Consider the following 57,109-nt stretch of genomic DNA (forward strand, 5'->3'; position numbering starts at 1 on the left):
ACTTGAGCCCGGGGTGGAAGACCCTTGATTATGAACCGCCCAGGCATGCCTGTTAGCCCGGCGGTTCGGTACGCGAAGGCGCGGCTTCTAGGCCAAGCAGCGCGGGAAGGCAAGATGAGTCTAGTTGGCCGGGTTGTGAGCCTGGAGGAACCGCATCGTCTCGGTCAGCATCCGCTCGCGTGTCGCCCCGCGCGACAGCCCGTGATCCTCGCCCTCAAGTTCAATGAACTCGACCGGCTTGCCGGCCTGGCGCAAGGCGCGTTCCATGATCCGGCTCTGGTCGATCGGCACGACGGTGTCGTCCCGGCCGTGTATCAGCAGGATCGGTGCGTCGGCCTGTGCGGCCAGCCGGGCCGGGGATCGCGCGTCCAGCGACCGGTCGCCCAGCCCATCGGCGCCCATGAAGCGGTTCCAGTAGCGCGTGGTCGAGTTTTCCCGCCGCGCGCCCCTCGAGGCCTCCTCCTCGACCATCACCCTCAAGTCCGAGACGCCCGCGACGGACACAGCGCAGCGATAGACGCCCCGGTCGATCGTCGGGCCGGCCAGGGCCGCATACCCACCGTAGCTGGCTCCGACGATGCAGACGCGCTCCGCGTCGATCACGCCCTGCTCGGCCAGCCAGCGGACGCCGTCCGACAGGTCGGTCTGCATCTTCCTGCCCCATTCACCGTAGCCGGCCTCACGGAAGGCGTCGCCATAGCCCGTCGAACCGCGGAAATTCGGTTGCAGCACCGCATATCCCCGTGACGCCATCGCCTGGGCCCACCAGTCGAAGCCCATGACGTCGTGGGACGCCGGCCCGCCGTGGGCCAGCACGACCAGAGGCAGGCCGGTCGGGTCCGTCACGCCGGGCGGTGTGGTCAGGTAGCCGTGGATTTCCAGCCCGTCGGCGGCGGTGTAGCTGACGGCGCGAACCGGTGCGACCCGGTCCGGCGTGATCGCCACATAGGCGCCGCCGACCGGCGTGACCCTTCCCGCATCGAGATTGATCAAATGGTAGGAGCCGGAATCACGCGGCCCGCTAGTGTACACGACCGCCTTGCGAAGATCGTCGCTGAAGCTGACCAGTTCCGGCGAGCGGCCGGCGAAGGCTCCCCGGATGCTGGCCCACAGCGAGTCGGCCGCGGGATCAGCGAAGGCATACAGGCGGCCCGCGTCCGTCCCCCGCGTGGCGCCGATAAGCCGGCGGGTCACCGGGTGGAACAGCAGGCCGTCCGGGTTGAACTCGAACCGCACCGCCCGCCACACGCCGGTCGCCAGATTGACGTCGAAGAATTCGGCGTCCTCGCGCCCCGCCTGACTCATGTCGGGCCGGTCTGCGGCGATGACCACGCTGTCACCGTTGAGGCCCAGGCCGATCAGGTTCGGCGTGTCGATCGGCGCGACGGTCTCCCAGGTTTCGCGGAAGCCGCCACCCTGCCGCAGGTGCAGGCTCCACTCCTGCGAGCGGGAGTCATATTCGCTGCGCGCCAGGGACCGGCCCGCAGTATCGAGGACGAAGTCGGTGACATTCTGGCCCATGACCTCGGCCAGGGTGCCGCGTCCGGACTGGAGATCGACGCGGAAGAGGTCCAGGCGGTCGGGATTGCTGAAGGCGTAGGCCCGGACGAGGACCTCGGGATCCTCCCCCTTGATCACCTCCGCGGAGCTGAACAGCATGGGGAACACGTCGCGCGTGTCTTTCAGCGCTTCCACGATCCGGTTCCGGCCCGGATCATAGATTTGGCTGCTGAATAGCTCGGCGCGGACGATGCCCAACTGGGGAATATTCTCGGTCTTCGAGGTGGTGACCAGGATCCGATCCTCGCCGAGCCAGTCGAGGTCGCGAACCTTGGCCATGCCGATGCCGGCGCCGCCGATCTGTTCCCGGGTCGACAGATCCAGCAGCACGAGCGTCCGGTCCTCGCCGGTCACGGTGATGAAGGCCAGGCGCTGACCTGACGGCGACAATTTCACCATCTCAAGCGAGGGCAGGGCCCCGTAGGCCGACAGGGGCGCCTGCGCGACGGCCTGCTGGGCCCTCGCCGGCGTTGAAGCCATGCCTCCCGCTAGGGACGCAGCCAGAAATACGGCCGTCAGGCCGCCGTGAAAAACGGAACGCAACATGGAGGACCCCCGCCTCGGAAAGCAGGGGTCATCATCCATGACTGGCGCTACAATCTCAAGTGGCTTTCTGAGAGTCTTTCAGTCTGACTTCGAGAAACGCCCGTCCGGCGTTGATCGCCATCACGGCCGCCGGAATCGTCAGGGCGGCGCCGATCAGGAACGGCCAGTCGTGCCCCAATCCCGAAAAGAGCGCCCCGGCCACGATCGGGCCGAAGATTCGCGCGGCGGAGCTGGCGGCCATGTTCAGCCCCAGCATGGCGCCCTGTCGGTCGGGATCGACCGAGCGCGAGATCAGAGCCGAGATGTTGGGCATGGTCATCGCCATGCCGAAGGCGCCCGCCGCCATGATCACTGGCACCAGATAGTCGGCATGGGGCAACAGCCGGCTGGCGATGACCTGACCCACCAGACCGGCCCCGAAAATCAGACAGCCGACCGCCAGAACCCGGGACTCGCCGAACCGGCGCGCCAGTCTGCCGGCCAGCAGCCCCTGGCAGATGACGGAGACGACACCCACGACCATGAAGCACAGGCCGACCTCGCGTGCGGTCCAGCCGTAGCGCGCCTCGGTCCAGAAGCCGAAGGTCGATTCCATGCCCGAAAATCCGGCCATATAGATCAGGGTCACCAGCAGGACCCGCGACACCACCGGATTGGAAACGGCGTCATGCACCCCGCTCATGAAGGGTGGGCGCGACACGGAGGGGTCCGCCTTGACGCGGCTCTCCTTCAGCAGGACCGCGACGCCGATCGCAGCCAGGACGCACAGTCCGGAGGCGGTGAAGATCGGCAGCTGGTAGCCCAGCCTGCCCAGGTCCGGTCGGGTCAGCAGCCCGCCGATCGCCGGGCCGAAGATAAAGCCCAGGCCGAAGGCGGCGCCGATCAGCCCCATCCGGCCGGCGCGCTGCTCGGGCGGGGTCACATCCGCCACATAGCCTTGAGCGGTCGAGATATTGCCGGCTCCCATGCCGGTGAACAGCCGCACCACGATGGCCATCCAGATGTTGGGCACGAAGGCCAGGGCCAGATAGCCGGCCGCGTTGCACAGGATGGTGATCATCAGAACCGGCTTGCGGCCGATCCGGTCCGATAGCCGTCCCCAGAAAGGCTCGGCCACGAACTGACCCAGCGAATAGGCCGAGAACATCAACGCCACCTGCCACGGCGGCGCGTCCAGCGTCTGGCCGTAGAAGGGCAGCAGCGGGATGACGATGCCGAAGCCGACCAGGTTGATGAACACCACCCCGAACAGGACGAACAACGCGGATCGCGACGGAGGCTGGAGCGGGGCGGCTGACGTCACGGGCGGTACTCGGGCGGGGAGGCGACCCTTGTGTCAGACAGATCGCGCGGGCGCGCAAGGCGAAGCGGACAAACGCAAAACGCCCCGGCCGTTTCCGGTCGGGGCGTTGCGATGGCGAGGAGATACTGCGCCTATTTCGGCGCGAGGATCATGATCATCTGCCGGCCTTCCATACGCGGGGCGTATTCGACCTTGGCGATCTCTTCGAAATCGGCCTGGACCTTGTTGAGCAGCTTCATGCCCAGTTCCGGGTGAGCCATTTCGCGGCCGCGGAAGCGCAGCGTCACCTTGACCTTGTCGCCTTCGTCGAAGAACCGGTGCATGGCCTTGGCCTTCACCTCATAGTCGTGGACGTCGATGTTGGGGCGGAGCTTGATCTCTTTCAGCTCGACGACCTTCTGACGCTTGCGCGCCTCGGCCTTCTTCTTCTGCTCCTGGAAGCGGAATTTGCCGTAGTCGAGGATCTTGCAGACCGGCGGCTCTGACGTCGAGACGATCTGAACCAGGTCCATGCCGGCCTCTTCGGCGGCTTCCAGCGCGGCTGACGTCGGCATGACGCCCTGTTTCTCGCCGTTCTGATCGATGAGCAGAACGCGCGGCGCGCGGATATCTTGGTTCATGGGCGGCCCATCCTTGACGGGCGGCTGGTTCATCGGACGGCGAATGAGCGTCGGTTCCTTGTGTGGATGAGGTATCGTGGGTGAGGCGGAGTTCTGACGAGGATGAGCGCGCGATGGATCGCGGCGTTCCCCTTACGGGGCCTATATGACCGCGAAAGCCCCCGTCTTCAAGGTTTGAGCGGCGTGCGGTCGCCGATCCAGGCGTCGTGCAGGTCGAGGACGGCTTCAAAGACACGGTCCACGGTCAGCGCCTCGATGGGCGCGAACTCGCCGCGCGTCTCGTTGGAGGCGGCGGTGCGGGTCTTCGGACCCCACGGGCCGTACAGCCACCACTCGGTCGGGCCGAACAGGCCAAGCGTGGGCCGGCCAAGGGCGGCGGCGACGTGCATCAGGCCGGAATCGTTGCCGACGAACAGGTCGGCCACGTCGATGGCGGCCGCCGAGGCCAGGATGTCGCCCTTGCCGATGAAGTCGATGCCGCGGGGTCCGGCGGCCTCCAGCGCCGGGGTCGCCGGCGGCCGGTCGCCCGGTCCGCCCACGGCCATGAAACGCCAGCCGTCGAACCGGGGGTCGGACTTCAGTCGCTCGACCAACTGCCCCCAGCGCTCAGCCGGCCAGCTCTTGCCCGGCTGGTGGGCGATCGGGGCCAGGGCGATGATCGGGCCGGGGCCGCTGCCGCCGGACAACTGCGGATCAAGCACCGCCTGCCGGTCGGCGAGGGCTTGTGCGTCGAGGAAGATTTCGGGGTCCAGCGGGGCCGGCGCGCCCATCATGCGCGAGACCATCTCGACCTTGCGCAGCCCGGTCTCCCAGCCGCGGTTGTAGACCACCCGCCGCTTCGCCGGGATCAGATAGCTCAGCGCCGAGCCGCGGATGTCGATGACCATGTCCCAGCGCGTGCCGACCACCTGGCGCCACAGATCAACCCAGTGTCCGGCCAGCTTTTTCTTGTCGAGGATGATGACCCGTTCGACGTCCGGCGCGGAACGGAAGAAGGGGGCGGGCGGCCGGCCGCAGGCGACGGTGATCCTGGCCCCCGGAATCTGTCGCGCGATTTCGCGGATCACGCCGGAGGATATGACGCAGTCCCCGATGCGGTTAGAAGTGACGAACAGGACCTTCCTGGCAGTCTTGGTATCGGTCACGCGTTTTTGGCCTTCGCTTCGCTTTCCCGGGTTCGCTATCAGTCCACGAGGACTTTCGCGAGAGGAGCCGCGATTGGACGACATCCAGCATCTGACCTGCCGGGGCGGCGAGACCCTGGCTTACCGCCGGGTCGACGGCGACGGCCCGACCGTCGTCTGGATCGGCGGCTTCCGCTCGGACATGGAGGGGAACAAGGCCATGGCGCTGGACGCCGCGGCCCGCGAGCGCGGCTGGGACTATGTCCGCTACGACCATTTCGCCCATGGCAAGTCCTCGGGCGACTGGCGCAAGGCCACGATCGGACGTTGGCGCGAGGATGCGATCTGCATGATCGACAGTCTCCAGGGGCCGGTGGTCGTGGTCGGCTCGTCCATGGGCGGCTGGGTGGCCCTGCTGCTGGCGCTGGCTCGACCTGGGCGGATGGCCGGACTGGTGCTGATCAATCCGGCCCAGGATTTCACCGAGCGGCTGATGTGGCCAAGCCTGGCCGACCATGAGCGCCACGCCATCCTGCGCGACGGCGAGATCGTGATCGTTGAGGAGGGCCCCCCTGGCGAAGGATTGGGGGAATACGTCCTCACCCTCGGCCTGTTCGAGGATGGCCGTGACTGGCTGCTGCTGGGCGCGCCCCTGCCGATCGCCGCGCCGGTTCACATCTTTCAGGGCCGGGCTGACGACGTGGTGCCATGGAGGCACGCCACGGCCCTGGTCGAGCGTCTGACGGGGGGTGATGTCCGTCTCGACCTGATCGAGGGCGGCGATCACCGTCTGTCCGCCCCCGACGATCTGGAGCGTCTGATCGAGGCGGTTGAACGTATGCGACTTCAGGCGTTTACTTGACCGCCCATCGCAAGGAGACCCCCGCCATGCGCCCCCTGACCCCCGCGGCCCCCCTCGTCCTGCTGCTCGTCCTCGCCGGCTGTGCGCCGACCATGGGCTCGAGCCGATACGCGGAGGAACTGCGCCAGTTGTCCGAAAGCTGCACGGCGCGGGGCGGAATCCTGGTTCCGACCGACGAGAACAGCGGTCGTCCCCCGGCTGACCACGTCTGCCGCATCACCGGCGGCGCCACGCGCCTGCCCAGCGGCGGCTGACTACAGCAGGGCGGTGATCGCCGCGCGGGCCGCCTCTCCGAGGTCCGGCCGCTTCAGGGCCAGGGCGACATTGGCCCGCAACAGGCCGATCTTGTCGCCGCAGTCGTGGGTGACGCCCTCGTATTCGACCGCCGTGAAGGTCTGATCCTTCATCAGCCGCGCCATGCCGTCGGTCAGCTGGATCTCGCCGCCCGCGCCGCGCGGCTGGTTTTCGAGAATGCTGAAGATTTCCGGCTGCAGGATGTAGCGCCCCGCGATCGACAGGTTGGACGGCGCGTCGCCGCGCGGCGGCTTCTCGACCATCCCCTTCATGCGGATGCGGCGGCCGTCGCGGGTCTCGGGATCGACGATGCCGTATTTGTGGGTGTCGGTCTCCGGCACCGCCTCGACGCCGATGACGTTGCCGCCGACCTCGGCATAGACTTCAGCCAGCTGCTTCAGCGCCCCCGGCTGGGAGTCCACGATCACATCGGGTAGCAGGACGGCGAAGGGCTCGTTGCCGATGATGTCGCGGGCGCACCAGACCGCGTGACCCAGGCCCAGCGGCTGCATCTGGCGGGTGAAGCTCATCTCGCCGGCCGTCGCCAGCTCGGCGATCATGGCCTCGAGGATGTCGGTCTTGCCCTTGGCCAGCAGCTGGGCTTCCAGCTCGATCTGGTGGTCGAAATAGTCCTCGATGGCGCCCTTGGACCGCCCGGTGACGAAGACGATGTGCTCGATCCCGGCCTCGCGCGCCTCCTCGACGATGTAGCTCAGGATCGGCCGGTCGACGACGTTCAGCAGCTCCTTGGGCGTGGTCTTGGTGCCGGGCAGGACGCGGGTGCCCAGACCGGCGACGGGCAGGACGGCCTTGCGAAGGCGGCGGCTGTGAGCGGTCATGGGAGTTCCTGAACGGCGGGGTCGGGCAGCCTAACGCATTCGCGTCCGGATGCGATCACTCCACTGTCACCGACTTGGCCAGGTTGCGCGGCTGATCGACGTCCGTGCCCTTCTGGACCGCTGTGTAGTAGGCCAGCAGCTGCACCGGGATGGCGTAGACCAGCGGCGCGATCAGCGGGTGGCACTCGGGCGCATCGACGCGGCGGATGCCGGCGCCGTGTGGATCGGGCGCGGACTTCGGCGCGATCATGATCACCGGCCCGCCGCGCGCTGCGACTTCCTGCAGGTTGGAGGCGGTCTTTTCGAACACCTCGTCCAGCGGGGCGAGGGCGATGATCGGCGTCAGTTCGTCAACCAGGGCGATGGGCCCGTGCTTCAGCTCGCCGGCGGCATAGCCCTCGGCGTGGATATAGCTGATCTCCTTCAGCTTCAGCGCGCCTTCCATGGCCAGCGGGAACATGGCGCCGCGGCCGAGGAACAGCACGTCAGTGGCCTTGGCGATGTCGTGGGCGATCGCCTTCAGGTCGTCTTCCATCCGCATGGCCTCGGCGATCAGGCGCGGCGCCTCGAACAAGGCCTTGACCAGTTCGGCCTCGCGCCCGGCGTCGATCACGCCGCGCTGTACCCCGGCGGCCACGGCCAGGGCCAGCAGAGCGGCGACCTGGGCGGTGAAGGCCTTGGTCGAGGCCACGCCGATCTCGGGCCCGGCATGGGTCGGCCACAGGGTCCCGGCCTCGCGGGCCATCGACGAGGAATGGACATTGACCAGGGCGGCGGTGCGCAGCCCCTTGGCCTTGCACCAGGACAGGCTGGCGAGGGTGTCCGCGGTCTCGCCCGACTGGCTGACGGCCACGGCCAGCGTGCCCGGCGTCAGCGCCGGCTGGCGATAACGGAACTCCGAGGCGATCTCGACGTCGCACGGCAGGTTGGCCAGCTTTTCGAACGCATAGCGCCCGATCTGGCCGGCGTAGAAGGCGGTGCCGCAGGCCACGATCTGGATGCGGTCGATGGCGGCGAAATCGGCGGAGTCGGTCTTGGCCTTGCCGTTCACGAAATCGAGGTAGTGCGACAGGGTGTGCTGGACGCTGTCCGGCTGTTCGTGGATCTCCTTTTCCATGAAATGCCGGTATTCGCCCTTTTCGACCAGGGCCGAGGAGGCCGAGACGGTGACGATCGGCCGGACTACGGCAGCGCCCGAGGCGTCGTACATCGCCGCCCCGTCGCGCCGGACGGCGACGAAATCGCCCTCTTCCAGATAGCTGATCTTCTGGGTGAAGGGGCCGACCGCCAAGGCGTCCGAACCCAGATACATCTCACCTTCGCCCCAGCCGACGACCAGCGGGCTACCGCGGCGGGCGCCGAGGATCAGGCCGTCCTCGCCCTCGATCAGCACCGCCAGCGCATAGGCGCCGGTCAGCCGGTCGAGCACGGTCTTGAAGGCGACGACGGGGTCGTTCCGTTGGCCCAGGGCGCGGTCCAGCAAATGGGCCACCACCTCGGTGTCGGTCTGGCTTTCGAAGGTGCGGCCCTCGACGGCCAGTTCGGCCTTCAGCTCCGCGAAATTCTCGATGATGCCGTTGTGGACCAGGACGATGCGACCGGCCTGATGCGGGTGGGCGTTGGCCGTGGTCGGCGCGCCGTGGGTGGCCCAGCGGGTGTGGCCGATGCCGACGGTCGATTCCAGCGGCTGGGCGGCCAGCACGGCCTCCAGTTCGCGAATCTTGCCCTTGGCGCGGCGGCGTTCGATGCGGCCGTCGACGAGGGCGGCCACGCCGGCGGAATCATAGCCCCGGTATTCCAGCCGCTTGAGGCTGTCGATCAGACGGGGAACCGCCGGGCCGGTGCCGGTCACGCCGATGATGCCGCACATGAAGAAGGTCCTTGGAAATGTGGGTCCCCGCGCTTTGCGCGCGGGCACGGGATGGTCTAGGCCAGCCGTGTGTCTCTGGCGCCGATGTAGGCGACAGGGGCCGGGAATTGCACCTGAAATGCGGTTTCGCAAGGTTTCTGCGACGCCGGACGCGAGGAAGACGACCCTTGGGCGAGAGACGCTATTTCGGCACCGACGGCATTCGCGGGCGCGCCAACACCCATCCGATGACGCCGGAAGTGGCGCTGCGGGTCGGGCTGGCGGCCGGGCGGCTGTTCATGTCGGCGGACGACCGTCGCCACCTGGTGGTGATCGGCAAGGACACGCGGCTTTCGGGCTATATGATTGAGCCGGCGCTGGTGGCGGGCTTTTCGTCTGCCGGCATGGACGTGCGTACCTTCGGGCCGCTGCCGACGCCCGGCGTGGCCATGATGACGCGCTCGATGCGCGCCGACATCGGGGTGATGATCTCGGCCTCGCACAACTCCTACCTCGACAACGGCATCAAACTGTTCGGCCCGGACGGCTACAAGCTGTCGGATGCGGTCGAGCTGAAGATTGAATCGATGATGGATCAGGCGCTCGACGCCGATCTGGCTCCGCCCGACGCCCTGGGCCGGGTCAAGCGCATCGACGACGCCCAGGCCCGCTACGTCGAGATCGCCAAGGCCAGCTTCCCCAAGGGTCTGAGCCTTCAGGGCCTGCGCGTCGCCGTCGATTGCGCCAATGGCGCCGGCTACCGGGTCGCCCCGACCACCCTTTACGAACTGGGGGCGGAAGTCTGCGCCGTGGGCGTCGAGCCCAACGGCCTGAACATCAATGCCGATTGCGGCTCGACCCACCCCGAGACCCTGGCCGAGGCGGTCAAACGCTACCGCGCCGACATCGGCATCGCGCTGGATGGCGACGCCGACCGGGTCATCATCTGCGACGAAAAGGGTCAGGTCGTCGACGGCGACCAGATCATGGCCCTGGTCGCCCTGGACTGGGCGCGTCGCGGCCAGTTGGTCGGCGGCGGGGTGGTCGCCACGGTCATGTCGAATCTGGGTCTGGAGCGGGCGCTGAACGCCGCCGGCCTGACGCTGGAGCGGACGAAGGTCGGCGATCGCTATGTCATGGAGCGGATGCGCGAGGGCGGCTTCAACCTCGGGGGCGAACAGTCGGGCCACATCATCCTGCACGACCACGCCACCACCGGCGACGGCCTGATGTCGGCGCTGCAGGTGCTGGCGGTTCTGGTTGAGAGCGGCAAGCCCATGAGCGAACTGGCGCGCCAGTTTGAGACCGTGCCGCAGAAGCTGGAGAACGTCCGTTACACATCCGGCAAGCCGCTGGAGAACGCAGGGGTCAAGGCCGCCATCGCCGCTGCCGAGGCGCGGCTCGCGGGCGTGGGCCGCCTGTTGGTCCGGCCGTCGGGCACCGAGAAGCTGATCCGGGTGATGGCCGAGGGCGATGACGCCAAGCTGGTCAAGTCGGTGGTCGCGGATGTCGTCGCGGCGGTGAAGGCGGCGGGGTAGGGCTGTGGTGCCGAGCCATTGAAAATTTCAGCAATCTGTCTATACTGAGAACGATAATCGCGGCCGCAGGCCTCAGCAAAAATGATCATCGGCGAAGCGCCACGTCTCACAGAAGACCGAGAGAAAATACAGGAAGCCATCCTGTTTGTGATGAGTCTTGCCGACAATCTTAGTCAATACGACATTGCGAAGACTTTGTTTCTTGCCGACAGAAACCATCTGAACCGACACGGGCGGCCGATTACTTTTGATAACTACGTGGCGATGGAGCACGGTCCTGTGCCCTCTTTTGCCTATGACGTTTTGAAGCCGGCCACGGACTACGCAGCCCGCATGGAAGCTAGTCGTCCATGGGTGTCCGCGCCTGACCCGATCAATCCCAACATCAATCGCTTCACTCGTTTGCGGGAACCGGACCTGAGTTTTCTTTCGGAGACAGACAGGTCGACTCTCCGGTCCGCTTGGGAGACGGTGCGCGGACTATCGTTCGAGCAGCTTCGGCGGGTCACCCACGAAGACCCAGCCTACATTGAGGCATGGGCTCGCAGGGGGAGCAAGAAGGCGGCTGCAATGAAACTCCCCCTTCTGATTGAGGACGATGGCGAGGCGCTCGCAAACGACCTCGTTTATATGTCGGCTCTTGCCTAGTGCCGAACGTCGGTGACGTAATCGCGGCGGTGACCAAGAATGTCATCGGTAAGGAGGCCGCTCTCAAGCACCACTTCTGCGTCTGCGATCAGACCCATCAGTACCTCTACGTTTGCAGTCGCCAGTACACGGACGACTTTCCCCTCGATCTTGAAGACTGTCCGGGCTTGGACCTTGAAACGAGTTATGTCTCGCTCTCACGGGTCCTGTTCTGCCCCTCATTCAAAAGCCCTGCGCTCACCTGCCACGTCAGCTCGGCCTACCTGAAAGCGCTCTTTGACCACGTGACGACATCGAAGGTCATGAGCCCCAGAGACAAGACAAAGATTATCGTTGGCCTCGCGCCTCACCTTCCGAAACCTCCTCGTGAGAAGGTTTGGTAAAAGCGCTCCGCTCTGTCGCAGGCTTGGATGTCATCGAGCTTGGACGGATTGTCCAACGTCAAGCCGTTCATTCCGACAGGCCCGGGTTCTCCACCAGTCAAACTCAGCGATGGAACCCGCCGCCCGACCGGCGCAGTCTCCCCCGATGATTCCCGTCCGCCACCCCGGCGTCCTGTCCCTGATCCCCGGTCTGGTCGCCTGTGGGGCGGTCGCCCTGGCGGCGGTCGCCGTCCAGGCGCTGGAGCTGCGGCTGTTCGGGCGGGGCTGGATCGACGCCATCGTCCTGGCCATCCTGATCGGCGCCGCGATCCGCGGCGTCTGGACCCCGCCCGCCGCCCTGCGTCCCGGCGTCGAGTTCAGCGCCCGCACCCTGCTCGAGATCGCCGTGGTGCTGCTGGGCGCCTCGGTCAGCGCCGCGACGGTGATCGCCATCGGCCCCGGCCTGCTGGCGGGCACTGCGGTGGTCGTCGTCCTCGCGCTGGCCGTCAGCTACGGGATCGGGCGGCTGCTGCGCCTGCCGCACCGGATGGCGGTGCTGATCGCCTGCGGCAACGCCATCTGCGGCAACTCCGCAATAGCCGCCGTCGCCCCGGTGATCGACGCCGACGCGGAAGACGTCTCCGCCGCCATCGCCTTCACCGCCGTGCTGGGCGTGGCTGTCGTGTTGCTGCTGCCGCTGCTCGGCGCGGCGCTGCAGATGACCGGCGTGCGCTACGGCGTGCTGGCGGGCCTGACCGTCTACGCCGTGCCCCAGGTGCTGGCCGCGACCATGCCCGTGGGCGCGGTGGCGACCCAGGCCGGGACGCTGATCAAGCTTGTGCGCGTGCTGGTGCTGGGGCCGGTCTGCCTGTTTCTGGCCGTCGCGACCGCGCTGGGCCGCCGGTCGGACGCCATGCCCTCCGGGACCGCCGCCGCACCCGCCCGCCGGATACCGGTTGGGCAGCTGGTCCCATGGTTCATCATCGGCTTCCTGCTGATGATGGTCGCCCGCTCGTTGGACCTGATTCCGGCCATCGCCCTGCCCGTTATGGCCGATCTCGCCAAGGCCCTGACCATTCTGTCGATGGCCGCCCTGGGGCTGAGCACGGACGCCCGGGCGGTGGCCCGGTCAGGTGTGCGCATCGCCTCGGTGGTGATCCTGTCACTGCTGGCGCTGGCGGGCCTGGCGCTCGGCCTGATCTTTCTGCTGGCGCTGGCCTGACAGGGGCTCAGAGCTCCTGATTATAGGCCCCGATCTCGGGATAATTGGCCAACCGCGGCTTCACCTCTTCGCTGAACAGGGCGCGCATGTCGGCGTCGGAGCGCATGCTCTCGACCACCACGACCAACTCCGGCTTGTTGGAAGAGGCCCGCACCAGCACCCAGGACCCGTCCTCCAGATGCACCCGCACGCCGTTGACGGTGATCGCCTCGACGATCTTGCGCCCCAGGATCGAGCCGCCGGCGTCCGCCAGCGCCTGATACTCGGCCACAATCCGCTCCAGTACGCCGTACTTCAGCTCGTCGTCGCAATGCGGCGACATGGTCATGGACGTCCAGGCGTCGGGCAGGGCGGCCTTGAGCTGAGACAGCTTTTTCCCGGGATTGCGGTCCAGCATGGCCAGCACGGCGCCGGCGGCGACGATGCCGTCGTCATACCCCCGGCCCAGCGGCGCATTGAAGAAGAAATGCCCCGACTTCTCGAACCCGGCCAGGGCGCCCAGTTCGGCGGTCTTGCGCTTGATATAGCTGTGGCCGGTCTTCCAGTAGACCACGTCCGCGCCGTTCGACTTCAGCACGGCGTCGGTCTTGTACAGGCCGGTCGATTTCACATCGACGACAAAGGTGGCGTTCGGGTGCAGGGCCGACAGGTCGCGGCCCAGCATCAGGCCGATCTTGTCGGCGTAGATTTCCTCGCCCGTGTCATCGACCACGCCGCAGCGGTCGCCGTCGCCGTCGAAGCCCAGGGCCAGGTCGGCGCCCGTTTCTCGCACCCGGGCCGCCATCTGCATCAGCATGGCGTGGTCCTCGGGGTTTGGATTGTATTTGGGGAAGGTCCAGTCCAGGTCCGTGTCCATCTCGATGACCTCGGCCCCCATCCGGCGCAAGGCTTCCGGGGCGAAGGCCCCGGCGGTGCCGTTGCCGCAGGCGGCGACCACCTTGATCGGCCGGGTCAGCTTCACCTTCGCCGTGATCTCTTCCAGATAGCGTTCGCGAAAGCCCTCGACCCGCGTCAGCGCCCCGCCCGGACGGTTCACGCCCTCGCCGTTGAGAACGATCTCCTTCAACCGCCCGATCTCGTCGGGGCCGAAGGTCAGGGGCGGGTTGGCCCCCATCTTCACCCCGGTCCAGCCGTTCTCGTTGTGGCTGGCCGTGACCATGGCCACGCACGGCGCGTCCAGCGCGAACTGGGCGAAATAGGCCGTCGGCGACAGGGCCAGGCCGATATCCAGCACCTCCATCCCGCCTTCCAGCAGGCCGAGGATCAGCGCCTGTTTCACGCTCAGCGAATAGGAGCGGAAGTCATGACCCACCACGATCCGGGGCCGCTGCCCGATCTCGTGCACATAGGTGGCCAGCCCCAGCCCCAGCGCCTGGATGCCCAGCAGATTGATCTCCTTCTCCAGAATCCAGCGCGCGTCGTATTCGCGGAACCCCGTCGCCTTGACCAGCGGAATGGTCTCGTAGTCGGCGGTGTTGGGTCGCAGGTCAGAGCGGGGCTTTTGCATCGGGAGCCTTTTAGGGGAGACGGGGTGCAGCGTGGCTATAGGGCGCCGGACCCCGCGCGGACAACAACGCCCGGCGGCCGGCAAGGCTGCGACGCCCTGCTCGTCTTGACCCGCGCCGCCGCCGGTCCTACCCCCCACAGACTGCCCGGAGACCTGAATGCCCCGCCTGATCCTGCTGCGCCACGGCCAGAGCCAGTGGAACCTGGACAACCGCTTCACCGGCTGGGTCGACGTCGACCTGACCGCCGAGGGCGAGGCCCAGGCGCGACGCGCCGGCGAACAGATCGCCGCGGCCGGTTTCCGGCCCTCCGTCATGTTCACCTCGGTGCTCAAGCGTGCGACCCGGACGGGCGCGCTCGCCCTCGACTCCGCCGGGCTGCGGGATGTGCCGGTGATCAATGACTGGCGGCTGAACGAGCGCCACTACGGCGGCCTGACCGGCCTGAACAAGGCCGAGACGACAGCGCAGCACGGCGAGGACCAGGTCCGCATCTGGCGGCGAAGCTATGACATCCCACCCCCGCCGCTGGCGCCGGGCGGCGAATGGGATTTCGCCGCCGACCCCCGCTACGCCGGCCAGACCATCCCCACTGCCGAAAGCCTCAAGACCACGCTGGACCGGGTCCTTCCCTATTGGGACGAAGCCATCGCTCCGCGCTTGAAGGCCGGCGAGGATGTGTTGATCGCCGCTCACGGCAATTCCTTGCGCGCCATCGTCAAACATCTGTTCGGCGTCCCGGACGACCGGATCGTCGACGTCGAGGTCCCGACGGGCAATCCGCTGGAGATCGACCTCGACGCCGGACTGCGGCCTATTGCGGCCCGCTATCTGGACCCTTCGCGCGCGACCCAACTCCCGCCCCTGGGAGCCGGCGCATGACTACGCCGCAGCAGGCCTCCGACGACATCCGCTTCATGGGGCGGGCCATCGGCCTGGCCAAGGACCGCATGGGCCAGACCTGGCCCAATCCGGCGGTCGGATGTGTGATCGTCAATGACGGCGAGGTCGTCTCCGAAGCCGCCACCGCACCCGGCGGCCGTCCCCATGCTGAGGAGCAGGCCGCACCAGCCGCCGCCGGCCGGGCGCGCGGCGCCACGGCCTATGTCACCATGGAGCCCTGCGGCGCCCGGTCCTCGGGCCGCACCTCCTGCTCGCATTTCCTGATGGATGCGGGGATCAGCCGGGTCGTGGTGGCCGCGGTCGATCCCTCGCCCTTCGCCTCGGGCCGCGGCGTCGAGCGGCTGAAAAAGGCCGGCTTGCAAGTCGAGACGGGCCTCCTCGCGGCCGAGGCGGCGGTTCTATACGAAGGCTATCTGCACCGCGTCGAAACCGGCCGGCCCATGGTCCGGATCAGCGCCGACGGCGCCGGCTATGACGCCCGTTTCGCCGCTTCGGCCAAGGCTGACCTGACCACCGAGCTGAAGCGTCTGGGCGAAGCCGGCTACACCCGCGTCTGGGTCAGTCCCGGCGAACTCGCGGACGCCTTGGCCGAACAGGGTCTGCTGACGCTTTAGGGTCGGCCTGCCGCGCTTCGCGCTACTTGACCAGATTGCCCGCGCTCAAGCAGGCCGTGACCGCGTCGTGGCCGTTGGCACCCAAAAAAATGCCCACAAACCCTTCCTTAAGCGGAGGCGTGCCATATCGGGATCATGTCGGAGAATACCGCCCCATCAGCCGCCAGAAGGCGCATCAATCAGGACGAGCTGGACGCCATCTGCGCCCGGCACGACCGCCTGTGGCAGGCCAAGCCCGGCGGCGCCCGGGCGGTCCTGGCCTGGCTTGATCTCTCCGGCCTCTCGCTCAAGGGCCGCAACCTCGCTGACGCGGATTTCGCCGCCGCCAGCTTGATCGGAACGGACCTGTCGGGCGCCAAGCTGGACAACGCCACCTTCTTCGGGGCCGACATGCAGGACTGCCTGCTGGTCGAGGCCAGTCTGCGCCGCACCGACCTGCGCGGCGCGTGTCTGCGTGGCGCGGACCTGACTGGCGCGGACCTGTTCGAAGCCGACCTGCGCGAAGGAACCATCGCCGCCGCCGACGCCAAACTGGGCTTCAAGATTGTTGAGGCCAAGTCGCGCAACGAGACCGAGGCCCAGGGCGCCTGCCTCGCCGGGGCCAATCTGGAACGCTCCAAACTCACCGGGATCGTGGCTGTGGCGGCGGATTTCTCCGACGCCATCATGAAGGACTGCAAACTGGTCCGGGCCAACCTGAAACAGGCCAGCTTCCGCGGCGCCGACCTGTCCGGCGCTGACCTGTCCGGGGCCGATCTGTCGGGCGCTGATCTCCGCGACGCGGTATTGGTCGGCGTAAAGAGCGCCATGTGGCGGACGGATGGGGCCAATATGGCCGGCGCCCTGACCGATGAGCGCTCTTCCGGCAGCCCGGTCGGCAAGATGCCCGCCGCCGAAATGCTGGCCGAGCACGCCCAATGGTGTGAGACCGGCGGCGCCGAGGGGCGGCCTTCAGTCTTCAACGGTGTCGATCTGCGGGCGCTGGGGTCGATCCAGGGGTACAATTTGACCGCCCTGTCCGCCCGGGGAGCGGTCTTCTACGGGCTCGACATGGAGGGTGTGCAGCTTCAGGGGGCCCACCTTGAAGACGCGGATCTGCGTTCCGTCAATCTGAAGGGCGCCGACCTGCGGGGGGCGCGGCTGGCCAGAGCCCGGCTGAACAGCGCGGATCTGCGCGGCGCCAAGCTGGGACCGTTGATGATCGCCGCCGACCGGCTGCTGCCCGCCGACCTGACCGGCGCCTGCCTGCGCGGAACCGACCTGTCTGGCGCGGACCTCAATCGCGCGATCTTGACGGGCGCGGACCTCAGTCGGGCCGTGATGTTCGGCGCCTGCCTGCGTCAGGCCGATCTGACCGACGCGATCACCCACGGCGCGCGCGGGCTCGAGGCCGTGGATGCGGTCGCATGACCTTCGTTCGCCGAGCCCTGTCACAAGGCGACCTGGATATGTTTGTCGCGGCGCATGAGCGTCTGGTCGAGGGCCGTCCCGGCGGTCGTCGGCTGATGTTGAAATTCGTCGACCTCAGCGGACTGGACCTGTCGGGGCGCAATCTGGCCGAGGCAGACTTCAGCGGCTCCGCGCTCGAAAACGCCCGGCTCGTCGGCGCCCGGATGAACGGCGCCGTGCTGTTCTGCGCCGATCTCAGGGGGGCGGACTTCAGCAGCGCCCAGTTGGTGCGGGCGGACCTGCGGGGGACCTGCCTCCGCGGGGCCAACCTGATGAACGCCGACCTCACCCGCGCTGACTTCCGCGAAGGCGTCATCGCCGTACCGCATGCGACCAAGGGGCTGGCGGCGGTCAAGCACCAGACGTTTCAGGGCATCGCTGACGGCGCGACCTTCGCCGGCGCCACCCTCGACGGCACCCATTTCGATGGGATCACCGCATTCAAGGCGGACTTCTCCGATTGTTCAATGCGCGGCGCCATGCTGACCGGGGCCAATCTGAAAGAGGCCAATCTGACTGGCGCCATGCTGGAGAACGCCTCAGTCGACGGCTGTAATCTGGACGGCGCCCGCCTCACGGGGGCGATCCTGACCGGGGTGGCTTTCGAACGGGCGACGATCACCCGCACAGATATGACCGGCGTGCTTGGCGACCCAAGCGTGGACGCACAATCCCGCGCCCACGGGCTGGCGGAACGAGCGCTGGACGCCAACGCCTGGGCCGAAAGCGGCGGCGTTTTCGGTCAACCGGCGATGTTCGACGGCGAAGATCTGCGCCCGCTGAGCGACCGCCTGAAAGGCTTGCGGCTGCCAGGCCTCAGCGCCAGACACGCGTGTCTCGCCGGGATGGACCTCAGGGGCGTCGGCCTTCAGGGCGCGGGCCTGGAAGGTTCGGACCTGCGCGGCTGCGACCTGCGCGGGGTGGACCTCAGAGGCGCGCGTCTGAACGGGGCTCTCCTGAACAAGGCCGACCTGCGCGGCGCCAACCTGGGGGCCTTGGCCCTCGGCAAGAACCGCTCGATGCCCGTCATGCTGATCGAGGCCAATCTGCGCTTCGCACGACTGGAGGGCGCCGATCTCGAAGGAGCCCGGCTGGACGGCGCCGACGTTTCGGGCGCCCGGATCGACGCCGCCTCGCTCACCGATGAGCAGCGCCTGGCGATCTCGCCGCCGCCCGCCATCGCCGCCTGATATTGGGCGGAAAAAAGGGGCGACGCGAACGCCGCCCCTCGGTGGGTTTCCCGGGCTCGCTGCTTGAGGCGGGTTTTTGTGAGCCTCAGGCCGCTTTCGGCTTCTTGCCCTCGATCAGCGGCTTGGCCGGAGCTGCGACACTGATCTCGATGCGGCGCGGCTTCAGCGCCTCGGGCAGTTCGCGGGCCAGTTCGACCGACAGCAGGCCGTCGGCCAGGTCCGCGCTCCTGACCACGACATAGTCGGCCAGCTGGAACCGGCGTTCGAAGTCCCGCTCCGCCAGACCGCGATGCAGATAGGTCCGCCCGGCGCCGGCGTCGTCATTGGCCGTCTTGCGGCCGGTCACGGTAAGCAGGTTTTCCTTGACCTCGAGGGTCAGCTCGTCGGGCTTGAAGCCGGCGACGGCGATCTCGATCCGATAGGCGTTCTCGCCCGTGGTCTCGATATTGTAGGGCGGCCAGCCGTTTTCCTGACGGGTCGCAGCGGCGCTTTCCAGCAGGCCCGCCAGGCGGTCGAAGCCGACGGCGGAACGGTACAGCGGGGTGAAATCATAGGTACGCATGGGTCATCCTCCTGAGGATCAGCAAGGTTGAACCGGTCCCGCGGTTTGACGCCCGGACCGGCGGTGGGAGTTCAGTCCGGTCGGCCCGATGATCGGCCCCGTCCGGTCTGGAGGCCCCGGAATCGGCGGCCTCGGACCCGATGTGGGAAGCGCTGTGAAACCGTCAAGGGGCGCCGCCCCCGCGCCAATCTGTCGCCTTCCGGTGGTCATCCCTTGCCCCTCGCCCCAGACCCCTTAGGGTTCGCCGGAAATTCGCCCAGGAGATCCCCGATGCGCCTGCTCGCCCTTGTCATGACGACCGCGCTGGCCCTGCCGGCCCTGGCCGCCGCCCAGACCCTGCCCGCCATGCCGACGCTGGATGAATCCCCCGCCCAGCGCACGGTCCGACGCGCCGCCATGACGCCGCCGGTGCTGCAGGAAGACACGGCGCTCCAGGCCGCCATCGGCTCCGCCGCCCGGCCCGCCGCCGATGTGGCGCGCGACGTCTATCGCCACCCGTTCGAGACCCTGACCTTCTGGGGCCTGACCCCCGGATCGACGATCGTGGAGATCGAGCCAGGCAGCGGGGGCTGGTGGACCGCCATCCTGCAACCCTATGCCGAAGTCACCGGTGGAACCTATGTGGCGGTCAGCCGTCCGCTGGAGGGTATGGGCGTCGAGGACGGGATCGCCGACATGGTCGTGGTCGCCCGCGCCTTCCACAACTGGCATCGGGCCGGCCGCACCGATCCCTATCTGGCCGCCTTCTTCAAGGCGCTGAAGCCCGGCGGCGTGCTGGCCATCGAACAGCACCGCAGCGTCGACGGCCTGAACCCCGACGTCACCGCCCCGAGCGGCTATATGCCGGAAAGCCATGTCATCCGGGCCGCCCAGGCTGCCGGCTTCGTGCTCGACGCCCGCAGCGAGCTGAACGCCAATCCCAGGGATGATCACGACCATCCCTACGGCGTCTGGACCTTGCCGCCGGTCCGCACCAGCGCCCCGCGTGCGAACAACGCCACCGACCGGCCCACGCCGCTGACCGAGGCCGAGCGCGCCGAGTATGACGCGATCGGGGAAAGCGACCGCATGACCCTGCGATTCCGCAAGCCGGGATGATGTTCACCCATGTCCGGAACCGTTTTGACCGGACATGGGAACAGGGTTAAGCCCAGCCTTGGGGTGGGCTGGTCTGAAACGTGCAGTATCGGCTTCCAGGGGATCTGGATGAGTAATTCGAGACACGACTGGCGGCTGTCGCTGTCGCGCCGGGGCGTACTGTCCGGCGCCGCGGCCCTGACGCTGACGGGTCTCGCCGCCTGCAGCCGCAAGGAAAAGACCGCGGAACCGCCCCCCACGCCCGATGGTCCGCCACAGGGGTCGCTGGAATGGGCCGTCGCCGGTCCGTGGCGCGCCCAGGACAAGGTCCGCGACGCCGCCCGACACCCGATGGAGACGCTGCGCTTCTTCGGTCTCCAACCCCGCATGACGGTGGTCGAGTTCTGGCCGGGTAGCGGCTGGTGGACGGAAATCCTCGCGCCCTATCTGGCCGAAGGCGCCGGCAAATACGTCGCCGCCGGCTTCCAGACCGGCGCGGGCGCCGATCCGGCGCAGGTCGCGCTGATGACGGCCTTCCAGCAACGATTCGCCAATGACCGCCGCCTGTACGGCGCGATCGAGCTCTCCGCCTTCGGACCGACCTCCGGGCCGGTGACCGTGGCGGGCTCGGCCGACATGGTCCTGTTCATGCGCAACATCCATGCGTGGATGGCCGCCGGGATCGCCGAAAAAGCCTTCGCCGACGCCTATGCCGCCCTGCGCCCCGGGGGCGTCCTCGGCATCGAACAGCATCGCCTCGGCCCGGAAGAGGATCAGGACCCGGCCGCTGCGAACGGATACGTCCAGGAGGCGTTTGTGAAACAGTTGGCGGCGGAAGCGGGTTTCGCCTTTGTCGCCGCCTCGGAAATCAACGCGAATGAAAGGGATACCAAGGATCATCCGTTCGGTGTCGAAACCCTGCCGCCCATGGGGTTAACGGCGCCGCGCGGTTCGCCGCCGAATCCGAACTTCGATCGGTCGAAATACGACGAGATCGGTGAAAGTGACCGCATGACCTTGAGATTCAGGAAGCCAGAGTGAACCGAGCCGCCGCCTATGCCGCCAATGCGCCGCTGATGGGGGTCCCAGGCGCGTCCGCGCCTCCCGGAGGGGTCGGCGAATGGTTCCGCGGCGCCGGCGGGCTTCGCCTGCGCGCTGCCTTCTGGACCCCGTCCACCCTGGTGGCGAAAAAGCCGCGCGGCACCGTGATCGTCAGTCCCGGCCGCACCGAGCCGATCGAGAAATACTATGAGGTCATCGGCAATTTCCTCGCCCGCGGCTGGTGCGTCCTGGCCCACGACTGGCGCGGCCAGGGCCTTTCCGCCCGTCTGCTGCCGGATCGGCTGAAGGGCCATGCCCGGGCCGTGGAGGAGTTCCTCGACGACTACGCCCGCCTGCTCGACGCCTGGGAGGATCGTGCGCCCAAGCCCTGGGTCATGGTCGGCCATTCCATGGGCGGTACGCTGAACCTGATGACGCTTCAGGGCGGCGAGAGCCGTTTCGCCGGCGCCCTGCTGTCCAGCCCCATGCTGCGCATCCGCACCGGCAAGCGGTCGATGTGGTCGGTCAAGCTGGCGGTGCGCTGGAACCTGCGTCACGGCAAGGCCGGCGACTATGTGCTCGACGACGCCGACGATCCGTTCGACCATACCTTCGAGAAGGACGCCCTGACGTCCGACGAAAGCCGCTACGAACAGTGGCGACAGCAACTGTACGCCTGCCCGCACCTGGCGGTCGGCGGCCCGACGTGGGGTTGGCTGGCCTTCGCGATCGACGCCGGCGAACGCTCGCTCAAGCCCAAGGCGCTCAAGGCCGTGCGTATCCCGGTCGCCATCGTTCAGGCGGCCGAGGACGACCGCGTCTGGAAACAGACCAATAAATGGGCCGCCAAACGGCTCGGCCGGGGTCGCTACGTCGAGATTCCCGGGGCGAAGCACGAGATCATCATGGAGGCCGACGACATGCGCGCGGTCTTCCTCGACGAGTTCGACGCCATGGGCGCCTATATTTCGCCGGTCGAGGACCTGTCGCCGATACCGGTCCTCGCGCCCGTCAGCGAACCTACCGAAGCGGCCTGATCTTGTTCCTTTCCGCTCATCCCTGCTTTCGCCGGGATAAGCGGAAATTTATTGAGCCGCGCGCCGCAACGTCACCAGCGCCTGATCGCGAATACCGATGTCGCCCACGGCCAGGATCTGCCCGCTCCCGTCCGGCGTCTCGCCGCGCCAGTTGGTGACCTCGCCGCCCGCCGCCTCGATGACAGGAACCAGGGCGGACCAGTCCCAGACCTTCAGCCCGCTCTCGGCTACGAGGTCGATCCGGCCCGCGGCCAGCATGGCGTAGGCATAGGCGTCGCAGCCCAACCGGGCCAGGCGGGCGGCGGCCCGCACCTGGGTCCATGCCCCCAGTTCGGCGCCGGTGAACAGGTCGGGATCGGTGGTGGCGATGATCGCGTCGGTCAGGCGTGGACAGGGCCGTACCGCGAGCGGCGTCTCCGTCCCGCCCCTCAGCAGGCGCGCGCCCGACGGGCCGCCGAGGAAGATTTCATCCAGATACGGCTGGCCGATGACGCCGACGACCGGACGGCCTTCACTGCGCAGGGCGATCAGATTGGTCCACAGCGGCAGGCCGGCGATGAAGGCGCGGGTGCCGTCGATGGGGTCCAGGATCCAGACGTGGTCGGCGTCCGGCCGGTCCTCGCCATATTCCTCTCCGATGACGCCGTGATCGGGATAGCGGGCCGCGATCAGGTTGCGGATCGCGGCCTCGGCCTCCTGGTCGGCCTGGGTCACCGGATCGAAGGCGCCGGGGCCGCCCTTGTCCGTCTCCTCATACGCGCCGCGAAAATACGGCAGGGAGACGCGGGCGGCCTCGCGGGCCAGGTCGACGGCGAACAGTTCGTACTCGGTCATGGAGTGGCGAGTGGCGAGTGGCGAGCGGCGAGTCAATCCGCCACGTCACCCACTTTTCGCATCCAAGGTCCCGAGACGGCGGGTGCGGCCGCGATCACTCGCCACTCGCCACCCGCCACTCGTCACCTCTCAAGCCGCGTCGCCCTCGGCATGCAGCGACTTGGCGAGGTCCAGCAGGCGCCGGCGCGGCTTCTCATCCAGCTGGTAGTAGGCCTGGATCAGGTCGAGGGTTTCTTTGCGGGAAAACATCTCGCCGCCCTGGTTGGCCGCCTCCTTGCGTTCGATGGCTTCTTCCAGACCGTCGTAGAAATAGCTGACGGGCGATTCCAGCGCCTCGGACAGCTGCCACAGACGCGCGGCCGAGATGCGATTGGCGCCGCACTCGTATTTCTGGATCTGCTGGAAGCGGATGCCGACCTGGGTGGCCAGCTGTTGTTGGGTCAGGCCCAGAAGACGCCGGCGACGGCGCAGGCGGCGGCCCAGGTGAAGGTCAATATCGGTGGCCATGGCCCTGTTTCCCCTTGTTGGCGGGCTGTCCCGAAGCGGGACGGCTCGCCCTTCAAGTGGCAAGCACCATGCCGCGCTCCCGTGACGGGGGATTGTCATCGACCATAGTTCTATCGAACAAGCGCAACCGTTAGCGCTCCGACGCATTATGGCCACGAGACTGCTTGTCTGAGGAAGGGACCTACCAATGAATATCATTTTCTGGATCATCGTCGGCATCATCGCCGGCTTCCTGGCTGAGAAGATCATGGGCCGCAGCCACGGCCTGCTGACCAACCTGATCGTCGGCATCGTCGGCGCCGTCATCGGCGGCTTCATCGCCAACGCCCTGGGCTTCGCCTGGGGTGGCTGGATCGGCTCCACCATCGTCGCCACCATCGGCGCGATCCTGCTGCTCTTCCTGCTGGGTCTGGTGAAGCGTCGGGCCTAAGCGCCCGGCCTTCGCGGCCAAACGACAAAGGGCGGCTCCTCGCGGAGCCGCCCTTTTTTCTTGTCCGGACGCCCACATGAGGCCACCCGACCAGGCCGCCTCGGATCGGGTGGTCCCGAAGGGCCGACGACCGCGGCCCAACGAGAAGGCCTATTCCTCGCGGACGCGCTTCTTGCGGAACGAGGGGTTCAGCACGGCCTTGCGCAGGCGAATCGACTTGGGCGTGACCTCGACCAGTTCGTCTTCCTCGATATAGGCGATGGCCTGTTCCAGCGACGGACGGCGCGGCGGGGTCAGGCGCACGGCCTCGTCCTTGCCCGAGGCGCGGATGTTGTTCAGCGCCTTGGCCTTCATCGGATTGACGTCCAGGTCGTCCCAGCGGGCGTTCTCGCCGATGATCATGCCCTGGTAGGTCTTCTCGCCGCCGCCGACGAACATGATGCCGCGGTCTTCCAGGTTCCACAGGGCGAAGGCTGCGGTCTCGCCGTCGCCGTTCGAGACCAGCACGCCCTTCAGACGGCCCTCGATGGCGCCCTTGTGCGGCTCATAGTGGCTGAACACCCGGTTCAGCACGCCCGAACCGCGCGTGTCGGTCAGGAACTCGCCCTGATAGCCGATCAGCGAGCGCGACGGCGACTTCAGCGTCAGCCGCGTCTTGCCGGCGCCCGACGGGCCCATGTCCTTCAGCTCGGCCTTGCGGGCCGACAGCTTCTCGATGACGACGCCGGTGTATTCGTCGTCGACGTCGATGACGACGTCCTCGATCGGCTCCATCCGCTCGCCGTTCTCGGCCATCTGATAGACCACGCGCGGACGGCTGATCGACAGCTCGAAGCCTTCGCGGCGCATGTTCTCGATCAACACGCCCAGCTGCAGCTCGCCACGACCGGCGACCTCGAAGGCGTCCTTGCCGCCCGTCTCCGTGACGCGGATGGCGACGTTGGCCTCGGCTTCTTTCAACAGGCGGTCGCGGATAACGCGCGACTGGACCTTGTCGCCCTCACGGCCGGCCAGCGGGCTGTCGTTGACCGAGACGGTCATGGAGATGGTCGGGGGATCGATCGGCTGGGCGGGCAGGGCCTCGGTCACTTCGAGGGCGCACAGGGTGTCGGCCACGGTGGCCTTGCTCATCCCGGCGATGGCGATGATGTCGCCCGCTTCGGCCTCGTCCACCGGTTGGCGCTTAAGGCCGCGGAAGGCCAGCACCTTGGTGATGCGGCCCTGTTCAATGGTCTTGCCGTCGCGCGACAGGGCCTTGATGGCCATGCCCGGCGCGGCCTTGCCGCTCTCTATCCGGCCGGTCAGCAGGCGGCCCAGGAAGGGGTCGCTCTCGATCAGCACGTTCAGGATCTGGAACGGCTTGTCCTTGTTCTCGACGACCTTGGGCTCCGGCACATGTTTGACGATCAGCTCGAACAGGGCGTTCAGATTGTCGGACGGCTGATTCAGATCCATCGTCGCCCACCCGGCGCGGCCCGAGGCGTAGATGTGCGGGAAGTCCAGCTGCTCGTCGGTCGCGCCGATGGCGGCGAACAGGTCGAAGGCGGCGTTGTGGACCTTGTCGGGATCGGCGTGGGGCCGGTCGACCTTGTTGATGCACAGGATCGGCTTGAGGCCCATCTTCAGCGCCTTGGTCAGCACGAATTTGGTCTGGGGCATGACGCCCTCTTCGGCGTCGACCAGCAGGACGCAGCCGTCCACCATGCCCAGGATGCGCTCGACCTCGCCGCCGAAGTCGGCGTGGCCGGGGGTGTCGATGATGTTGATCCGGGTGTCGCCCGTCTCGCCGTGCCACAGCACCGAGGTGCATTTGGCCAGGATGGTGATGCCGCGCTCTTTTTCCTGATCGTTGGAGTCCATCGCCCGCTCGGACTGGGCCTCGTTGGCCCGGAAGACGCCGGATTGGGCCAGAAGCTGATCCACCAGCGTGGTCTTGCCGTGGTCGACGTGGGCGATGATGGCGACGTTGCGCAGATTCATTTGACTATCAGACGTGCAAGGCGGCCGTGCGAGTACGGACCGCTGGATTTTGGCGACGGTGCGGGGAGCGCGCGCCTCTTACAGGGGCGCACGCGGAAACGCCAGTGCGCGACGAACACGCACCGGCGTAACGGCGGCTCTATCCGTCAGGAAAAGGGCGGCGCGAAGGCGGTCAGATCTTGGCCGACCGGTTCCGCACCCAGCCGTACAGCATCAGCGTCAACACCACGAAGGCCGCGATACCCGCCAGCATCGCCGGCCAGGTCGAGCCGTCGGGCAGCATGGCGAAGGGCGCGTCGTTTTTGGTCCCCACGATCACGCCCGCCGTCATGACGAGGAACAGGCTCTCGCCCACAATCAGGCCAGACGCCAGCAGCACGCCCATGCGGCGGCCGACATCGGCGAACCGGGTGGTCTTGATGGTCTTGTCGTAGATCCAGCCGCAGACGGCACCCACCACCAGCATCATGGTCACGGCGGCCGGCAGGTAGAAACCGATGCCGACGGCCAGCGGCGGCAGCTTCATCCGGCCCTTGGTCGCGCCCCGCAGGACCGCGTCCAGAACGATGATCACGACGCCAATAGCCGCGCCGAGGCCGATCAGGTCCCAGCGCAGACCGCCTTCGATCACGCCCTTGGCCAGGGCCGAGATCAGCGTCGCCTGGGGCGCCGCCAGCGGCGCGTCGGCGATGCCGGCCGGCCCGCCCTCGAAGCCGAAGGCCTTGTTAAGCAGGTTCAGGATCAAGGGAATGACGATGGCCCCGGCGATGACGCCGACGATCAGCGCCGTCTGCTGCCGCCACGGCGTCGCCTGGACCAGCTGGCCGGTCTTGAGGTCCTGCAGGTTGTCATTGGCGATGACGGCCACGGCGAAGACCACGGCCGTCACGATCAGGGCGAAGGCCACCACCGACGGATCCGCGGGCAGCCCCGCCAGGGCCAGCACGCCCAGCATCAGCACCGAGGCGATGACGATGGCCAGGATGCCCACCCCCGACACCGGGCTGTTGGACGAGCCGATCAGTCCCGCCATATAGCCGCAGATGGCGGCCACGGCGAAGCCGATGAAGACCACATAGATCAGGCCGCCCCCGACCAGCAGGGCGGTCGAGCCGGCGAGGGTCGGATTGCCCTGGGCGAACCAGGCCAGGATGCCGGCGATGCCGATCAGGCAGGCCACCGACAGGCCGGCGACGATGTTGATCGGAATGTCCTGTTCGGTGCGCTCCAGCACCTCGCCGCCCTGACGGCGGCGGTTGGCGGCCAGGGCCGAGGTCAGTCCGCCGATCAGCGGGCCGGCCAGTTTGATCAGGGTCCAGATGGCGGCGACGCCTATCACGCCGGCGCCCATGAAGCGGACTTCACGGCTCCAGACCGTTCCGGCCAGTTCTTCCGCGCCCACGCCCGCGGGCAGGGTTGTCGCGATCGAGGGAATGCCATGGGCGGTCAGCCAGGCGATGGTCTCGGGGCTGGTCAGGATCGGCACGGCGATGCCCCAGGCCAGGATCAGGCCGAACAACTGGGCCAGGCCCACGCTGAGGCCGATCAGGTGGCCCGCGCCCAGCAGTGCGAACTGCATGCCGAAGCCGATGCCCGTGGCCCCGCCGCCCAGCGACGCCGGCAACTTGATGAAACGCGCCGCTTCGCCCGCGAACACCCGCCCCGCGACCAGCAGGGCGTAGCCGGCTGAAACCAACGAGCCGACGATCACCACCCACAGGCCCGAGGCGTTCTCGCGCACGGCGCTCTCGGTCTGTTCAGCCCCGCGCGAGCCGACGGTCAGCACTTCCGCCGCCGCCACCCCTTCGGGATAGGGCAGGTTGGCGTCGACCACGAGCGCGCGGCGCAGGGGGATGGAGAAGGTCACGCCCAGGATGCCGCCGAAGACGCAGATCAGGACCGACTCCCAGAACGGGAACTCCAGCCACCAGCCGACCATGACCAGGCCCGGCAGGACGAAGATGATCGAACTCATGGCCCCGCCGACCGAGGCGACCGTCTGCACGGTCATGTTCTCCCAGATGGTCGAGGTCTTGAACATCCGCAGGATGGCCATGGAGATGACCGCCGCCGGAATGGCCGAGGCGAAGGTCAGACCGACCTTCAGGCCCAGATAGGTGTTCGCGGCGGTGAAGATCACCGCCAGTATGCAGCCCAGAACCAGGGCGCGCAGCGTCAGTTCGATGCGTTTGACGCCGCTCACTGGCGCGCTCGCGGGTGTGTCGGTCATGGTCGTCCCTCGGTCCCTTTGGACGGACCTAAGCCGGAAACCATGGCGTGGGCAAGAATCCTTCTCCATGCGGGCAGGACGGGGTATCCGTTTCGCATGCCCGAACTCCCCGAGGTCGAAACCGTCCGTCGAGGCCTCGAACCGGTCCTGACCGGGGCGCGGCTGACGCAGGTGCGCCAGAACCGGCCCGACCTGCGCTTCCCCTTTCCGGAGCGGTTCGTCGAACGGCTGGAGGGCGCCGTCGTCGAGCGCATCGACCGCCGCGCCAAATATCTGCTCATGCCGCTGTCGACCGGCGAGACCTGGGTCAGCCACCTGGGCATGACCGGCCGCTTCACCCTGGACGGCGAACAACTGGGCGAGTTCGAGGAATCGGCCCCCATCGCCGGCAAGCATGAGCATGTCAGCCTGTGCGCGGTCAGGGGCGGGACCACGACCCGCGTCGGTTTCGCCGACGCCCGCCGCTTCGGCTTCATGGGCCTGATCCCCACCGCGGATGTCGAGACCCATCCGTGGTTCGCCGCCCTTGGCCCCGAACCCTTGGGCAACGGCTTCTCCGCCGCCCATCTGGCCGAGGCCTTCGCGGGCAAGAAGCAGAACATCAAGGTCAGCCTGCTGGACCAGCGCATCGTCGCCGGCCTCGGCAACATCTACGTCTGCGAGGCCCTGTACCGCGCCCGCATCTCGCCCCTGACGGCCGCGGGCAAGGTATCGAAGCCCCGCCTCGAAACACTCGCCGCCGTGGTCCGCGACGTCCTCAACGAAGCCATCCTCGCCGGCGGTTCGACGCTCAGGGATTTCGCCAACGCCGACGGCGGGCAGGGCTATTTCCAGCACCGTTTCGACGTCTACGGCCGCGAGGGCCAGCCCTGTCTCGCGGAGGGTTGCCCGGGCGTCGTCAAACGCACCGTCCAGGCCGGCCGTTCGACCTTCTGGTGTCCGGGCTGCCAGAAGCGGTGAGGGGCTTGGGGTATGGGGTGTGGGGGCTTTGGGGTGTAGGGTAGCGCGTCAGAGCTGGACGCTGCGATCAGAGCCCTGTGTCCCGCCGCCCTGCCTCCCCCATACCCCACACCCCACACCCTCTTCCCCATGACCCACCGCATCATCCTCTTCCGCGGCATGAACACCGGCGGCGTCCGGGCCCCGGTCGCCGAACTGCGCGCCATGGCGGCGGACATGGGGCTGAAGAACCCGCGTACTCTCGCGGCCAGCGGCAATCTGGTGGTCGAGAGCGGCAAGGCCCCGGACGCGCTCGAGCACGACATCGAAGCCGCAATGGCCAAGACCTTCGGCCTCAAGGTCGCCGCCATGGTCCGAACCCCGGATCAGTGGGCCAAACTGGTCGCCGCCAACCCCTTCCTCAGGGAAGCCGCCGCCCATCCCGCCAAGGTCGTGGCCATGGTCATGAAGGACGGCATCCAGCCGGGCGCGCTGCTGGCCGTCCAGGCCCTCTGTCGCGACGGCGAGCGGGTCGAGGCCGTAAGCGACGACCTGTTTTTCTGGTTCCCCAACGGTCAGGGCGTGTCGGACATCTTCAAGAAGGCCACGCCGCGCATGCTGGGCATGGGCACCGGCCGCAACTGGAGCACGGTGTTGAGGCTGGCGGAGATGGTCAGCGTCGGCTGAGGTCGGCGGAACCGCAGCGCTCCGTATCGGTTCACGCTCCAAGCCATCGCTCTGGAGGGACCCATGACCGACGCCTACACCTCTGACTCCGCCCATCATCCGCTACACACCCTGATTTCCTGGCCGGCCGTCCTGGCCGGCGCCATTGTGGCGGTCGCGGTGGGCGCCATGCTGAACCTGCTGGGCGTCGCCCTGGGGGCTTCAGCCTTCGATCCTCGTGATTTCGACGGCGGCGACGGCGCGGGCTTCACCGCCGCGGCAGGGATGTGGATGGCCTTCGCCAACGCCCTGGCCCTGTTCGTCGGCGGCGCGGTCGCGACGCGCGCGGCCAAACACGCTGACCACCACAAGGGCGCCCTGCACGGCCTGGCCGTCTGGGCCCTGGCCTTCCTGCTGGCCATCACCATCGCCAGCGCCGCCGGCGCCGGCGGTGTGGCGGCCATCCTCGGCGGCGACGCCCGGGACGGCGACGTCGGCGAAACGATGGTGAGCGACCGCTACCCGTCCAGCCGCGTGATCGAGGGCGAACTGATCCAGCCGGCGCCCTTGCCCGCGCCCGTCGAGACCGAGGAAGCAGCCGACACCACCGCCATGCTGGCGCTGTGGGGTTTCCTGACCATGCTTATCGGCGCGATCGCCGCGATCTTCGGCGGCCTCTACGGGGGCCGCAACCATCGCTGGATCGACAAGGCCATGGACGGTCGCCGCCACGACGACGTCCGTCGTGACGAGGCGCCGCGAGTCCTCTGATCCGCACAGGGGCGGCCCCGGTTCGGGCCGCCCCTGGACCTCTGCAGGACCGGGCCGAAGGCGGCCGCGCTTGTCTCCAGCCATGGCCGCCGAAACGGACGCGGACACGGCCGGGCTGACGGGGTAAGGAGCGGCGCATGACCCACCGCCGCACCCATCTCTGGATCAGCCTCATTGTCGGCGTCGCCGTCTGGGGCGCCTATTTCGCCCATTTCCTGCAGCAGATGCGCCGCGGCGAGACCGGCGGTCTGGCCCTGTGGTTCCTCGGCGCCCTCGCTGTGATCGTCCTCGCCGAAACCGTGGCCACGGGTCTGATCGCCTGGCTGTTCCGCCGCCGCGCCCGGGCCCTGGACGAAGGCCCCACGCTTCAGGCGGCGCTGAAGGCCAGCCATGTCGCCCTGATGCTGTTGATCGTGATGGCGCTGGCCGCCGCCGCCATGCTCGCCTTCGCCTCCCTGTTCGGCTGGAGCCTGAACCTGTCCGGCGCGCGCGGTCAGGTCATCGCCGCCAACGCCCTGCTGGCCATGGTGGTCGCCGCCGAACTGCTCCGCGCCGCCCTGACCCTGGCGCTGATTCCGCGGCGGTGAAGGAAGTGACGAGTGACGCGTGACGAGTGGCGAGGGTCGTCCTCTGACCCTGCCACGCCTCAGGCCTTGCCCGCGACCTCTCGCACCCCCTAATCACTCGCCACTCGCCACTCGCCACTCGCCACTCCGGGAGCTTCCCATGGCCGAAACCTATTCCACCCTGCTCATCGAACGCCATGCCGACGGCTATGCGGTAGTGACCCTGAACCGGCCTGAGGCGCTGAATGCGCTCAGCTCGACCGTGTTCAGGGATCTGTCGAACTTCCTCGACACGGTCGAGCATGACGACAGCGTGCGCTGCCTGATCCTGACCGGCTCGGGCGACAAGGCCTTCGCGGCCGGGGCCGACATCAAGGAGATGCAGGACCAGACCTATGCCCAGATGTATTCGGGCAATTTCTTCGCCCTCGGCCACGATCGCATCACCCGCTTCCGCAAGCCGATCATCGCCGCGGTCAACGGCTTCGCCCTCGGCGGCGGTTGCGAACTGGCCATGCTGTGCGACTTCATCGTCGCCAGCGACAAGGCGAAATTCGGCCAGCCCGAGATCAACCTCGGCGTCGCCCCCGGCATCGGCGGCTCCCAGCGCCTGACCCGCCTGGTCGGCAAGTCCAAGGCCATGGACATGGTCCTGACCGCCCGGATGATGGATGCTGCGGAGGCTTTAGCGTCCGGCCTCGCCAGCCGCGTCGTCCCGCACGACACCCTGCTGGACGAGGTCCGCAAGATCGCCGCGAAGATTGCCTCGCAGAGCCCCTTGGCCGTCATGGCCAACAAGGAAATGGTCAACGCCGCGCTCGAGACCACCCTGACCCAGGGCGTCCAGTTCGAACGCCGCCTGTTCCACAGCCTGTTCGCCTTCGAGGACCAGAAGGAAGGCATGGCGGCCTTCGTGGAGAAGCGGAAGCCGGTGTTCACGGGACGCTGAGACTCGCCTTGAACCCGCCCGGCGTTTCCGCTATAGCCCCCCGCTCTTCGAGATTTCCCCGCCGTGGACCGTGCTCCGCGGCGTTTCCGTTCGTAAGGTTTGACTGATGGCCAACAATGCCGGCGCCAAGAAAGCGATCCGCAAGATCGCGGCCCGCACCGAAGTGAACAAGGCGCGCCGTACGCGCGTCCGCACCTTCCTGCGCAAATTCCAGGAAGCTGTCGTCGGCGGCGACGCCGGCGCCGCCAGGACCGCCTTCATCGAGGCCCAGTCCGAGCTGATGCGCGCCGTCTCCAAGGGCGTGGTTCACAAGAACACGGGTTCGCGCAAAGTGGGCCGTCTGGCCGCTCAACTGAAGAAGATGGCCGCCGCCTGATTTTTCGGACCCCTGACGGCCTTTCACAGGGCTGTCATGGCAAAAACCAGCGATTCCAACGGCGAGGGCGCGAAGGCTCCCTCGCCGTTTGCACGTGTGCTGATAAGCGTTTCCGGGCCGATCAGCGCTCGCGTCTGTGGCGAAATGCGGTTTTTCGTTGACTGTGTTTGGCTTTAGCGGAGTCAACAATTTTAACTGCAAATTGAGTCGCGAATCAGCGTTGACGCCCCCCTCCCCGAGGGTAAGTTCGAGCCGCTGACGCACTTCCATTCCCATACGGAATGAATGCGGCGCGGAACCAGTTTTCGTGTCGGCGTGAGACGCCTGTTCAAGAGTACGACCCCACCCGCGAGGCTCCAGCCACGCGGGACAGGAGAAGTCGTCCCGGTTCCAGGCTTCTCCGAAGGGCGTCGGGTGATGGGTTTCTAAGGGTGGCTGAGACGATGACGGGGAGCGCGCACATGGCGGGGATGACGGATCCGGATCGTATCTGGACCGAGGCGGCGGGCCGTCTGCGCAGCGAAATCGGCGAGGGGCCCTTCAGCTCCTATATCGCCCCCTCGGCCGTGCGCGCCGACGGCGCCGGCCAGCTGATCCTCGTCACCCCCACCGCCTATGCCCGCGACTGGGTGCGCAAGAACGCCCTGCGCCGCATGAACGAACTGTGGCTCGGCCTCGACGGCCTGGCGCGCCGTCTGGACGTCCGCTGCCGCGCCGAGATGGGCTCGACGCCTTCGGCCTCCCAGGTCGCCGCCGGCCGCGCCGAGGGCGCCGCCGTCATCCCGCTCCAGTCCCTGCCGCAATCGATGCCCATGGCCACCGTGGCGCCCGTCGCCGACGGGGCCCGCGCCGTGCGCGCCGCCGGGCTGCAGGAACGGCTGACCTTCGACAGTTTCGTGGAAGGGCAGGGCAACGCCTTCGCCCTCGCCATCGCCAAACAGGCCGCCGCCTGGGCCGACGGCCATTTCAACCCGATTTTCTTCTGCGGCCCCTATGGCTACGGCAAGACCCACCTGCTGAACGCCATCGCCTGGGAGGCCCAGCGCCTCCGGCCGGACGCCCGGGTCGTCTATCTGACCGCCGAACGCTTCCTGTCGACCTTCGTCCGCGCCGCGCAGGACCGCACCATGGCGGCGTTCAAGGACAGTCTGCGCAACGCCGACATGCTGCTGATCGACGACGTCCAGTTCGTCGGCGGCAAGGCCGGCACCCAGGAAGAACTGCTCTCGACCCTGACCGCCCTGATCGAGGACGGCAAGAAGATCGTCCTCTCGGCCGACCGCCCGCCCATGGCCCTGACCGAGGTCGAGCCGCGTCTACGCAGCCATCTGGCCTCGGGCCTGACCTGCCCGGTCGAGCCTGCCGACCGCGCCCTGAAACTGGCCGTGGCCCGCAACCGGATCGAGGCCCTGGCCCGGCTCGGCGTCGTCTCCGGCGAGGCCCAGGCCGAGGTGCTTGAGCACCTGGTCGACCGCACCCCCGGCTCGATGCGCGAGCTTGAAGGCGCCGTGAACACCCTGGCCGCCGTCGCCGGCGCCCGCCTGTCCTCGCTCAGCGTCGACGAGACCCAGGCCCTGCTCGGCTCGGCCCTGCGCGGCGGACCCGAGCGCCGCATCACCGTCGACGAGATCCAGAAGACCGTCGCCGACCATTTCAGCCTCAAACAGGCCGACCTGCTCAGCGAGCGCCGCACCCGCGCCGTGGCCCGTCCGCGCCAGATCGCCATGTGGCTGTGCAAACAGCACACGACCCGCTCCTATCCCGACATCGGCCGTCGCTTCGGCGGGCGCGACCACACCACGGTCCTGCACGGCGTGCGCAAGATCGAGGAACTGATGGGCCTGGACGACCAGATCGCCCGGGATGTCGAGACGCTGACGCGCAAGCTGCGGGGCTGAAGCGAGTGGCGAGTGGCGAGTGGCTAGCGTTTGGTGCGGCTGTGGGTCGATGATCGCCTGCCTTGGGTTCGGCATGGGGGGCACGCTCTTGGCTCCTGCACTTATCCACTCGCCACTCGCCACTAACCACCAGCCACTTCCTTGCCCCGCCCGGCCAATCCGCTAGTGTCCGTAGCCCTAACTCTTTGCGGCGGCTTGTTGAGTCGCCGACGGCGGGCGAGACCACATGCAGCTGACCATCGAACGATCCGCGCTCCTCAAGGCTCTCGGCCACGTGCAGAGCGTCGTCGAGCGCCGTAACACCATCCCCATCCTGTCCAACGTCCTGCTGTCGGCCGGACGCGACAAGCTGGCCTTCGCCGCCACCGATCTCGACATGGAGATGGTCGACGAGGCCGAGGCCCAGGTGAATGTCGAGGGCCAGATCACCGCCCCGGCCCACACCCTCTATGAAATCGTGCGCAAACTGCCCGACGGCGCCGAGGTCGCGCTCAGCTACAACGGCGACGATCCCCGTCTGGTGGTCCAGGCCGGCCGCTCCAAATTCAACCTGCCGGTCCTGCCGGCCGGCGACTTCCCAGTCATGTCGACCGACACCTCGGGCACACGCTTCGTCCTGCCCAAGGAAGACCTCGCCCGGCTGATCGACAAGACCCGGTTCGCCGTCTCGACCGAAGAGACGCGCTACTATCTGAACGGCCTGTATCTCCACACCGTGGCCGAGGCCGGCATTCCGCTGCTGCGCGCCGTGGCCACCGACGGCCACCGCCTCGCCCTCGCCGAGATGCCCGCCCCCGAGGGCGCCGCCGGCGGCCCCGGCGTCATCGTCCCGCGCAAGACCATCGACCAGGTCCGCCGCCTGCTCGACGACGGCTCCGGCCCGGTCGAGGTCATGGTCAGCCCGCAGAAAATCCGCTTCGAATTCGGCCAGGCCAGCCTGACGTCAAAGGTCATCGACGGCGCCTTCCCCGACTATATGCGCGTCATCCCCAAGGGGAACGACAAACAGGCCGACATCGACAACACCCTGTTCGCCCAGGCCGTCGACCGCGTCGCCACCATCTCGGCCGAGAAGAGCCGCTCGGTGAAACTGGCCTTCGAGCTGGACCGCGTCACCCTGACGGTGCGCAACATGGAGGCCGGACAGGGGGTCGAGGAGGTCGAGATCGGCTATTCCGAAGAGCCCTTCGAAATCGGCTTCAACGCCCGCTATCTGCTCGACGTCGCCGGCCAGATCACCGGCGAGACCGCCCACTTCAAATTCGCCGACCCGGCCAGCCCGACCCTGGTCCTCGATCCGGGCGATCCGGGCGTGCAATATGTGCTGATGCCGCTGAGGGTGTAGGACGAGGGTGGCGCAAACCAGACGTTCCATCGCTCTGATTGATGACTTGCGTAGTCAACCCGCCGAGGCGTCATGGTTTGAATTCAAGGTCAACAACACCAACCCGGACAACATTGCCAAGTTGGTTTCGGCGCTGGCCAATGCCGCACGGTTGAATGACCGAGATGCAGCCTACATCGTTTGGGGGATTGAAGACGGTAGTCATAGGGTTGTCGGGACTGATTTTGAGCCAGCCTTGTTTCGCAAAGGCGATCAGCCAATCGAGTTCTGGCTTTCTCAACAGCTAGATCCCTGCCCAAATTTGAAATTTGAGACAGTCCAGCATCCCGATGGACGGGTGGTAGTTCTCGAGGTCCCGGCCGCGACTGTAGCCCCTGTTGCTGTGGGGCGGATCGCATACGTTCGGGTAGGCAGCGCCACGCCGCCGCTCGGCGATCATAGGGAGATCGAAGCTGCCTTGTGGTCGAAGCTCCGACCATTTGTCTGGGAGGCAGGGCCGGCGGCGACGTTCGTAGAAGCGGACGAAGTCTTGGAGGTGCTGGACTATGGGGCGTACTTCACGCTGACCGAGCAGCGGCTGCCCGACAATCGAAACGGCATCCTGGAGCGCTTGGAAGCAGAGCGTCTCATCCGTCGCGACGTAGGCGGACGATGGGACATAATGAACTTGGGCGCACTGCTGTTTGCTAGGCGCCTAGATTCCTTCCCGAACCTGCAGCGCAAGGCCGTTAGGGTTATCGAGTACGTCGGTAGCGACCGCACACAAACTCGTCGTCGTCACGAAGAGCCGCGCGGTTACGCCATAGGTTTTGAGCCGCTGATGGAATTCATTGGTGGATTGTTGCCCCAAAGCGAACTGATCGAAGTGGCGTTTCGGCGGCAGCATCTGTTGTATCCGCAGATCGCGATCCGGGAGCTGGTGGCAAATGCCTTGATCCACCAAGACCTAACGATCAAAGGCACCGGGCCAATGATCGAGATTTTCACGGATCGGATCGAGATAACTAATCCCGGTGAGCCCTTGCGGGCACCAGAGCGGTTTTTGGACCTGCCGCCGCTTTCCAGAAATGAAGCCCTTGCTGGCATTATGCGCCGTGTGGGCCTTTGCGAGGAGCAGGGAAGCGGCGTCGATAAGGCGTTTCAGGCGGTAGAGCTGTGGCAGCTCCCGCCGGTCGATATCCGAGCGGAAGGCAATGCAGTTAGAGTTGCTCTTTTCGCGCCCAAGCCATTTTCCGAAATGACTGCGCCGGAACGATTGCGTGCTTGTTATCAGCACGCGGGTCTTCGTTATGTAGCTGGCGGGAAAATGACCAATGCATCTCTCCGCCAAAGATTTGGATTGGAAAAAGAAAGCGCTGCTACGGCGTCCAGGATTATCCGCGACGCATTAAAAGAGCGTCTTATCAAGGTGGCCGATCCGATCGCTCCCAAGTCGGGTTATATACCGATATGGGCTTGACGATTGATTTGCAGGTCAATTGCAGGGTCCCTGTTTGTTCTGCTGCTAGCTACATTTCCCCAAACATAATCGCGTTGCGAATCAAGCAAATTGGGCGTGTCAAGTGGACGCATAACATTTGCTGGGGATTTGCAGGGTGATCACCACACTCACCCTCACCGACTTCCGCTCATACGCAGCGGCCACCCTGCCCATCGGCGCGGGGGCGGTCGTGCTCCACGGCCCCAACGGCGCCGGCAAGACCAATCTGCTCGAGGCGCTCAGCCTGTTCACCCCCGGCCGCGGCCTGCGCGGGGCTACGGCCCCCGAGATGGGCCGGCGCGAAACGGGCGAGGCGACCGGCCGGGCCTGGGCCGTCGCCGCCGTCCTCACCGACGGGGAGGGGGAGACGAAACTGGGCACCGGCGTCCAGTCCCCCGGCGCCGCCCGCCGCATCGTCCGCATCGACGGCGAAACGGCCCAGCCCGGCCGGCTGCTCGATCACCTGCGCCCCGTCTGGGCCACGCCCGAGCAGGACCGGCTGTTCTCCGACGCCCGGGCCGCCCGGCTGAAATTCTTCGACCGGCTGGTCTTCGCCGCCGACCCCGCCCATGCCGCCGCCGTCTCGGCCTATGAAAAGGCTCTGCGCGAAAGGCTGCGCCTGCTCACCGAGGGGGCGGAAGGCCGGGCCGCCGACCCCCTCTGGCTCGACGCCCTCGAGCTCCGCCTTGGCGAGGCCGGGGCCGAGGCCGCCATCGCCCGCGCCGCCGCCCTGACCACGCTGCAGGCCGCCATCGACGCCCGCAACGACCGTCCCTTCCCCCAGGCCGACCTCGGCCTGACGGGCGAGGCCGAAGCCATGGCCACCGCCGGCGTCGGCCCTGAGGCCATCGCCGCCGCCATCCGCGAGGGACAGGCCCGCAGCCGCGCCCGCGACGCCGCCGCCGGCCGCTCCCTGTTCGGCCCGCACCGCTCCGACCTGACCGCCCTGCACCGTGAAAAGAACCGCCCCGCCGCCGAGGGCTCCTCGGGCGAGCAGAAGGCGCTGGTGCTCAACCTGATCCTCGCCCAGATCACGCGGCTGTCGGGCCAGTCCGCCCGGCCGCTCCTGCTGCTCGATGAAGCCCCCGCCCACCTCGATACGCGGCGCCGCGCCGCCCTGTTCGACGAGATCGACGCCCTCGGCCTGCAAGCCTTCCTGACCGGCACCGAGGCCGAACTGTTCGACCCCCTGCGCGGCCGCGCACAGTTCGTGCGGGTCGAGGGCGGGGCGCTGACGGTGGAGTAGCCCGGCCGGTGGGCTGGAGCGCGGCGCCCCCCCCAACTGCTATCGTCATTCCGGGCGGAGAGACGCGCAGCGGCTCGGAGACCCGGAACCCCTCGTCATCCTTCGGCCGAGCGAAGCTCGGACCGGGGGAGGCGCCGCGACGGCGGCGACCCGAAGGGCGGCGCGAAGCGTCAAACACCGACCATAGCGACGGGCCGCCAATCCCTGACCGCGCTCCCGACAGGTTCGCGCTCCCGCGCGCCGCTGGGTTCGGGGTCTTCGCTGCGCTGCGCCCGGAATGACGATAGCGGTTTGGGGGTCTGGCGCACTGCTACCGGGCTTCGCGCCCGGCGCTCCGCCGGCCCTTCCCAACCGCCCTGGAAACAGTGCGGCGCCGAAGGCTGCGCGGGTCCCCGCGTGACGCCGCTTTTCCTCGCAATTCCGCCCGGTTTTCCTATATGTTGCGGGCATCGGCGCGGATCGGATTCGCGCCCTGAAAACAGTCCGTTCAAGGCGGTCTCGCCGCCGCCTTCACAGGCCCTCCGAGAGGGCGTTTCACCGACCGAATATATGACCGACAACACCGAGACCGCGCGCAACGTCGACACCGCCGAAGAGGCCGCCTACGGCGCCGATTCCATCAAGGTCCTCAAGGGCCTGGACGCGGTGCGCAAACGCCCCGGCATGTATATCGGCGACACCGATGACGGCTCGGGTCTGCACCACATGGTCTATGAGGTGGTCGACAACGCCATCGACGAGGCCCTCGCCGGCCACGCCGATCTGGTCCAGGTCATCCTCAACGCCGACGGCTCGGTCACCGTGACTGACAACGGCCGCGGCATCCCCACCGACATCCACGGCGGCGAAGGCGTCTCGGCGGCCGAGGTCATCATGACCCAGCTGCACGCCGGCGGTAAGTTCGACCAGAATTCCTACAAGGTCTCGGGCGGCTTGCACGGCGTCGGCGTCTCGGTCGTCAACGCCCTCAGCGACTGGCTCAAACTGGTCATCTACCGCAACGGCAAACGCCACGAGATGCGCTTCGAACGCGGCGACACCGTCGAGGCCCTGAAGGTCACCGGCGACGCGCCGATGCGGGACAATGGAAAGGTCCTGTCCGGGACCGAGCTGACCTTCTACCCCTCCATCACCACCTTCGCCCATATCGACTTCGACCTGAAGACGCTCGAGCACCGGCTGCGTGAACTGGCCTTCCTCAACTCGGGCGTGGTCATCAAGCTGCGCGACGATCGCGGGGCCGAAAAGTTCGAGGAAATCCTGCACTACGAGGGCGGCGTCGAAGCCTTCGTCCGTCACCTCGACAAGTCCAAGTCGCCGATCCTGAAGGACGTCATCGTCATCCGCGGCAAGAAGGAAGGGATCGAGATCGATCTCGCCCTGTGGTGGAACGACAGCTACCACGAGACCATGCTGTGCTTCACCAACAACATCCCCCAGCGGGATGGAGGCACCCATCTGTCGGCCTTCCGCGCCAGCCTGACCCGCGTCATGGGCGGCTATATCGACGCCGCCGGGGCGGCGAAGAAGGAGAAGGTCACCGTCTCGGGCGAGGACGCCCGCGAGGGCCTGACCTGCGTCCTGTCGGTCAAGGTGCCGGACCCCAAATTCTCGTCGCAAACCAAGGACAAGCTGGTCTCGTCCGAGGTCCGCCCGGCCGTTGAGGGCCTGTGCTCCGAAGGCCTGTCGACCTGGTTCGAGGAACATCCGGTCGAGGCCAGACAGGTCGTCGCCAAGATCATCGAGGCCGCCGCCGCCCGCGAGGCCGCCCGCAAGGCCCGCGACCTGACCCGGCGCAAGACGTCGATGGACATGGCCTCCCTGCCCGGCAAGCTGGCCGATTGTCAGGAACGCGACCCGGCCAAGTCCGAACTGTTCATCGTCGAGGGCGATTCCGCCGGCGGCTCGGCCAAACAGGCCCGCAACCGCGAGAACCAGGCCGTCCTGCCTCTGCGCGGCAAGATCCTCAACGTCGAGCGCGCCCGCTTCGACCGCATGCTGTCGTCCGAACTGATCGGCACGCTCATTCTGGCGCTCGGCACGGGCATCGGCCGCGACGATTTCAACGCCGACAAGCTGCGCTATCACAAGATCATCCTGATGGCCGACGCCGACGTCGACGGCGCCCACATCCGGACCCTGCTGCTGACCTTCTTCTATCGCCAGATGCCCGAGCTGATCGAGCGCGGCCACGTCTATATCGCCCAGCCGCCGCTCTACAAGGTCGCCAAGGGCAAGCAGTCCCGCTACCTCAAGGACCAGTCCGAGATGGACTCCTACCTGATCGAGGAGGGCTCATCCGAGGCCGAGCTGGACCTGCCGACCGGCGAGCGCCGCACCGGTCTGGACCTGCAATCCCTCGTTCGCGAGGCCAAGGCCTTCAAGGCCGGCGTCGACCGCCTGTCGCAGCGCGCGCCGACCTTTGCCATCGAACAGGCGGCCCTCGCCGGCCTGTTCGACGAGGCCGGCGCCGATCCGGCCCAGGCCGCCGACCGTCTCAACCTCTATGCCGAGGAAGGCGACGGTCCGTGGACCGGTTCGCCGGGCGCGCAAGGCGCCGTGGCCTTCGAACGCGTGCGTCGCGCCGTCACCGAGCGCATCGTGTTGGAAGAGGCCTTGATCCGCTCGCTGGACGCCCGCCGTCTGGCCGAACGCTCGGCCGCCTTCGAGGGCCTGTTCGACAAGCCGGCCGTCTTCCGCCGCAAGGACAAGGCGGTCACCGTCCGCGGTCCGCTTGACCTGCTGGAAGCGGTGCTGGACGCCGGCAAGAAGGGTATCACCATCCAGCGCTACAAGGGCCTGGGCGAGATGAACCCGGAACAGCTGTGGGAGACCACGCTCGACGTCAACGCCCGCACCCTGCTGAAGGTGCAGGTCGAGCATCAGGAAGACGCGTCGGACCTGTTCGCCAAGCTGATGGGCGACGTGGTCGAGCCGCGCCGCGAGTTCATTCAGGCCAATGCGCTCGATGCGGCGGTGGACGCCTGATCGTCAGGTCGAGGGGACCCTCGCCTCGACAAACGCGCTGATCGTCGGCCAGTGAGGCGGATTGGCCCGCGCGCCATCGCACGCGATCTCCTTCAGGATGCCCGGGATGGTGTCGTCGCGGGCGTCCAACCAGTCGCTCTCGTCCGGATATCGGCCCGACTCGACGCCGTCGGCCCCGTACTCGACCGACAGCGTGCTGCGCCACTGCTTCGCGCCGCAGCGGAATTCATAGGTGTCGATGGTGTGGCTAAGGTCCCCAGCCTCGCCCCGCAGCGGAACCATGGCCAACTGGACGCGGGTGATGTCGCCCTCCACCACGATGCTGTCGACGTCGGCCATATAGGCCGAGTTGGCGCTGCGCGAGAATGCGTGCCAGGTTTCCGCCGCCGCCGGTGTTGCAAACCCCAGAATCGCCAGCCCCGCCAGTATGACTCTCATGATGACCTCCCTGGTTCCCCCGACGCCATGATGCGCCGCTGAAAAGCTTTGGCAAGAGCGTCCGTCAGGCCGCCCGGCGCAGCCTCGCCTGCGCCGCCAGCAACGGCTCGAGCAGCCATTGCGCCAGATGCCGCACCACCGGCACGGCGACCCCGTCTCCGGTCAGGTGACAGGCGGCGCTGTATGAACCGGGCAGGCGGTAGCTGTCGGGCAGGCCCATCAACCGCGCCGTCTCCCGCGCCGACATCAGGCGGGACCGGACCTGCCCGCCTTTGACCACCAGCAGGGTCTGCCGGCTCGACCCGCCGCCCGGAGTCCGCAGGCAGCCAGCGATGTCGAACCGCACCTCGGCGCGCTGAATCCGCCCACCCGCTGCGTCGCGCCGCGTCCGGCGGTACAGTCCCCCGACACAGCGTTCCCCCGTCCGCCGCGCCGCCTCGACCTTGGCCAGATTTCGCGGCGACATCAGCGCCAGCAGCCGCGCCGTCTCCGCCGCCGAATGCCAGCGGACGTCCGACGGTGCAGGCTCGATCACCGACGCCAGCCCGGCGACCGGGGTTTCGGGCTCGGGCAGCCGCCACCAGACCATCCGCGCCCGCAACGCGACCGGCAGCCGCTCCACCGCCCGGCGCAGAGCCGGCGTATGGAACGGCCCCTCAGGCAAGGGCGACATCAGGGTCGGATCAACGGCTGTATCCTCGTGTACGCCGATCACGAACAGCCGCGGCCGCGACTGCGGCAGGAAGCGGTCGGCGTTGATGACCAGGGCGCCGCACCGGTAGCCGGCGTCGGCGAAGGTTCGGCAGATGGCCTCGAAATCCCGCCCCCGGTGCGAAGTCAGGGTTCCGCAGACATTCTCGACGGCCACGATCCGCGGCGCACGACCCTCGGCGGCCAGCGCGCGCGCCAAACTCCAGAAGTCGTGAAATGTCCCTGACCGCTTGCCGCCGAGACCCGCGCCGGCCCCGGCCAGCGACAGATCCTGGCAGGGAAACGAACCCCACATCAGGTCCGCGGCGCCCGGTAGATCGGCGGCGATAAGGCCTGCGATATCGCCGAGCCGCAGGCCGGCGTCGCCCCAGTTGGCGTGATAGGCAGCGGCCTTGGCCGGATCGAAGTCATTGGCGAACAGGCAACGCCATGTCTCGCCCAGGCCGGCCCGAACCATGCCGCCGCCGGCGAAGAACTCGTAATAGCCCCCCGGCGAGGACGGTCTGACAGACGATTCGGCCATTGCCGGACGCTGACGCGGGCGCGGGCGGAAGTCCACAGACGGTCCGACCCCGGAAAAGTCTCGCGTCGCTAAATCTTGTGAAAGGATCGGCGGTTGATGATCGGTCGTCTTCCCGGAACCAACATGCCCCCAGTAAAGTTTGTTCTCGTCGCCGTCCTGCTTTTCGTACTCGCCATCCCCGGCGGGGCTCGGGCTGCGACTCAGTCCCGCGAGAGCCGTGTTGAGCTGGCCCAGCGCGTCGAGAACCGGGCCGCCATCACCAGCTTTCCGGCCCTTGAGGCCTTTGGTGAAGCCGCCCTGACCCATTCGGGTCGCGAGGGTCTGAACCGGCTCTACCACGTCATGTGGATCACGCTGAACCAGGGCGATTTCGAACGGGCCGAGGTCTGGAACAACCGCCTCGCCGCCGCAGCTCTGGCCCGACGGGACGAGCGGTATCAGATGATCGCCCGGCTGAACGCCCTGACCATCCGCTACGACAGCGGCGACATGGCCGCCTCGGTCGAGATGGACCAGATCGCCCGCACCACCACGGACTGGTTCGTCAAGGCGCACGCCATGCGCCTCAGCGCCCTCGCGCTCATGGACCGCGACCGCATCGGCGAGGCGCTGCGCATGCTGACAGCGGCCGACGCGGTCATTCCCGATGACGCTCCCTATGCCGACACGGCCCGCGCCGGGCTGTGGGAGGTCACTGGCCTCGCCCTGATGGACCTGAACGACATCGAGGGGGCGACCGCGGCCTTCCACCGCTTCGAGATCGATTTCTCCAACCCCGCCTATCCCCGCCCCGATTTCGACGCCCTCTACAACCTGACGCGCCTGTCGCTTCAAGTCGGCGATCAGGAACTGGCGAACCAGCTCTATGCCGCCCATCACCGGCTGTCCCGGCGAGCAGGGCTGGAGAGCCTGATGGTATACGACGCCAACCTGTGCGCCATGGTGGCCGAGGGCGGGGGCGACTCGCGCGGAGTCCTGAACTGCCTTTCACCCTATGGAGCCGATCTCGGCGCGGCGGACTTCCTGGCGCCGCAGATGCTGCCGTCGCGGGCCCTCGCCTATGCCCGGACCGGCCAGCTCGGTCTCGCCCGCCGCGATCTCGCGGAGATCCGGCGCCGCGAAGCCGCCGGCCTGTTCCGCGAAGAGGGCTTTTCGGAAGTCCCCCGGGTCGAGGCCGCCCTGCTGTTCGCCGAGGGGCGGACCCGCGAGGCCTTTCAGCGGTTGGAGGCCTACCACAAGGCGCAGGACGTCCAGACCGCGCGGCGGTTCAGCGCCGGGATCGGACAGGTCACAGGCGACATGCAGGAGCAACTGGCCGAACGCCGCCGCCAGCTCGACACCGCCCGGATCAACGAAAGGCTGAACGGGGACGTCATCAGTTCGCAGCGATGGGTCGTCGGGATCGTTGTGGTTTTTCTCCTGACGGCCGCGGGCCTGCTGGTCTGGCAGTGGCGCTCGGCCGGGCAATTGCGTCTGGCCCGGCGGGCCGCCGAGGAGGCCAGCCGGTCCAAGAGCGTCTTCCTCGCCAATATGAGCCACGAAATCCGCACCCCGCTGAACGGCGTGGTCGCCATGGCGGATGCCCTGGCCCGAAGCGATCTGGGCCAGCGCGAACGCGAGATGGTCGATATCGTCCGGTCGTCCGGTGACACGCTGGAACGTCTGCTCTCGGACATCCTCGACACCGCCAAGATCGAGTCCGGCCAGATCACCATCGAACCGGCGCCGTTCCTCCTCGCCGACCTCGTGCGCGAAACCGCCGCCCTGTGGCGACCCAAGGCCGAGGCCAAGGGGGTGGCGCTGGCGATCGAGATCCCCGCCGGGGCGGAGCGGCTGGTCTATGGCGATGCGGTGCGCATCCGCCAGATACTGACCAATCTGGTCAGCAATGCGCTGAAATTCACGGCGGAGGGCGAGGTCCGGCTGAGCGTCGAGGAGGCTGCGGACGACCGCGTCCGCTTCACCGTGACGGACACTGGCGTCGGCTTTGAACCGGATCAGAGGGCCCGCATCTTCGGCCGCTTCCATCAGGCCGACGGCTCGATCACGCGCCGCTTCGGCGGCACCGGTCTGGGCCTGACCATCTCACGCGAACTGGCCGAACTGATGGGCGGCGGTCTGGAATGCGACAGCGAGCCCGGCGTCGGCTCCCGCTTCTGGTTCGAGGCCCCCTTGCCGCTCGCCGAGGCGGTTCAGACCGCGGCGGCGCCGGTCGTCGAGGTCGATGCCGGGGGAGTTCCGCTGCGGATCTTGCTGGCGGACGATCATCCGGCCAACCGCAAGGTCATTGAGGTTCTGTTGTCGGGCGCCAGCGCCGATCTCATATGCGTCGCGGACGGAAGCGAGGCCCTGGAGGCCTTCCGGGGTGGCGGCTTCGATCTGGTTCTGATGGACATGCAGATGCCGGTGATGGACGGCCTGACCGCCACCGCCGAGATTCGCGCCTGCGAGACCGAGCGCGGCTGGATGCGCACGCCTGTGCTGATGCTGACCGCCAACGCCATGCCAGAACACGTCGAGGCGGGCCGCAAGGCCGGCGCCGACGGCCACCTCGCCAAGCCGGTGACTCTGGCGACCTTGTTCGCGGGCATCTCCCAAGTCATGGACGCGGCCGAACCGGAAGTCGACGCCGACGCCGCCTGACGGTCAGGCGCTCTTCACATGGGCGCGACAGGTCATCAGCGGCTGGATGCGGCGACCGAAATCCTCGATCCCCTTCTCGAAATCGTCGAAGGTCAGCAACACGCCCGCCGTGTCCGGCACCATCGCCACCTCGTCCAGCATCCGCGCGATCGAGGCGTGTGATCCGACCAGCGTGCCCATATTCAGGTTCACCGCCGCCATCTCCGCCGCCAGTTGTTTGGTGTTGGTGTCCTCAGAGGTGTTGCCTGACGCCTGACCGACCAGCCAGGCCACGGCCTCCTTGTCGACGCCATTGCGATAGCTTTCCCACTTGGCCATGGCGGCCTCGTCGGTCTCGTCGGCGATGACCATGAACAGGATGTAGGCGCTGACGTCGCGGCCGGTCTTCTCCTTCGCGGCCCTCAGCCGCTCATTGACGTCGGCGAAGGCGGTCGGGGTGTTGGTCCCCTTGCCGAGGGCGAAGCTGTAATCGGCATACTCAGCCGTGAAGGCCAGTCCCTCGGTGCTCGACCCGGCGCAGATCAGCTTGGTGTCGGGGGCGCGGGGACTGACCCGGCAATCGGTCATGGTGAAATAGTCGCCCTTGAAATTCGACACCCCGGTGTCGAACAGGTCGCGCAGGATCCGGGCGTATTCGGCCAGATAGTTATACCGGTCCCTGTAGTGTTTATCGCCCGGCCACAGGCCCATCTGGCTGTACTCGGCCTCGGCCCAGCCGGTGATCAGATTGATGCCGAACCGGCCGGGCGCGATCGAGTCGATGGTCGCGGCCATGCGGGCCACGATGGCCGGCGGCATGGTCAGGGTGGCGGCCGTGGCGAACAGCTTGATCCGGTCGGTGACGGCCGCCAGCCCCGCCATCAGGGTGAAGCTCTCGAGATTGTGCTCCCAGAACTGCGTCTTGCCGCCGAACCCGCGCAGCTTGATCATCGACAGGGCGAACTCGAGGCCATAGCGCTCGGCCGCCTGAGTCACCTTCTTGTTCATCTCAAACGACGGCATGTACTGCGGCGCCGTCTCGGAAATCAGCCAGCCGTTGTTGCCGATGGGAATGAAGACGCCGACTTCCATGGGGGTGATCCTTCAGCAGGGCAGGGGCTCGCCGCAGAGAAAGGCGATCAGGGTCGCATTGAACGCATCCGGAACCGTCGCCGTAAAGGCATGACCGCCCCAAGGCGCGATATCGAGCGTCGCATTGGGCAGGCGCTCCGCCAGCCGGCGCGAGCACAGGGCCGGGACCAGCATGTCGTCGGCCGAGGCGCTGACCAGCACGGGACAGGCGACCTCACCCAGCCGGTCGTCGATGTCGAAGGCCAGCAGGGCGTGGATCCGGGCCAGCATATTCTCCCGGCCTTGGAAGCCCGCGAGGTGGTGAACCTCCTCCTCGGCCAGCCGCGCTGCGTTCTGCGATATCCAGTCCGCCGGATAGAGGAACAGCGGCTGGGCGTGGACATAGGCCTCGGGCCCGCTGTCGTTCAGCAGGCTGATCCGGGTGCGGAAACAGCGGGCGACGTGCCGGTCCGGCCGGCTCCAGCCGTTGATCACGGCGACGCTCAGCACCCGCGATGGGCTGTCGAGCGCCAGTCGCAAACCCGCCAGCCCGCCGGCGGCGTGGCCGACCACATGCACCGCCGCCTCGCCGAGGGCCTCGATGATGCCGGCGATGTCCCGCGCCATGTCAGAGACGGCGTAGGGGGCGGGCAGGGCGCGGTCGCTGCGGCCGGTGCCGCGATGGTCATAAAGCACGACCCGGAACCGCGCCGTCAGCGCCACCATCTGCGGCGCCCAGAAGGCGCCGGAACCGGCCAGCCCGGCGGACAGGATCACCACGTCCCGGACATCATCCGGACCGTCGCTGTGAATCTCATAGTGGACGCCGTCGGCGCGGCCGGTCCGGACCAAGGCGGTCAGCGTTTGCCGACGTGGGCGATGGAGGCGATCTCGACCAGGAAGTCAGGCCGCACCAGGCCGCAGACGATGCAGAACCGCGCCGGTTTCTCGCCCGGAAAATATTCCGCATAGACCTTGTTCATGGCCGCATAGTCGGCCCAGTCCTTGAGGAAGATGTGGTTCATGGTGACGTCGTCCATGGTCCCGCCGGCGGTCTCGATCACCGACTTGATGGTCTCCAGTACGGCGCGCGTCTGGCCCTCGGCGTCCCCGACATGGGCGACGTTGTTGTTCTTGTCGAAGGCCAGGGTCCCCGAGACATAGACCACCCCGTCGGCCATCGTGCCGGGCGAGAAGGGGGCGATCGGCGTCTGCGTGCCGGGCGGGGTGATGACGGTCTTGGGCATGGTGTCTCCTGTCAGGCGTCCGGCGCGATCTGTCCGACGACGCCCTTGAAATCGGCGACGCTGGAGACCCAGCCAAAGAATGTCTCGATGTTGTAGAGCGCGGCCTGCTGCACGAATTCCGGCCCCGCCTGATGGGTGGCGTCCTCCAGCACGATGCCGAAATATTCGAGGAAGAAGCCGTCGCGCAGGGTCGATTCCACACAGACATTGGTGGCGATGCCGACGAAGACCAGATTGCGGATGCCGCGCGACCGCAGCACGCTGTCCAGCTGGGAGTTGAAGAAGCCGCTGTAGCGGGTCTTGTGCAGCACGATGTCGCCCGGCTCGGGCTTGAGCGCATCGACGATCTCATAGTCCCAGCCGCCACGCGCCAGCAGCTGGCCCTGCAATTCGGGCCGCGCCCGCATCGTCTTCAGGGCGTTCGACTTGTGCCAGTTGGGCGAGCCCGGCCCGCCGGCCTCGACGTAGTCGGGGTCCCAGCCGTTCTGGAAATAGATCACCGGCATGCCGGCGCGCCGCGCGACCTCCAGCACCCCGCGGCTGTTGTCGATCACCTTCTGCGCCCCGGCGATGTCGAAACCCGCCAGGTCGAGATAGCCGCCGGGCGAAGCGTAGGCGTTCTGCATGTCGATGACGATCACCGCCGTCTGACGGGCCGACAGCGGGATCGGCTCGGGCCGGGCGGGCAGGAGGAAGGTGTCGTCGGCCGGGGCCATGCGTCGGAAAATCCTGCGATTGATTGACCGCCACCATGGCATAGGCTGCGGCGGCGCCAAACTGTCCGGGCGCGGAGTCCAACCCGCCATGTCCGACCGCCTGCCCGATGCCTCACTCGACTGCCTCTTCCTGACCGCCCGCACGCGCAACGCCTGGTCGCCCGAGACGGTATCCGAGGCGCTGATTCGCGAAATCTACGACCTGGCCAAATGGGGCCCGACCTCTGGGAACTGCTGCCCCGGCCGGTTCCTGTTCCTGACCAGCGACGCCGCCAAACAGCGGCTGTCGCCCTTCATGTCTTCCGGCAACCGGGCCAAGACGCTTCAGGCGCCGGTCAATGTCATCGTCGGCTATGACCTGAATTTCGCGGAAAAACTCCCGGTGCTCTACCCGCAGAATCCGGGCGCCGTCGGCTGGTTCGCCGATCCCGAGGTCGCCCGGGAAACCGCCCTGCGCAACGGTTCGCTGCAGGGGGCCTGGCTGATGCTGGCCGCGCGGTCGCTGGGCCTGGATTGCGGACCGATGTCCGGCTTAAAGACGGCCGCGGTGGACGAGGAATTCTTCGCCGGTACGCCGTGGCGGACCAATTTCATCTGCAACATCGGCTACGGCACGGACGAGAACCTGCACCCGCGCAATCCGCGCCCAACCTTCGACGAAGCTTGCGCCATCCTGTGAGCCGCCGACTTCGAGCCAAGGCGACCACGCCAAATGCGAGCAGGGCGTCCGGGTAGCCGCGCTCGCCGCCAGTCAATTCACGGCGGCCCGCCACCGCCCGGAGCTAACGGCGCAACGCCCGTATCGAGGGGAAACACGTCCGCCAGGGATCGGGTCTCCGGCAGGATATAGACGATCCCGGTGGTGCCGGTGAACGCGGGTTGCACGACCTCAACGTAGAAATCCACGGGCACGTTCACGCAACCATATGAGATCCGGTTGTCCTCAGCCGTGGTCGAGGCGAGGCGTTGCAGCCGCCGGTCCGCCGCCCGTGTGGTGACGACCGGATGCAGGGACAGGGCGGCGTCATAGTCGATCCACAGAATGCCTTTGCCGCCGAGGTTCTCCCCCAGCGAGGCCAGGAACCGCCCGGTCGGGGTGATGCGTTCTCCCGGTGTGATGGCTGACAGGGGACGGTCGCCGACGCCGGCCGGCGAGATGTCGCCCCGGGCCAACCCCAACAGGACCGGCGAGGTTCCGAGTAGCTGGCCTTCGCGGTTGAAGGCCAACACCTCGGCGTTGATCTTGTCGATGATCAGGAAGGGCAGACCCTGATTGTCGGCCGTCTCAAGCACCCACGCCTTGAGCTGTCGGGCGGCGGACGAGGCGTCGGCCTCGACGGGCCTGTCCGGGCTGCCCGGCGCCCCGGAACGCTCGTCTGCGAGGCCCGACCCCACGAACAGCAGTCCCAGCGCCAGTCCGCCCGTCGCCGCGCGCCACAGGGAGGGAGGCGCGGTCAATTGCGATCCTGCTTGGGCGGATAGACCGGGACGGGCGGCGGCGGTGGTGGGATCGGCGCGGTCCGCCGCGGGGCCTCGACGACCGCCTCGACCGGCGGGGGGACGGGCGTCGTCTCATACGCCGGCATTCGCACGCCGGAGTCGACGACCACGAGGCCGAGGTCTCCGGCGGGTGTCACGCCAGGATAGGTCACGGTGGGATAGGGTCGGAAGGGAGAAGTGACCGTTGGCGGTGTCGGCGGGGGAGTGGGCGGCAGAGGAGGAGGCGGCGGAGGCGGAGGCGGAGGAGGCGGAGGAGGAGGCGGCAGCGGCGCGCTGCTGATCGTCCCTCGTGTCCGGAAGGTTGATACGCAGCAGGCTCCTGCAAGGGCGTACAGGTGCGCGTTGGGCCCCTCAAGAGTGTAGCTGCTGTAGGTGATCCCTACGTCGGCCCCGGCCTCCGCGGAATCAAACCTTGCGCTGGCGCCGGGCAAGGCCACCAGCGTGACCCCTGTTGGGAGGCCCGAGGTCGCGGTGGTCCTGAACCCCGTGAGGGCGGTGGCCGTCGTTCCGTTGGCTACCCGACTGCCATCGGGGAACAGTAGCATCCGCTGGGTCAGCGTGGCGCCTTCCGTCAGGGTGAACCGGGTCGAGAAGTCCGTCGGGGTGGTATAGGAAACCGGGTTGTAGTTGATGGTCGCCGGGGCGTTGGTGACGGTGACCCGCGGAGCGAGCGGGCTGAACACAATGGTTCCGCCGTTCACGCCCGGACCCGTGCCGTCCGCGCCGGCGATCAGGGTCAGACCGACCGGAAGGCCGAGGCTTTGCGCCACGATTGTGCTGCCCCGGGTCAGGGTGATGGCCGCGTCGATATGGACGTCGTGTCCGGCGCACAGCGCGATGTTTCCATCGGTCGTGGTGATCGCATGGAAGACGTTCACATTGCGGCCGCCTTCCAGCAGGACGCTGCCGTTGACCGTTGTGATGGGTGCATTGACGTTCACATCCCGGCCGCAACAGGCGACGAGATTGCCATTGGTGGCCGTGATCGCGGCGTTGATGTTGATGTCCCGGTGGGCATTCAGCGTCAGGGTCGTCGGGTTGGAGGACGCGGTCCAGGCGATGGCGTCGTTGACGTGGATATCGCCGTTGCCGGGCTGGCCGGCCCCCGGGCCGGTGAGCGTGCTGATCACAACGTTGGTCGTCACCAGCTGGGCGGAAAGCGTCGCGCCAGAGATGTTGCCGCCCGCGCCGATGGTGAAGTCGGCCGGGTCGATCAGCCAGGTCCCCGTGTCGCCATGCGGAGCGTCCGTTGTGATACGGGTTTCCGAGGCGATGTTCACGGTCCCGGCGGAGGTTTCGATGAAGCCGCCGTCGCCCCCGCCGGGCGCGCTGGCGTCGAGGACACCGCCGACGTTCAGCACGCCGCTCGACATATCGCCCAGCAGCAGGATCGTGCCGTTCCGCTCGCCGATCGTCCGCGCCTGGATGACGCCGGTATTGTTCACCACGGTGCGGAGCAACTCGCCTGCGCCCTGGGCCGTCATGACCACCCGGCCGCCGTCGGCCTGCATCATGCCGCCGTTCTGGACCAGTGCGTTGGCCGCGCCGCGATCGACCACCACATTGAGAAGGCCGTCGCCGGCGACATCGAGCGTCACCGCCTCGCCCGCGGCGAGGACGATGGTCCCGAGGTTGGCCTGGATCAGACCCTCGTTGCTGACGCTGCCGCCCAGAAGCGCCACATATCCGCCGTTCGCGACGATGGAGCCCTGGCTAAGCACGGAGCCTGATCCGGTTCCCGTGAAGCGGTAGTCGCCGGCCATGAAGTCGGCGTCGGTCATGTCCAGGGTAGAGGCGACCAGACCGCCGACATTGACCTGCGAGCCCGGCGCGAACAGCACGCCATTCGGGTTGATCAGGAACACCTGGCCGTTCGAGGTCAAGCTGCCGAAGATCGACGATGCGTCCGGACCCAGCACCCTGTTCAGGGCGACCGAACTGCTGTTCGGCTGGACGAAGACGACGCTGCCGCCCTGGCCGATGGAGAATGTCTGCCAGTTGATCGCCACGTTCTGGGTCGACTGGTTGATCGTCATCGCGCCGGGGCCGGTGGCGATGGTCGCCCCGCCGGCGGTCACCGATCCGCCGGTCGGAAGGGTCTGGGCCTGGGCCGTGGCTCCGAAGGACAGGGATGCGGCTAGGCCCGCCACGACGAAGCCGGCCAGGGCGGTCGAGGCGGACAGGGCGTTCCGGCGAGCGCACACGCCGCCGCCCCATTTCATGCCGCTGGCGATCTGGTGGTGGAGTCTGGTCATCAGAACGTCCTTGTCTTCAGGAGCATGGCGGGAAAGGCGGCGGAAGCGGTCATCAGAACAGCTTGACGATCTGGAACCACACGCGGCCGCCGTCGTCCGGTCCGGATGTTGCGATCTGGTCGCCCAGCCGATGCGCATAGGTCACCCTGACCAACAGGTCGTCCGGCCCGGACCAGACCACGCCGGCGCCGATGCCGCTGCGTCGGGCCTGATTGGTTCCGGCCAACCATGGGTCATGGGCGAAATCGACCTCGCCGGTATCGACAAAGCCGATGAGCTGGAACCGGCCCGGCAAGGATGGGGTCCACTGATCCAGAGACAGGCGGGCCTCGACGGTCGCCACATAGCCCTCGTCGCCGTAAGCCTCGCCTTCCGGATAGGCGCGAACCGCATAGGCGCCGCCCAATTCCATTTTTTCGGACGGGTCGAGATTGTCTGTGGCCATCTGCCCGCGAAGCGAGCCGTAGAGTGACAGCGGTCCGCTGACCGTCTGCAGTCTTGAGACAGCGTACTGAAGCTTGTTGAACCCGCCCTGGGTGCGCGCCGTGGCCGCGTCGGCGGCGCGCTCGAACGGGTTTTCGATGTCGAGCTCGCCCGAGGTCCAGGACCATGAGCCCGTGTTCCAGCCTCCGCCGCCGAACCCGTCGCGGGAATCTCCGCGCGCACCCACTGTCAGCGCCCGGATTTCCTTGTCCGAGACCTGGGAGACGAGGCCGATTTCATCGCTGAGGTATTTGGCGTCGAAACTGGCCAAGGCATAGAGGTTGGCGTTCCGCGAGCGGATCAGCGGGTAGCTGGCGAAGGCGCTGAAGATGTCAGCCGTGCCGCCGGCGTCCAGAACCTCGAACTCGCGGCCGAGATCGTACCGCATATGGGTATAGGCGACGCCGACGGTCGCGTCGCCGAGCGGGGCTTGCCAGGCGCCTCGACCGAAGGCCAGGCCTTCGGTCGAGGCGAGCAGCCGCAGGCTGATCAGGTCGCCAAGACCGGTAAGGTTGGCGAAATTCACCGATCCGCCGAACCGGTAGGCGCCGGTGTAGCGATTGCCGGCGTTGTCGGCCTCGAGGCTGCCGAAAATCCGGGGCGCGCGGGTCAGGTCGACCGTCAGATCCGAAGAGCCGACCTCCGCGCCCGGCGACAGTGTCGAATGGACGGCGACCCCAGGGATATCGGACAGCAGCAGCAGGCGGCGTTCGAGCGGCGCGATCGCCACCGGGCCGCCGGAGTTCAGGCCGCTCAGCACCCCGGTTGCCACGGCGTCGGACACGCCGGACTGGTTGCGCAACTCGATCGCGCCGTAGCGGCCTTCGATCACGGCGATGGTCACCGTACCCGCAACGACATCCTGCGCCGGCAGATAGGCCTGGGCGAGCACGTAGCCGCGGTCATTGTAGAAGCGGGTGATCCGGGCGGCCGCATTCCGCAGCTCCGGCAGGGTGAGGTCGCGGCCGGGCGTGACGTTTGCGACGGCCACCAACTCGGCTTCCGTGAACAGGGTCGCGCCGCTTACCCGCAGCGCGTCCACGCGGATGCGCACGCCTTCGGCTGCGGAATCCATCGAAGGTTCCGGGCGTTCAATGCGGATGTCCGGCGCAGCTCTCAGGGGGATGGCTGCGGGGGGAATCTGCTGCAGTTGCCCCGCGACTGGCGATTGCTGGGCGTAGGCGTTCTGCCCCGTCGCCAATAGCGCAGCCACAATAAGACTCGATCTGAACATAGCCCCTCGAATTGCCGCGGCGGTATCAGGGTGCAACGGCTCCCACGCGACAGGGAACACGCACGTAGGCAGGATCGATTGTTGGCGACGACCTGAGAAATATACTCGCAGCCCGCGAGTTGGTCTCAGCTAGCTGACAATAAAGAACTTAGCGTTTTCAGATATTAACAAGACGTGAACAGCTCGTTCACGCAAGATTGTGAAATACAGAACGCACGTCGACTTTATTTGTTCCTCGTATTCTGGCCGAATATTGGCGACAGCGCCTCAGAAATTGGGCCGGTCTACGGTTAAGCCTGGACGCGGTCAGATCCGCGCGAGTCGCCCTGGCGCAAGGCGGGGCAATCCGGGCAAGCCACAAAGTGGTCGCTGATCTCCAGCCAGGCCGGAGGCCGATCGTTTAGTTCCCTCGAATGGTGGTCAAGGGATCACAGGCACAGGCGCACAAATGGTTTAACGCCGCGGTCGGCAGGACGACCGGGGCGGGCCTATGCCGAGCGCCTGCGGCTCTCGCCGCCATGGTTTTGGACAAACCGAGCCGCGCCGTGTGGGTCAGGATCGCCTCTGAACGGATCGCGCGAACAGGCTCATCTGGACCAGAGCCGAAAGACTGCCGACCTCGGTTTTGGCCATGACCTTGGCCCGGAAGACCTCCACCGTCCGCGGGCTGATCTTCAGGCGGCGCGCGATTTCCTTGTTGGAAAGGCCTTCTACCAGGTGGTCGAAGACCTGGAGTTCTCTGGGTGTCAGCAGTTCAATTTTTCGCAATGCCCGAGAGCGTGCCTCCAGGATCGTTCCCGTGGAGCCAAGGTGGTTGAGACAACCCTTGACGGTTTCAATCAGCCGCTGCGGATCAAACGGCTTTTCGATGAAATCGATCGCGCCGGATCGCATCAGGCTGACGGCGATGGGAACGTCGGCATGCGCCGTGATCACGATGATGGCCCAGGAAGTTCCGCGCAGTTCCGTCAGTCTCTGCACCACCTCGGCGCCATTGATGCCCGGCATGCGCAGGTCGGTGATAACGCAGGCCACGGCGTCGTCGGGCAGGCGGTCGAAGAAGTCTTGGCCGCTGGTGAAGGCGCGGACCCTCACGCCCTCCTTGCGAAGCAAAAGCACGATCGCGTCGCGAACGGACGGGTCGTCGTCGATGACGAAGACGGAAGGGCTCATGTCGGCCCTTCGAGACCTGCCCGCTCAAGGGTGAACCTAACGGCCGCCCCGCCCAGGTCTTCGCTGCGGCCCGTCATCAGGACGCCGCCTTGCCGTTCGATCAAGGACCGCGTCAGTGAGAGACCCAGGCCCAGACCGCCGACGTCGTTGCCCGCCCCAGGCCAGGCGCCCGCAACCCCGTTGTCGAGGCCGAAACCGGGACCGCTGTCCTCAATCCGTATTTCGAAGACAGCGGTCGTCAGAGGGCGGCCGTTGATCGTAACATCCCGATGCACTTGGCCCGAGACCGCTTCAACGGCGTTCCGCACCAGGTTCACGATGATTTGCTGAACCTGGCTTCCATCGACGAGCACTGTGTCGCTATCAGTGTCAACCGAGATCCGAAGGGTCACCCCGGCGCCGCGACACAGCGGTTCCAGGATCCCGTTCAGGTCACCGATCATGGCGCTCACGCGTTCGGGTCGCCGGTTGCCGGAGCCCGGGGCCAGCAGGTCGTGCAGCTTGTCTATGATCTGACCGGCCCGGAGGATCTGATGCTTGGCCAGGCCGAGAGTCCGGTTCGCGCTGTCGCCCAAGGGGCCGGCCCGGTCCATGTCGATCTGGCTGGCATGCATATAGGTCGCGGCGGCGGTCAAGGGTTGACTGAGCTCGTGGGCCAGGGTGGCTGCCATCAGGCCCAGCGAATTCAGCCTCCAGATACGATACATCTGGTCGGTCGCCTTTCGCGAACTGTTGGCCGTGTCCCCGTGTTGTTCGGCGTCCGAGAGATGCAGGATGGAGCGGACCGCCCCGTTGCGAGTCACCGTCATTGAGGCGATATCGAGAGGGAACACATGGCCGGTGCTCCGTCGCCCGAGCCAGCGATTGGGGGTCGCCGGAACGGAACCGTGTCCCTGCGGTACGAAATGATCGACCAGGGCGGCGAAAGGGCGTCCGTCGGCGGCGTTCGGCTCGATGCCAAACATGCGGCTTGCCGACGCGGTTATCGAAACCACCGCGCCCCGGTTGTCCAGCATCACGACCGGCGACACGCTGAGGACGGTGTCGAGGATTCCGTCCCCCGGGCCCGGCGCGACGAAGGGTGGCTCCAGGAGAGTCTTGTAACGCCTACGGGCCTGGGAGCTCAGGATGCCTGCCACGACCAGCAGGAGAGCGTTGACCAGGGTATCACTCGTCGATTCCAGCGGTATCATGAACAGGTCCGCGATCACGGCCGACCCTATACCCAGGGCCGATAGCAGCCGGTCCATCGACAGGGCCGGCATGACCGCCACGGGGATCAGCGACAGCGACAGGATTCCGCCGCCCTTCTCGAGGAGCAGATGGATCACAAGCGAGCCGATGACGGCCGTAAGCGGAAGACCCACGCTGAGGAGGTCCCGGTTCAGGAGCCTGGGCGTTGTAAGCGCGAACGACATACTCAAAATCAAACTATCTTCAGTCGGTGCAGCACTGTGGAGGGGGACGCGTCTGGCGCTACGATAAGACACCCGGGCCGCGGCGCGGAAGCACGCGATTCTGTCGGATTTCCGGCATTAGGGCCATCGTAGCATTGTAAGCAGGTACGGTAAATTGCGTATGCCGCCAGTCAGCAAGCCTTGGCGAAGTTAACGCCAGTCTCTGCTTCCAAGACGGGGGGCGAGCGTGCTGCGGCCGAATATAATCCTGGTCGTCGATGACTCCGCGACCGTCCGCGCGCTTTTGACGGCGGTCCTCAGCGCTGTCGGGCACGACGTGGTCGCGGTGGACGGGGTGCGGGCCGGATTGCGCAAGTTGCGAACCTTGC

50 protein-coding genes (1 of these 50 only partly in view) are annotated in these 57,109 nt (G+C 67.2%); 27 read left to right on the forward strand and 23 right to left on the reverse strand.

Going from position 1 to position 57,109, the window contains the following annotated elements; translation table 11 throughout:
* Positions 1-120: 120 nt before the first annotated feature.
* From Q8K49_RS05915 to Q8K49_RS05930, 4 genes are all read right to left on the reverse strand, one after another.
* Positions 121-2,106, reverse strand: coding sequence for a S9 family peptidase (locus tag Q8K49_RS05915; RefSeq protein WP_305304776.1), 1,986 nt, complete (start codon positions 2,104-2,106; stop codon positions 121-123).
* Between the two features lie 55 nt (positions 2,107-2,161).
* Positions 2,162-3,409, reverse strand: a complete 1,248-nt coding sequence (locus Q8K49_RS05920) for an MFS transporter (RefSeq protein ID WP_305304778.1) — start codon at positions 3,407-3,409, stop codon at positions 2,162-2,164.
* Between the two features lie 131 nt (positions 3,410-3,540).
* Positions 3,541-4,062, reverse strand: coding sequence for a translation initiation factor IF-3 (gene infC, locus Q8K49_RS05925; protein WP_284221445.1), 522 nt, complete (start codon positions 4,060-4,062; stop codon positions 3,541-3,543).
* 134 nt (positions 4,063-4,196) lie between these two features.
* Positions 4,197-5,174 carry a glycosyltransferase family 9 protein gene (locus Q8K49_RS05930; RefSeq protein ID WP_305304781.1) on the reverse strand — a complete coding sequence of 326 codons (978 nt, stop codon included), beginning with the start codon at positions 5,172-5,174 and terminating at the stop codon, positions 4,197-4,199.
* A gap of 73 nt (positions 5,175-5,247) precedes the next feature.
* Here Q8K49_RS05930 and Q8K49_RS05935 point away from each other — a divergent pair, with 73 nt between their 5' ends.
* Positions 5,248-6,015, forward strand: a complete 768-nt coding sequence (locus Q8K49_RS05935; protein ID WP_305304783.1) for an alpha/beta fold hydrolase — start codon at positions 5,248-5,250, stop codon at positions 6,013-6,015.
* Between the two features lie 26 nt (positions 6,016-6,041).
* Entirely contained in the window at positions 6,042-6,269 is a 228-nt protein-coding gene (locus tag Q8K49_RS05940; protein WP_305304784.1) for a hypothetical protein, read from the forward strand.
* Here Q8K49_RS05940 and galU read toward each other — a convergent pair whose 3' ends face one another.
* Together galU and glmS are read right to left on the reverse strand one after the other, a co-directional pair.
* Entirely contained in the window at positions 6,270-7,148 is an 879-nt protein-coding gene (gene galU, locus Q8K49_RS05945; protein WP_305304786.1) for a UTP--glucose-1-phosphate uridylyltransferase GalU, read from the reverse strand.
* A gap of 55 nt (positions 7,149-7,203) precedes the next feature.
* Positions 7,204-9,018, reverse strand: a complete 1,815-nt coding sequence (gene glmS, locus Q8K49_RS05950) for a glutamine--fructose-6-phosphate transaminase (isomerizing) (RefSeq protein WP_305304788.1) — start codon at positions 9,016-9,018, stop codon at positions 7,204-7,206.
* A gap of 167 nt (positions 9,019-9,185) precedes the next feature.
* Between glmS and glmM the strand changes: the two genes are divergently transcribed.
* From glmM to Q8K49_RS05965, 3 genes are all read left to right on the forward strand, one after another.
* Entirely contained in the window at positions 9,186-10,535 is a 1,350-nt protein-coding gene (gene glmM / locus Q8K49_RS05955; protein ID WP_305304790.1) for a phosphoglucosamine mutase, read from the forward strand.
* 81 nt (positions 10,536-10,616) lie between these two features.
* On the forward strand, positions 10,617-11,183 hold the full coding sequence (locus Q8K49_RS05960) for a Panacea domain-containing protein (RefSeq protein WP_305304791.1): 567 nt from the start codon (positions 10,617-10,619) through the stop codon (positions 11,181-11,183).
* Positions 11,184-11,711: 528 nt separating this feature from the next.
* Positions 11,712-12,767 carry a YeiH family protein gene (locus Q8K49_RS05965; protein ID WP_305304792.1) on the forward strand — a complete coding sequence of 352 codons (1,056 nt, stop codon included), beginning with the start codon at positions 11,712-11,714 and terminating at the stop codon, positions 12,765-12,767.
* 7 nt (positions 12,768-12,774) lie between these two features.
* On the opposite strand, the gene Q8K49_RS05970 is transcribed toward Q8K49_RS05965, so the two are convergent.
* A complete protein-coding gene (locus Q8K49_RS05970; RefSeq protein ID WP_305304794.1) occupies positions 12,775-14,274 on the reverse strand; it encodes a phosphomannomutase/phosphoglucomutase in 1,500 nt (499 codons plus the stop codon).
* Positions 14,275-14,431: 157 nt separating this feature from the next.
* Here Q8K49_RS05970 and Q8K49_RS05975 point away from each other — a divergent pair, with 157 nt between their 5' ends.
* From Q8K49_RS05975 to Q8K49_RS05990, 4 genes are all read left to right on the forward strand, one after another.
* Positions 14,432-15,154, forward strand: a complete 723-nt coding sequence (locus tag Q8K49_RS05975; protein WP_305304796.1) for a 2,3-diphosphoglycerate-dependent phosphoglycerate mutase — start codon at positions 14,432-14,434, stop codon at positions 15,152-15,154.
* Positions 15,151-15,789 (forward strand): bifunctional diaminohydroxyphosphoribosylaminopyrimidine deaminase/5-amino-6-(5-phosphoribosylamino)uracil reductase RibD, encoded by a 639-nt coding sequence (locus Q8K49_RS05980; protein ID WP_305304797.1) that lies wholly within the window; start codon positions 15,151-15,153, stop codon positions 15,787-15,789. The genes Q8K49_RS05975 and Q8K49_RS05980 overlap by 4 nt, the downstream gene beginning before the upstream one ends.
* A gap of 135 nt (positions 15,790-15,924) precedes the next feature.
* Complete coding sequence (locus Q8K49_RS05985; RefSeq protein WP_305304799.1) at positions 15,925-17,199, forward strand: pentapeptide repeat-containing protein; 1,275 nt, start codon at positions 15,925-15,927, stop codon at positions 17,197-17,199.
* The gene (locus Q8K49_RS05990) at positions 17,196-18,428 is read left to right on the forward strand and encodes a pentapeptide repeat-containing protein (RefSeq protein ID WP_305304800.1); all 1,233 of its coding nucleotides are present in this window, start codon (positions 17,196-17,198) and stop codon (positions 18,426-18,428) included. Before Q8K49_RS05985 ends, Q8K49_RS05990 begins: the two co-directional genes overlap by 4 nt.
* A gap of 85 nt (positions 18,429-18,513) precedes the next feature.
* Here Q8K49_RS05990 and Q8K49_RS05995 read toward each other — a convergent pair whose 3' ends face one another.
* Complete coding sequence (locus tag Q8K49_RS05995) at positions 18,514-18,990, reverse strand: Hsp20 family protein (protein WP_305304802.1); 477 nt, start codon at positions 18,988-18,990, stop codon at positions 18,514-18,516.
* Positions 18,991-19,260: 270 nt separating this feature from the next.
* On the opposite strand from Q8K49_RS05995, the gene Q8K49_RS06000 reads away from it, so the two are divergent.
* The 3 genes from Q8K49_RS06000 to Q8K49_RS06010 all read left to right on the forward strand — a co-directional run bounded on the left by Q8K49_RS06000 (position 19,261) and on the right by Q8K49_RS06010 (position 22,145).
* Positions 19,261-20,088 carry a class I SAM-dependent methyltransferase gene (locus Q8K49_RS06000; RefSeq protein ID WP_305304803.1) on the forward strand — a complete coding sequence of 276 codons (828 nt, stop codon included), beginning with the start codon at positions 19,261-19,263 and terminating at the stop codon, positions 20,086-20,088.
* A 108-nt stretch (positions 20,089-20,196) separates the two neighbouring features.
* Complete coding sequence (locus tag Q8K49_RS06005; RefSeq protein WP_305304805.1) at positions 20,197-21,108, forward strand: class I SAM-dependent methyltransferase; 912 nt, start codon at positions 20,197-20,199, stop codon at positions 21,106-21,108.
* On the forward strand, positions 21,105-22,145 hold the full coding sequence (locus Q8K49_RS06010) for an alpha/beta hydrolase (protein ID WP_305304807.1): 1,041 nt from the start codon (positions 21,105-21,107) through the stop codon (positions 22,143-22,145). The genes Q8K49_RS06005 and Q8K49_RS06010 overlap by 4 nt, the downstream gene beginning before the upstream one ends.
* Before the next feature lie 48 nt (positions 22,146-22,193).
* Here Q8K49_RS06010 and hisN read toward each other — a convergent pair whose 3' ends face one another.
* Both hisN and Q8K49_RS06020 read right to left on the reverse strand, forming a co-directional pair.
* Positions 22,194-22,979 (reverse strand): histidinol-phosphatase, encoded by a 786-nt coding sequence (hisN, locus tag Q8K49_RS06015; RefSeq protein ID WP_305304809.1) that lies wholly within the window; start codon positions 22,977-22,979, stop codon positions 22,194-22,196.
* A 129-nt stretch (positions 22,980-23,108) separates the two neighbouring features.
* Positions 23,109-23,486 carry a helix-turn-helix domain-containing protein gene (locus tag Q8K49_RS06020; protein WP_292063345.1) on the reverse strand — a complete coding sequence of 126 codons (378 nt, stop codon included), beginning with the start codon at positions 23,484-23,486 and terminating at the stop codon, positions 23,109-23,111.
* 187 nt (positions 23,487-23,673) lie between these two features.
* Here Q8K49_RS06020 and Q8K49_RS06025 point away from each other — a divergent pair, with 187 nt between their 5' ends.
* A complete protein-coding gene (locus Q8K49_RS06025; RefSeq protein ID WP_305304815.1) occupies positions 23,674-23,916 on the forward strand; it encodes a GlsB/YeaQ/YmgE family stress response membrane protein in 243 nt (80 codons plus the stop codon).
* A 150-nt stretch (positions 23,917-24,066) separates the two neighbouring features.
* Here the strand turns inward: Q8K49_RS06025 and typA are convergent, their stop codons facing one another.
* Together typA and Q8K49_RS06035 are read right to left on the reverse strand one after the other, a co-directional pair.
* On the reverse strand, positions 24,067-25,896 hold the full coding sequence (gene typA / locus Q8K49_RS06030; RefSeq protein ID WP_305304817.1) for a translational GTPase TypA: 1,830 nt from the start codon (positions 25,894-25,896) through the stop codon (positions 24,067-24,069).
* A gap of 172 nt (positions 25,897-26,068) precedes the next feature.
* Entirely contained in the window at positions 26,069-28,126 is a 2,058-nt protein-coding gene (locus Q8K49_RS06035) for an OPT family oligopeptide transporter (RefSeq protein ID WP_305304818.1), read from the reverse strand.
* Positions 28,127-28,222: 96 nt separating this feature from the next.
* Here Q8K49_RS06035 and mutM point away from each other — a divergent pair, with 96 nt between their 5' ends.
* From mutM to gyrB, 11 genes are all read left to right on the forward strand, one after another.
* Positions 28,223-29,086 (forward strand): bifunctional DNA-formamidopyrimidine glycosylase/DNA-(apurinic or apyrimidinic site) lyase, encoded by an 864-nt coding sequence (gene mutM / locus Q8K49_RS06040; RefSeq protein ID WP_305304819.1) that lies wholly within the window; start codon positions 28,223-28,225, stop codon positions 29,084-29,086.
* Positions 29,087-29,215: 129 nt separating this feature from the next.
* A complete protein-coding gene (locus Q8K49_RS06045) occupies positions 29,216-29,752 on the forward strand; it encodes a DUF1697 domain-containing protein (protein WP_305304820.1) in 537 nt (178 codons plus the stop codon).
* A gap of 63 nt (positions 29,753-29,815) precedes the next feature.
* Positions 29,816-30,502, forward strand: a complete 687-nt coding sequence (locus Q8K49_RS06050; protein WP_305304822.1) for a hypothetical protein — start codon at positions 29,816-29,818, stop codon at positions 30,500-30,502.
* Positions 30,503-30,639: 137 nt separating this feature from the next.
* Positions 30,640-31,089, forward strand: a complete 450-nt coding sequence (locus Q8K49_RS06055; protein WP_305304824.1) for a hypothetical protein — start codon at positions 30,640-30,642, stop codon at positions 31,087-31,089.
* A 139-nt stretch (positions 31,090-31,228) separates the two neighbouring features.
* Positions 31,229-32,017, forward strand: a complete 789-nt coding sequence (locus Q8K49_RS06060) for an enoyl-CoA hydratase-related protein (RefSeq protein WP_305304826.1) — start codon at positions 31,229-31,231, stop codon at positions 32,015-32,017.
* A 106-nt stretch (positions 32,018-32,123) separates the two neighbouring features.
* On the forward strand, positions 32,124-32,393 hold the full coding sequence (gene rpsT, locus Q8K49_RS06065; RefSeq protein ID WP_305304827.1) for a 30S ribosomal protein S20: 270 nt from the start codon (positions 32,124-32,126) through the stop codon (positions 32,391-32,393).
* A 461-nt stretch (positions 32,394-32,854) separates the two neighbouring features.
* The gene (gene dnaA / locus Q8K49_RS06070) at positions 32,855-34,291 is read left to right on the forward strand and encodes a chromosomal replication initiator protein DnaA (protein WP_305304828.1); all 1,437 of its coding nucleotides are present in this window, start codon (positions 32,855-32,857) and stop codon (positions 34,289-34,291) included.
* 226 nt (positions 34,292-34,517) lie between these two features.
* The gene (gene dnaN / locus Q8K49_RS06075) at positions 34,518-35,636 is read left to right on the forward strand and encodes a DNA polymerase III subunit beta (protein ID WP_305304830.1); all 1,119 of its coding nucleotides are present in this window, start codon (positions 34,518-34,520) and stop codon (positions 35,634-35,636) included.
* A 7-nt stretch (positions 35,637-35,643) separates the two neighbouring features.
* A complete protein-coding gene (locus tag Q8K49_RS06080) occupies positions 35,644-37,095 on the forward strand; it encodes an ATP-binding protein (RefSeq protein ID WP_305304831.1) in 1,452 nt (483 codons plus the stop codon).
* A gap of 136 nt (positions 37,096-37,231) precedes the next feature.
* A complete protein-coding gene (gene recF, locus Q8K49_RS06085; RefSeq protein ID WP_305304832.1) occupies positions 37,232-38,362 on the forward strand; it encodes a DNA replication/repair protein RecF in 1,131 nt (376 codons plus the stop codon).
* Positions 38,363-38,911: 549 nt separating this feature from the next.
* Complete coding sequence (gyrB, locus tag Q8K49_RS06090) at positions 38,912-41,350, forward strand: DNA topoisomerase (ATP-hydrolyzing) subunit B (protein WP_305304833.1); 2,439 nt, start codon at positions 38,912-38,914, stop codon at positions 41,348-41,350.
* A 3-nt stretch (positions 41,351-41,353) separates the two neighbouring features.
* On the opposite strand, the gene Q8K49_RS06095 is transcribed toward gyrB, so the two are convergent.
* A complete protein-coding gene (locus Q8K49_RS06095; protein ID WP_305304835.1) occupies positions 41,354-41,788 on the reverse strand; it encodes a hypothetical protein in 435 nt (144 codons plus the stop codon).
* A 64-nt stretch (positions 41,789-41,852) separates the two neighbouring features.
* Complete coding sequence (locus tag Q8K49_RS06100) at positions 41,853-43,022, reverse strand: DNA cytosine methyltransferase (RefSeq protein WP_305304836.1); 1,170 nt, start codon at positions 43,020-43,022, stop codon at positions 41,853-41,855.
* Positions 43,023-43,118: 96 nt separating this feature from the next.
* Between Q8K49_RS06100 and Q8K49_RS06105 the strand changes: the two genes are divergently transcribed.
* The gene (locus tag Q8K49_RS06105) at positions 43,119-45,665 is read left to right on the forward strand and encodes an ATP-binding protein (protein WP_305304838.1); all 2,547 of its coding nucleotides are present in this window, start codon (positions 43,119-43,121) and stop codon (positions 45,663-45,665) included.
* Positions 45,666-45,668: 3 nt separating this feature from the next.
* On the opposite strand, the gene rutA is transcribed toward Q8K49_RS06105, so the two are convergent.
* The 4 genes from rutA to rutB are packed head-to-tail and all read right to left on the reverse strand — an operon-like array spanning position 45,669 to position 48,678.
* Entirely contained in the window at positions 45,669-46,736 is a 1,068-nt protein-coding gene (gene rutA, locus Q8K49_RS06110; RefSeq protein WP_305304840.1) for a pyrimidine utilization protein A, read from the reverse strand.
* Positions 46,737-46,748: 12 nt separating this feature from the next.
* Positions 46,749-47,567: a pyrimidine utilization protein D gene (rutD, locus tag Q8K49_RS06115; RefSeq protein WP_305304842.1), complete on the reverse strand. Its 819-nt coding sequence runs from the start codon at positions 47,565-47,567 to the stop codon at positions 46,749-46,751.
* 5 nt (positions 47,568-47,572) lie between these two features.
* The gene (gene rutC / locus Q8K49_RS06120) at positions 47,573-47,962 is read right to left on the reverse strand and encodes a pyrimidine utilization protein C (protein WP_305304843.1); all 390 of its coding nucleotides are present in this window, start codon (positions 47,960-47,962) and stop codon (positions 47,573-47,575) included.
* Between the two features lie 11 nt (positions 47,963-47,973).
* Positions 47,974-48,678, reverse strand: coding sequence for a pyrimidine utilization protein B (gene rutB / locus Q8K49_RS06125; protein WP_305304845.1), 705 nt, complete (start codon positions 48,676-48,678; stop codon positions 47,974-47,976).
* Positions 48,679-48,766: 88 nt separating this feature from the next.
* On the opposite strand from rutB, the gene Q8K49_RS06130 reads away from it, so the two are divergent.
* Entirely contained in the window at positions 48,767-49,357 is a 591-nt protein-coding gene (locus tag Q8K49_RS06130; RefSeq protein WP_305304846.1) for a malonic semialdehyde reductase, read from the forward strand.
* A 77-nt stretch (positions 49,358-49,434) separates the two neighbouring features.
* On the opposite strand, the gene Q8K49_RS06135 is transcribed toward Q8K49_RS06130, so the two are convergent.
* The 5 genes from Q8K49_RS06135 to Q8K49_RS06155 all read right to left on the reverse strand — a co-directional run bounded on the left by Q8K49_RS06135 (position 49,435) and on the right by Q8K49_RS06155 (position 56,813).
* Positions 49,435-50,136 (reverse strand): L,D-transpeptidase, encoded by a 702-nt coding sequence (locus Q8K49_RS06135; RefSeq protein ID WP_305304847.1) that lies wholly within the window; start codon positions 50,134-50,136, stop codon positions 49,435-49,437.
* A complete protein-coding gene (locus Q8K49_RS06140) occupies positions 50,133-52,433 on the reverse strand; it encodes a filamentous hemagglutinin N-terminal domain-containing protein (protein WP_305304849.1) in 2,301 nt (766 codons plus the stop codon). Before Q8K49_RS06140 ends, Q8K49_RS06135 begins: the two co-directional genes overlap by 4 nt.
* Before the next feature lie 52 nt (positions 52,434-52,485).
* Positions 52,486-53,991, reverse strand: a complete 1,506-nt coding sequence (locus tag Q8K49_RS06145) for a ShlB/FhaC/HecB family hemolysin secretion/activation protein (RefSeq protein ID WP_305304851.1) — start codon at positions 53,989-53,991, stop codon at positions 52,486-52,488.
* A gap of 711 nt (positions 53,992-54,702) precedes the next feature.
* Positions 54,703-55,323, reverse strand: coding sequence for a response regulator transcription factor (locus Q8K49_RS06150; protein ID WP_305304853.1), 621 nt, complete (start codon positions 55,321-55,323; stop codon positions 54,703-54,705).
* On the reverse strand, positions 55,320-56,813 hold the full coding sequence (locus Q8K49_RS06155) for a sensor histidine kinase (protein WP_305304854.1): 1,494 nt from the start codon (positions 56,811-56,813) through the stop codon (positions 55,320-55,322). Before Q8K49_RS06155 ends, Q8K49_RS06150 begins: the two co-directional genes overlap by 4 nt.
* A 154-nt stretch (positions 56,814-56,967) precedes the next feature.
* Between Q8K49_RS06155 and Q8K49_RS06160 the strand changes: the two genes are divergently transcribed.
* A protein-coding gene (locus tag Q8K49_RS06160) for a response regulator (protein WP_305304856.1) crosses the window boundary here: on the forward strand, positions 56,968-57,109 show its 5' end (the start). Its footprint extends 389 nt past the window's final position; the window shows 142 of its 531 coding nt (coding positions 1-142); its start codon is at positions 56,968-56,970; its stop codon lies off the right edge, out of view.

The sequence above is a fragment of the Brevundimonas sp. genome, from assembly GCF_030682035.1.
In the GTDB taxonomy this organism is placed as follows: domain Bacteria; phylum Pseudomonadota; class Alphaproteobacteria; order Caulobacterales; family Caulobacteraceae; genus Brevundimonas.

What these genes read in the sequence shown, in the direction of transcription:
- rutC (WP_305304843.1), bottom strand. Translation starts at nt 47,962, where the DNA reads ATGCCCAAGACCGTCATCACCCCGCCCGGCACGCAGACGCCGATCGCC.
- Q8K49_RS06020 (WP_292063345.1), bottom strand. Translation starts at nt 23,486, where the DNA reads ATGGCCACCGATATTGACCTTCACCTGGGCCGCCGCCTGCGCCGTCGC.
- glmS (WP_305304788.1), bottom strand. Translation starts at nt 9,018, where the DNA reads ATGTGCGGCATCATCGGCGTGACCGGCACCGGCCCGGCGGTTCCCCGT.
- hisN (WP_305304809.1), bottom strand. Translation starts at nt 22,979, where the DNA reads ATGACCGAGTACGAACTGTTCGCCGTCGACCTGGCCCGCGAGGCCGCC.
- Q8K49_RS05940 (WP_305304784.1), top strand. Translation starts at nt 6,042, where the DNA reads ATGCGCCCCCTGACCCCCGCGGCCCCCCTCGTCCTGCTGCTCGTCCTC.
- Q8K49_RS06005 (WP_305304805.1), top strand. Translation starts at nt 20,197, where the DNA reads ATGAGTAATTCGAGACACGACTGGCGGCTGTCGCTGTCGCGCCGGGGC.
- Q8K49_RS06050 (WP_305304822.1), top strand. Translation starts at nt 29,816, where the DNA reads ATGACCGACGCCTACACCTCTGACTCCGCCCATCATCCGCTACACACC.
- galU (WP_305304786.1), bottom strand. Translation starts at nt 7,148, where the DNA reads ATGACCGCTCACAGCCGCCGCCTTCGCAAGGCCGTCCTGCCCGTCGCC.
- Q8K49_RS05990 (WP_305304800.1), top strand. Translation starts at nt 17,196, where the DNA reads ATGACCTTCGTTCGCCGAGCCCTGTCACAAGGCGACCTGGATATGTTT.
- gyrB (WP_305304833.1), top strand. Translation starts at nt 38,912, where the DNA reads ATGACCGACAACACCGAGACCGCGCGCAACGTCGACACCGCCGAAGAG.
- Q8K49_RS05965 (WP_305304792.1), top strand. Translation starts at nt 11,712, where the DNA reads ATGATTCCCGTCCGCCACCCCGGCGTCCTGTCCCTGATCCCCGGTCTG.
- Q8K49_RS06060 (WP_305304826.1), top strand. Translation starts at nt 31,229, where the DNA reads ATGGCCGAAACCTATTCCACCCTGCTCATCGAACGCCATGCCGACGGC.
- Q8K49_RS06150 (WP_305304853.1), bottom strand. Translation starts at nt 55,323, where the DNA reads ATGAGCCCTTCCGTCTTCGTCATCGACGACGACCCGTCCGTTCGCGAC.
- Q8K49_RS05975 (WP_305304796.1), top strand. Translation starts at nt 14,432, where the DNA reads ATGCCCCGCCTGATCCTGCTGCGCCACGGCCAGAGCCAGTGGAACCTG.
- Q8K49_RS06105 (WP_305304838.1), top strand. Translation starts at nt 43,119, where the DNA reads ATGATCGGTCGTCTTCCCGGAACCAACATGCCCCCAGTAAAGTTTGTT.
- Q8K49_RS05980 (WP_305304797.1), top strand. Translation starts at nt 15,151, where the DNA reads ATGACTACGCCGCAGCAGGCCTCCGACGACATCCGCTTCATGGGGCGG.
- rutA (WP_305304840.1), bottom strand. Translation starts at nt 46,736, where the DNA reads ATGGAAGTCGGCGTCTTCATTCCCATCGGCAACAACGGCTGGCTGATT.
- Q8K49_RS06100 (WP_305304836.1), bottom strand. Translation starts at nt 43,022, where the DNA reads ATGGCCGAATCGTCTGTCAGACCGTCCTCGCCGGGGGGCTATTACGAG.
- Q8K49_RS06025 (WP_305304815.1), top strand. Translation starts at nt 23,674, where the DNA reads ATGAATATCATTTTCTGGATCATCGTCGGCATCATCGCCGGCTTCCTG.
- Q8K49_RS06130 (WP_305304846.1), top strand. Translation starts at nt 48,767, where the DNA reads ATGTCCGACCGCCTGCCCGATGCCTCACTCGACTGCCTCTTCCTGACC.
- Q8K49_RS06055 (WP_305304824.1), top strand. Translation starts at nt 30,640, where the DNA reads ATGACCCACCGCCGCACCCATCTCTGGATCAGCCTCATTGTCGGCGTC.
- Q8K49_RS06145 (WP_305304851.1), bottom strand. Translation starts at nt 53,991, where the DNA reads ATGGATTCCGCAGCCGAAGGCGTGCGCATCCGCGTGGACGCGCTGCGG.
- typA (WP_305304817.1), bottom strand. Translation starts at nt 25,896, where the DNA reads ATGAATCTGCGCAACGTCGCCATCATCGCCCACGTCGACCACGGCAAG.
- Q8K49_RS06035 (WP_305304818.1), bottom strand. Translation starts at nt 28,126, where the DNA reads ATGACCGACACACCCGCGAGCGCGCCAGTGAGCGGCGTCAAACGCATC.
- Q8K49_RS05970 (WP_305304794.1), bottom strand. Translation starts at nt 14,274, where the DNA reads ATGCAAAAGCCCCGCTCTGACCTGCGACCCAACACCGCCGACTACGAG.
- Q8K49_RS05915 (WP_305304776.1), bottom strand. Translation starts at nt 2,106, where the DNA reads ATGTTGCGTTCCGTTTTTCACGGCGGCCTGACGGCCGTATTTCTGGCT.
- rpsT (WP_305304827.1), top strand. Translation starts at nt 32,124, where the DNA reads ATGGCCAACAATGCCGGCGCCAAGAAAGCGATCCGCAAGATCGCGGCC.
- Q8K49_RS06045 (WP_305304820.1), top strand. Translation starts at nt 29,216, where the DNA reads ATGACCCACCGCATCATCCTCTTCCGCGGCATGAACACCGGCGGCGTC.
- Q8K49_RS05985 (WP_305304799.1), top strand. Translation starts at nt 15,925, where the DNA reads ATGTCGGAGAATACCGCCCCATCAGCCGCCAGAAGGCGCATCAATCAG.
- dnaN (WP_305304830.1), top strand. Translation starts at nt 34,518, where the DNA reads ATGCAGCTGACCATCGAACGATCCGCGCTCCTCAAGGCTCTCGGCCAC.
- infC (WP_284221445.1), bottom strand. Translation starts at nt 4,062, where the DNA reads ATGAACCAGCCGCCCGTCAAGGATGGGCCGCCCATGAACCAAGATATC.
- dnaA (WP_305304828.1), top strand. Translation starts at nt 32,855, where the DNA reads ATGGCGGGGATGACGGATCCGGATCGTATCTGGACCGAGGCGGCGGGC.
- Q8K49_RS05960 (WP_305304791.1), top strand. Translation starts at nt 10,617, where the DNA reads ATGATCATCGGCGAAGCGCCACGTCTCACAGAAGACCGAGAGAAAATA.
- Q8K49_RS06140 (WP_305304849.1), bottom strand. Translation starts at nt 52,433, where the DNA reads ATGACCAGACTCCACCACCAGATCGCCAGCGGCATGAAATGGGGCGGC.
- Q8K49_RS06000 (WP_305304803.1), top strand. Translation starts at nt 19,261, where the DNA reads ATGCGCCTGCTCGCCCTTGTCATGACGACCGCGCTGGCCCTGCCGGCC.
- Q8K49_RS05995 (WP_305304802.1), bottom strand. Translation starts at nt 18,990, where the DNA reads ATGCGTACCTATGATTTCACCCCGCTGTACCGTTCCGCCGTCGGCTTC.
- rutB (WP_305304845.1), bottom strand. Translation starts at nt 48,678, where the DNA reads ATGGCCCCGGCCGACGACACCTTCCTCCTGCCCGCCCGGCCCGAGCCG.
- mutM (WP_305304819.1), top strand. Translation starts at nt 28,223, where the DNA reads ATGCCCGAACTCCCCGAGGTCGAAACCGTCCGTCGAGGCCTCGAACCG.
- Q8K49_RS06095 (WP_305304835.1), bottom strand. Translation starts at nt 41,788, where the DNA reads ATGAGAGTCATACTGGCGGGGCTGGCGATTCTGGGGTTTGCAACACCG.